Here is a 57,671-nt window from a genome sequence, read left to right as displayed (position 1 = left end):
CATCCGTAGATAAAGCACTTTCGTAGGTATTGAAATAGTCTGCTGCTGTTTGATTGTAGAACCTGTATGATGGATATAAGGTAAACTTATTTGTTATTTTAACCGGTACTTCAATACTCGCTGTATGTGAAGTAATCCCCCAATCATCAAAATAATAACGATAAAAAGTACGTACTGTAACGGTTTCATTGAGGTACCAATTTAACCGACCACCAGCTGCCACTTTAAATCTAGAATCGGGTAGACGTTCAACAGCATCGGCCAATTGAAAATTATCAATAAATGAATCTGCTATATCACTGAAATAAACTCTCTGGAATGGTGTTGATAACAATCCGTCTTGTTGCACAAAATCTAATGCTAATGAACCTTGTACCTTTTTGTGTAATATCTGTGACAACCCAAAACCTACGGAATAAGAGTTACGGCCTTCACTATCAAACGCTGCAAATCTAGGATTATAATTCGTATTGCCTGTAATGGTGTTTTGAGTAAACAAACGATCACTTAAACCAGCTCCTCCTTCTCCGAAAGGTCTTAACTCTGTAGGATAAATAGCATTCCAAGTATCTATGTAAACATTACCATTTACACTTATTTCAGTGTTTTTTTCATTAAAAAGCTTGGTGTAACTACCACCAACTCCCACAGAAAAATAATCATACTCCGAAGATATTGATAACTTAGTAGACCAAATATCGTTTCTATCATCTGAGCTATGGCTATAACTTCCTGTTATATTTGCCCATAAATCACTGCTTGAAGCACCCGAAGATGCTTGAAAAGGGTCTGCAAGACCATCATCAAAAGGTCCTACATTACTGGAAGATGCAGAAGTATATGCAGAAACTCCAGCATCAATGGTAAGCACATCGTCATCATTTAATGGAATAGAAACTATGAAGGTTCCTGTAACATCTGTTAATTCTTCGGTACCTATACCTCCACTTACGGCAGCATTGTCACCATCCTGAGAATAATAACTTGTTAAGAAGTCTACTTCAGTAGTTTCTAACACGCGTTTTTTATAAGCTTTCGTTTCTTCTTGTGCTGTTTGAGCGTGCGCTTTCGCAAAAGCGAATACACACATAAAAATAACTATTTTTTTCAAGTGATTTTCCATATTAGTTACAGCCGCAGCCTCCTCCAGTTTTTCCTCCATTGGCGCCTACAGCAGCCTCACGATAGGAGTGCGCAGTCGTTACATTACGATCGCATTTTTTTTCTGAAAGCACCATATCTGGGTCGTTTATATTGACCTTTTCATATTCTTTAACCACAACACAACTACTAAAACTAATAGCTATTACTGTGACATAAATAATCTTTTTAATCATAATTTGTCTATTTTAATATTCTTTGACTTGGTAATATTTCCTTGATCATCTATAATAATACATTCTATCTGAGGTAACTGATTTATCCTATCTAAACCTGCTTCTTTACCCATCACAAACACAGAGGTCGCGAGCGCATCTGCAAGTTCTGCTTTAGGCGCAAAAACGGTCACACTTATAATCCCACTAGAAGGATAGCCTGTACGTGGATCTATAATATGTGTGTATCGCTTACCGTTAAAGTTTACATACTTCTCATAATTACCTGAGGTTACTACTGCTCCATTGGTTATAGGGAGTAATGCAAATACTTTATTTTTATTCATTGGGTTTGTAATAGCAACTTTCCATTCGCTCCCATCTGGTTGTTTTCCCCAAGTATTCATATCTCCAGAAGCATTTATAATTCCCGAGGATACTCCTTTTTCTATAAGTAATGCTTTTGCTTTATCTGCAGCATATCCTTTGCCTATAGCACCAAAACCAATTTTCATTCCCTCTAGCTTAAGAAATACAGTACTATTCTTTTTATCTAAAACGATATTCTTAAAACCTACTTTTAGTACAGAGGATGTAATTTCTTCTTCTGATGGCATTGCCGTCATACTGCCATCAAACTTCCAGATATAATCCATTGATGCGTAACTAATATCAAAAGCTCCATCGGTAAGTTTTGATATTCCAATAGCTCTTTCAATCAAATTAAAAAGCTCTTTATCAACCTTTACTGGTTGTATACCTGCATTTTTATTGATCGCAGAAGTTTGCGAATTAACATCCCAAGAAGAAATAAGCTTTTCTATTCTAGTAATTTCGGCTATAGCAATATCTATGCTTATATTACCTTGTAATTCATTATCTGCAACTACCGTTATATCAAAACGGCTCCCCATAAGTTTGAGTGTCCGTTTGTAAGGTTGTTGTGCTAAGCATACCAATGAAAATAGTGTGACCAGCAAAGTAATGTATGTTTTCAAATTATTTTGTAAAAGCATTTAATTCTTTGATATAATTTTCAGGTGTAGTCTTTTTGTAGCTTGTCTCCCCTAGCACTTTACCCTTACTATCTAGAACTACCACAAATGGAAAGACGCCATTTCTATTATACCATTCTGCTAATTGAGCATTTGCCTTTGTTTGAGTAGCTGATAATGCATTATTTTTTCGCCTAGGGAAATCTGCCTGAAGCATTACATAATGTTCTCCTGCATACTTTTTAAATTTATCCGTGCTCCAAATTTCACGATCAAGCTTAATACAAGGTGCACACCAATCTGATCCTTGAAAAACAAGAATTATAGGTTTACTTTCTTTTACAGCGATAGCTTTTGCTTTTACAAAATCAGTCTGCCATTCTTGAGCACTTACTGTAGTACCAAAAGCAGCAAAAATCACTGCTAGTAATAAAAAATTTTTCATAGTCTTATAATTAGGTTAATTTATTCTATTAATCGTAATTTAATTCTATAGCTTACATTGATAATTATCAATGTAAGCTATAGGCAATCAGCTAAAGTTAGCTACCTTTAAGAGACCTTTATAGTCCTTAATAAAAATGCTGCTTCGCTTTGTTATAATAAGTTTTTCTTCTTTAAAATCCTTGAGCATTCTCACTACAGATTCCATAGCAGTACCAACCATGCTAGCTAGGTCTTCTCTATGAATACTGATTTCTGTTTCCAACTTCTGATTATTTTTATATTTACTTTCCAAAATCAGAAGGTTTAATGCTGTTCGTTCTCTTACCGTATATTTTGAAAGAATTTTTGTCGCATTTAGAAAAACTCCAAATTCGTGACCCAAACTCCTTAATAAACGTTTTGATAAGATAGGTGACTTGTCTACTGCCTTTATAAAATCTTCTTTAGGTATAAACTCCATATCACAATCTGTAAGAGCTGATGCGCAGTCTGGATATAATTCCTCGCTTAACACGGCGTGATATCCTAAGTACTCCCCTTCTTTACAGATATAAAAAATATGCTCCTTTCTATGATCAGTGACTGTAAACTTCTTTACTTTTCCATTTTTAACGCTATAAATGCCTTCTGGCGTATCACCTTCTATAAAAACCGCATCTCCTGCCTTAAAATGAACAATGACACTGTTTTTAGTAATCGTCTTGCATACAGCTTCAGGTAGTCCTGAAAGTAAATCTTGATTATCAAAACTGAATTTGTCGTGTGGAAATAAATTAGTCTTCATCATACGCTGAAATTTGTTTTTACATCTTCCGAATTCTTCTGGTTTCTTACTTCAAGATAACCCTTTTCATAATGAGACTTAAAGTGAAAATTTACTAAAATCTCTAAATTAAATACGGAGCACTTCTCTTCTGTCAAGTGCCTATCACAAAAAAACTCCCTTTCCCTGTTCAGCAGACTATTTCTATAAAAAAAATGAGAATTGTTAACATCAATTATATTTGCATTACAAAGTATTTCAGCTAGCGCTGTCGTTAGGGTTTGATGCCAGCTTGTACCATCAATACACTTGCATATTTGCACACTGGAATTATAATACATCCCTACAGCGTTAAGAAATGCTATTTCTCTATTTTTACTTTTTTCTTTATAATCACTATAACTATTTAAAAAACCTGTATTTTGAAACCAAGCGGTGAGCATAGGCAACTCTGTTTTACGGGGTGCATTATTCATTTCAGCACTACTATTCTTAACGTATTCTACAACCTCTTGCGTATGTATAAGATCATGAAAAGGGAGCTCTTTCCCTTTACTAACAGGTATTGAGGCTGAACAGTATTTTTCTTCTTGTGTGGTCATACTACGCAATATTTATATTGAAAAGGTGTCCAATAAAAGCCGTTAATCCCATAGCCAAGGTTCCCCAAAATGTTATTCTTAGCACTACTTTTGTAGGGTTAGAACCTCCCGCTCTTGCTGCTACTATTCCTAAAATAGCTAGAAATAGAATTGCACTCACATATTGCAGGTATTCCATACGATTAAGGGGGGCTATAAACGCTACAAGTACCGGTAAAAAGCCACCTACAGTAAAAGCTATACCAGAAGAAATTGCTGCCTGTAAAGGTTTTGCCTCCGTCATTTCATGTATTCCTAGCTCATCTCTTGCATGTGCTTCTAAAGCATTGTGGGCTGTTAATTGTATTGCAACCTCTAAGGCTGTCTCAACGTTTAAACCTCTTTCTTCATATATTTTTGCTAGCTCTAGAAGCTCTTCTTCTGGAGTATCTATAAGTTCTTGTTGCTCTCGCGCAAGATCAGATTTTTCAACATCGGTCTGAGAACTCACAGATACATATTCTCCAGCCGCCATAGATAATGCTCCAGCAACTAGCCCTGCAACTCCCGCAACTAATACAGGTTCTCGTGTACTACTTGCAGCGGCAACCCCTATAATAATACTGGCTGTCGATAAAATCCCATCGTTTGCTCCTAAAACTCCCGCTCTAAGCCATCCGCTACGTTTAATGTAGTGTTTTTCTGTGTTTTGTGCATCCATAATTACGCTCCTAATAAGTTAAATACACCTTTTGTCAAGAAGGTTGTGTTCTGCTTAAAGTCCTTCGTGTTTTCTATAAGAGAAAAACCTTCAAAATTTCCATTTAGTTTTACTTCCTCTTGATGGAAATAGTAAGTGTCATTTTCCTTTTTCACCAAGACTAAGACATAGTCAATATCATCAATAGGTACAATAGCTTCAGAAGGTAAAGCTAATCTCTTTTCTGTGCTGGTAATTATTCTAGAGGATACAAACATTCCTGAAATAAAATTATAATCGGATTCATCTTCAATATGACCATGAATTTTAATCGTTCTATTTTCATCAATAGAATTCCCTACAAGATGAACCTCTCCTAAATATACTTGATCTGAAACTTCGGGGATTTCAAATTCGATTTTCTGATCTTTCTTAATACTCATAATATCCTTTTCAAAAACGGAAAGCTCTAAATGAATATGATCATTATTTATAATTTCTAAAATAGAACTTGCTGGCGAAACATAAGAACCCATAGACACAAAGGTTTTAGAAATACTTCCAGCAATAGGAGCGTAAATGCTAGCAATTGCTGTAAAATTACCTTGAGCAGCATTAGCAGTCGATATATGAAGCATTTCCAACTGTTTTTTCAAACCATTCCGTCTTGCTATACTCGTTTTATAATCACTTTCTGCTTTTAAAAAACTTTTTTGAGAAGTGATTTTTTCTGCAATCATGGTTTGTTGTCTTTCATATTCAGACTTCAAATACACCAACTGCTCATTCAGTTCCATATATTCTTGCTGGAGGGTAACAAATTCTGGGTTTTCTAAGGTTACCAATAGCTGCCCTTTTTTTACGGTATCCCCTATTAACAAAGGAGTCGTTTTTATATATCCTCCCATCGTTGCACTAACGCTTGCTTTATTTTCTGGCGGCACATCAATCATGCCCGTTGCCGATACTATTTTTGGAAAATCTTGTTCTTTAAAGGTCCCGAGTTCCATATTATTTTTATTAAACTGTTCCATGGTTATTTCGATATATTCGGAATTTTTTTCTTTGGAGACACTCGTTTTTTCCTCACTACCGCAACTTATTATTAGTAGTGTAAGAATACATGTTATGACGATTCTATTAATTATATTTTTCATGATTGTTATAGTGTTAAAAAATTGATAGCAATTACGGTCTGATTGTACTCTTCTAAGGTATTGAGATATTCTAGTTGTATCTCATAGGCGCTTTCAAGACTTTGCAAGTATTGATAAAAGTTGATCTCTCCGTTTTTAAAGCTACCGATCGCAGTTTTTAAAATTTCATTAGAAAGTTGCTGACCTTCGTTTTCATAATAAGCTAAAGATGCACCAAAACTTTTTAATTGATTTTTTAATACTTCTTGTTTAGAATTTAATTGAGTTCGGTATTCTTTTAACTCATTGATTGACGCTTCCTCTGCAAATTTTGATGCCTTTATTTTCGCAGATTTACCTCCGAAAAGAATGGGGATTTTTAAGCCCAATTGGTAGCCATATAAATTAGCGTTTAGCCCTTCATTAGTCCCTTGAAAATACTGTAGACTGATGTCTGGAAGAATTTGTTGTTTCTCCAACTGTTTTTCTGCTTTAAAAAACAATTCTCTATTTTGATAAAAATGTATTTCAGGAATTTGCGCTATAGGTACGTGCTGCTCTACTGCCTTTAAATTAAGTAGCGGAGTAACTTGTATGGAATCTTCCAATTGTATTACTGCTTGCAATTCTGTATAAACCTCTTTTACCTGTTTTTTTGATTCAGAATATTGCAATGAAATCTGCTTTTCTTTAGAAATAGCTGTTATTTTTTCTAGATAATTGGTTTCCCCTAGTTCAAATCGTCTGCTAGCCATTGCTGAAAAATTGCTATACAAACTATCTAATGTGTGATAAAGCTTCTGCTTTCTCAAAGCTATTTGATAGTTATAATAACTAGTAGTTACTCTTCGAATAACCGCTTTCTTCTGAATTTCAAAAGAATTTTCGCTAAGAGAATGCCGCATTTTATTCACTTTCTTTTGAGAAAAATAAACGGTAGGAAAGCGGAAATCTTGCTGCACCCCAAAAACTTTTAAAGGTTCATTATTACTCGCTAAGTTATTCTCATCAAACTCAAAATAGACCTGTGTTTTATCAAAATCAAAAGCGGAATTAATGAGCTGTTCTGATTGTAATAATTGATTGTTTTTAGCTTTCAAAGAAGCATTATTCTCAATAGCTATTGGTATTAATTCCTCTAAACTTAAGGCTTGATGTTGTTGTTGTTGTTGTTGTGCCATAACTTGCCCTAAACAACAAAAACCAAGTAGCAACAAAACGACACTACTTTTATTTTTTATTTTAAGGGGTATAATGGTATTCAAATAAGCATAAAGCACAGGCAATACTACCAGTGTTAATATAGTAGCCGTAATTAAACCTCCAATGACCACAGTTGCCAATGGCCGCTGTACCTCTGCTCCTGCATTGGTAGATATTGCCATGGGTAAAAAACCTAATGCAGCGGCAGAAGCGGTTAATAAAACAGCTCGTAATCTATCTTTAGCACCATGTTTTATTAATTCTTCAATTGTTTCAAAACCTTCCGCTTTTAACTCTTTAAAATGTTCGATTAAGACAATTCCATTTAAAACTGCAATCCCAAAAAGCGCAATAAAACCTACTCCCGCAGAAATACTGAAAGGCAAATCTCTGATCCATAATAAAAACACCCCGCCTACAGCAGCCAATGGTATTGCAGAATAGATCATTAAAGCTTCTTTTACGGATTTAAAGGCAAAATACAACAGCACAAAAATTAAAACTAAAGCTATAGGCACTGCAACTAATAAGCGAGATTTAGCACTCTGCAAGTTTTCAAATTGCCCGCCATAAGAAATACTATACCCCACTGGTAAGTCAATATTTTCATTGATAAGTTTTTGCACATCATCTACCACAGACTGTAGATCTCTGTTCCGCACATTTACCCCTACGACAATACGTCTTCGCGTATTATCTCGAGATATTTTAGCTGCACCTTTTTGATAGCTGATCGTAGCTAATTCTCGTAAAGGAACTTTTCCACCATTAGGAAGGTCAACAAATAAGTTTTGAAGGTTATCAATATCTTTCCGTTGAGATTTATCTAAACGAACAACTAAGTCAAACCTCTTTTCTCCTTCAAAAATGCTTCCTGCAGTCTTTCCTGCAAAAGCCATTGCGACCAGATCGTTTAATTCTTGAATGTTCAATCCGTAACGCGCCACTTTACTACGGTCATATTTAATACTCATTTCAGGTAAACCTTCTACCTTTTCTATAGAAATATCGGACGCACCTTTAACATTGGCAATTAATTCTCCTATTTCACTACCTTTTTTAGCTAAAACAGATAAATCATCTCCAAATATTTTAATTGCGATATCTGCGCGAACTCCAGTAATTAGTTCATTAAATCGCATTTCAATAGGCTGGGTAAATTCAACCTCCATGCCAGGAATCACCGCTAAAGCTTCTTTAAATTTGTCTGCCAATTCATCTTTTGAAGCGGCAGATGTCCATTCTCCTTTGGGTTTTAAAATAATGATCACATCACTCTCTTCCATAGACATAGGATCAGTAGGTACTTCAGCTGCGCCAATTCTAGTAACCACTTGTTTTACCTCCGGAAAATTTGTTAGTAATATACTTTCTATTTGAGTAGTGGTTTCAACAGTTTTACTCAATGATGTTCCTGTTTTCAGTATGGGTTGGATTACAAAATCGCCCTCATCTAAAGTAGGTACAAACTCTCCTCCCATCTGTGTAAAGAGAAAAATTGCTAGAGTTAATAGTACCGCTGCAATAGACAATACTACTTTTTTACTGCGCAGCGCCCAGGTAATAATGGGGTCATATTTAGCGACAAGCCAATCCATTAATCGTGTAGAAATATTTCTTTTTTTACTCTTTTTTTGAGGTTTTAAAAACAACGAAGCCGCCACGGGCACATAAGTAAAACATAAAATCATGGCTCCAATTAGTGCAAAACTAAAAGTAAGTGCCATAGGAATAAACATTTTCCCTTCTACACCACTTAAAGATAAAATTGGAATGAAAACAATCAGAATTATTAATTGACCGAATACTGCCGAGTTCATCATTTTTGACGCTCCATTTTGCGCTATTTGGTCTTTTAAATTTTGTTGTTCTTCTTTCGGTAATGCCATAATTTCTGCACTAGTACTACTTATTTTAAAAGCAATAAACTCCACAATAATTACTGCTCCATCTATAATAATTCCAAAATCTATAGCGCCTAAGCTCATGAGGTTGGCATCGACTCCGAAAATATACATGAGCGACAAGGCAAAAAGTAGACAAAGTGGAATGACGGAGGCAACCACCAAACCAGATCTAAAATTACCTAATAATAAGACCACTACGAAAATGACGATAAGACAACCTAACACCAAGTTTTCAGTTACTGTAAACGTAGTTTTCGCGATGAGTTCACTCCGATCTAAAAAGGCATTGATGTAAACGCCTTCTGGTAAAGCTTTGCTAATTTCGGTAACACGTAGTTTAACGGCATCGATTACTTTTTTAGAGTTAGCATCTTTTAACATCATTACCTGACCTAAAACCTTTTCTCCTTCACCATTCGCTGTTATGGCACCAAACCTATTGGCACTACCAAACCCTACTTTAGCTACATCCTTAATATAGATAGGTATCCCATTTATATTTTTAACGACAACATTTTCAATGTCTTCTAGTGAAGTTATTAAGCCCTCTCCACGAATGAAATATGCCTGATTTGTTTTTTCAATGTACCCGCCACCAGAAATACTATTGTTGCTTTCTAAAGCTGAAAAAACATCGCGAGCACTGATGTTCATGGCATAAAGTTTATCGGTAGCTATAGCAACTTCATATTGTTTTAAAAAACCACCCCAAGTATTTACCTCAACGACACCAGGAATTCCTGAGAGTTGTCGTTTTACAATCCAATCTTGAATGGTTCGTAAATCTTCAGTGGTATATTTATCTTTAAACGCGGGCCTAACATCTAAAATGTATTGGTAAATTTCTCCTAAGCCTGTAGTAATAGGACCCATTTCTGGCGAACCAAAACCTTCAGGGATTTTTTCAGAAGCCGATTTAATTTTTTCGGCAATTAACTGTCTAGGTAAAAAAGTACCCATATCATCATTAAAGACAATGGTTACTACAGAGAGACCGAATTTGGATACCGATCTAATTTCTTCTACCCCTGGTAAATTTGCCATCTCTAACTCAACAGGATAGGTTATAAATTGCTCCATGTCTTGCGTAGAAAGATTCCTGGAGGTAGTGATTACTTGTACTTGATTATTGGTAACATCTGGAACCGCTCCAATAGGTATTTGAGTTAAGGAATACAATCCAAACCCTACAATAAAAAGTGTGAATAAGAGAATTACAAACTTATTCTTAATACTGAAATTAATAATATGTGATAACATTTTTTCATAATATTATAATTAGAAATGTTCCAATTCAAAGAAATGAAATGGAATCTATTAAAATCTAAAATTTATTATGAAATGCGGGGCGGTTGAAATAAGCCCAAGGAATGTAAAGACGAACTAGGTTCTTGGTAATGAAAATTTGATATCGTATTCAGAACAAATTCTATTTTAGTAAAATCTGTCCTATAAACTGGACTTACAATAGCAATGACTGTAGAAATATGAGAATGATTTTGAAAAGGTAGTTTTTCATGATCTTCCTTTTCTTCTTGATGTTCTTTTTGATGTTCTGCTTTAGATTTTCCGTAGTGCTTAGCTACAAAAGCAAATACATCGTCTCCATATTGCTCACTATGAAACGAAGCATGTTCTATCAACTGATTTAGTTTAACTAGATCAGTGAAACAAATTCCTAGACTCTGCATGAAAATCAGGAACGAAAATGATATGGAAACCAATTTCAACATTTAAACAAATATACAATTTTGAAACCTTGAATCTTGTAAACTGCTTTAATTCAGAAACAATCAAAATAACCTAATTTTAATATTTTGTTTAATATTTTAGCGAAATGGTTAAACATTTTGTAAATTTACATGGTGAGTTTGTCTCACGTCGTTTAAAATTCAATTCAATTTTACACTTATGTTTGGACTATTTAAAAAAAAATCAGAGAAAGATAAACTTTATGAAACCTACCAAAGTTTACTTCAAGAAGCTCATAAATTATCTACTTCTAATCGAAAACTGAGTGATCAAAAGACGTACGAGGCAGAAGAGATTATGAAGAGGATAGAACAGTTAAGCACAAAAATGTAGTGTCATGAATTCAAAAAAGCCAGATAATGTGGTTTTCAACACCAATACTCAGAAGTATGATGCTGCATTGAAACCCTACAGTACCAATTTGGGTGCACCTGCTATAAAACCAATGGATACTATTGCTTGGAAAAATAGATCCATCAACAAGGTAAATCATAAAATTCAAACGAGGTATCAAGAATTAAAAGAGGAATATGATAAAATGATGGCTGAATTTGATCATAATAATTTGATTTATAATGCAAAATTCTCTTTTGAGCCCATTATAGGAGAAAAATACCATCTGTATTCCAAACAGGACGGTACTAACTTTTTATCCATAATAGCTCCTGAGCAATGCAGCTTTGAGCCTTTGGGTAGTTTTTATTTAAATGCGGATCAAATTTGGGAGAAACTTTAACGATGAAAGATACTTTAGAATTTACAGAACGAGAATTAGACCGGATTATAGAGATGGCTTGGGAAGACCGTACGCCATTTGAAGCCATTGAATTCCAATTTAAAATTCCTGAAAAGGAAGTTATAAAGCTGATGCGTACAAACCTTAAAGAAGGTAGCTTTAAAAGGTGGCGAAAAAGGGTAAACAGTGGTGTAAGTCAGAAGCATTTAAAAAAGAGAAACCCAGAAATTAATAGATTTAAATGCTCTAGACAGCGTGCTATTTCTGGCAATAAAATTAGTAAACGATAGATGAGTACATCCCCTAATTTTTTAAACCCTGAATTTCCTACGGATATGGATGCTATTCAGAAACGAATAGCACTAATAGACCCTAGGAAGTATGCCAGTTCTAGAAATTATATTGATGGTGCTGTATCCTATTTATCGCCTTATATATCAAGAGGTGTAATTTCTACAAAACAAGTATACCAATCGCTTTTAGAAAGAGGATTTACAACTTCTAATGCTGAAAAATTTATTCAAGAATTAGCCTGGCGTGATTACTGGCAGCAAGTATGGATCCATAAGGGGAATGCTATAGATACCGATTTAAAACACCCACAACCAACCGTTGAGAATAAAGAAATACCTAAGGTAATTGCTGATGGTACTACCGGAATAATAGCTATAGATAAGGCGATCAAGCAGCTTTATAACACAGGTTACATGCACAATCATTTGCGCATGTATGTTGCGAGTATGGCATGCAATGTAGCTAACAGTCACTGGAAAATTCCTGCACAATGGATGTACTATCATCTTTTAGATGCCGATTGGGCAAGCAATGCTTTAAGCTGGCAATGGGTTGCCGGTGCTAATAGCAACAAAAAATATTATGCAAATCAAGAAAATATAAATCGCTATTGTCACACGGAGCAAATGAATACTTTTTTAGATGTTGCTTATGAAGATTTTGAGCATTTGCCAATCCCCGAGGCGTTACTAGAAACTACTATACCTTCTTTAGAAACGCTACTTCCTCCATCAGATACTATCAACGTAAATACAGAATTACCAACCCTTATTTACAATTATTACAATGTTGATCCCAAGTGGAGAAAAGAGGAAGAAGCCAACCGCATCTTACTTTGTGAACCCTCACATTATAAAAAATTTCCTGTTTCTGCTAAAAACATTGATTTTTTATTAGAACTAGCGAAAAACATTAAAGGAATTCAAGTTTACGTAGGGGAATTTAAGGAACTCAAAACCCAGTATAATTTAAAGCACTGTTACTACAAAGAGCATCCTACCAATACCCATTACTTAGGAGTAGAAGAACCAAGAGATTGGATGTTTGCCGTAAAAGGATACTATCCTTCGTTTTTCTCTTTCTGGAAAAAATGTAAAATAGAAATAAAAAATCAAACCAAACCATAAATGAAACTCAACAAAACTGCATTAGAAAACCTTGATCGGATAGACCGTATTAAAATTATCAATACTGTTTCCGGAATTAAACCTGGCAACCTTATTGGGACTGTTGATGAAACCGGAAATACCAATGTAGCCGTCTTTAGCTCTGTAGTTCATCTGGGGAGCGATCCTGCGTTATTGGGCTTTATTTTGAGACCGACAGGTGAAGTACCCAGAAATACTTATGCTAATATTTTAGCAAACAACTCCTATACCATTAACCACATTCACCCAGCATTTATTAAAAATGCACACTATACCTCAGCTAAATTTGATCTTGGTGTTTCAGAATTTGAGCGTTGTGGACTCACCGAAGAATTTATTGAAGAATGTAAAGCTCCTTTTGTAAAAGAAAGTCAGTTTAAAATGGGAATGAAATTTATTGAAGCACTACCTATAAAACAAAACAATACCTTACTTGTTATTGGAGAAATAACAAGTATAATTTTACCAGACGCGTCTTTTAACAATAAAGAGTATATCAATTTAGAAGAGATCAATAGTGTGGGAATCTCAGGATTAAACAGTTATTATTCCATAACCAAAATAGCAGATCATCCTTATGCTAGAGTAAACGAAGTTCCTAAGTTTTAATGAAAAAACAACACTTGCCGCAAAAGTTATGTGTGGTTTGCAATAAGCCATTTAGTTGGCGAAAAAAATGGGAAAAAGAATGGAACAATGTAAAATACTGTTCTGAACGATGTAGAAGAAACAAAAACCAATGATGAAAGATGCTACCCTAATATTTCCACACCAGTTATTTGAGAATTCACCCGTATTAGAATATGATGCTCCTATATATTTAGTTGAAGAATACTTGTTCTTCAAACAATACAAATTTCATAAACAGAAAATTGCTTTTCATAGGGCTAGCATGAAATGCTATGAAGCTTACTTACTGTCAAAAAATCACGAGGTAAATTATATAGAGGCAACCGATGATTTATCGGCCATCAGTAGCCTAATTAAACAGCTGAGTAAAGAGGGCGTAAACCAATTAAATTATATTGAAGTCTCTGACTATTGGTTACACCAAAGAATTGAAGAAACCAGTAAAGCACATAACATTACTTTAACAGCATTTGACTCTCCTTTATTTATAAATAATAAAGAAGATTTAAATCATTTTTTTAAAAAGGATAAAAAGAGCTTTCATCAGACCACGTTTTACAAACAAGAACGAAAAAGATTAGGCATTCTTATGGATAAGAATGATGAGCCAGTAGGTGGTAAATGGACGTATGATACTGAAAACAGGAAAAAATATCCCGCTAAAAAAACACCTCCTGCCTTACATTTCCCTGAAGTAACAAAATATCATAAAGAAGCTAAAGAATATGTAGATACTCATTTTTCTGATCACTATGGAGCACTTACCAATGAAGTATATTATCCAATAGACTTTGATGCTTCTAAGCTTTGGTTTAATCAGTTTCTAGAACAGCGCTTTTCAGAATTCGGAGTTTATGAGGATGCCATTGTCGCAGAGAATTCTATTTTGAATCACAGTGTGTTAACTCCAATGTTAAATGTAGGTCTATTAACACCTCATCTCATTATTGATACCACCCTAGCCTACGCTGAAAAACACGATATCCCTATCAATTCTTTAGAAGGGTTTGTACGTCAAATTATTGGATGGAGAGAGTTTATGCGCGGTATGTATGAACTGAAAGGTGTACACCAACGTACCCGTAATTTCTGGGGGTTTACCCGTAAGATTCCAAAATCATTTTATACAGGTACTACTGGGATTATACCGATTGATACTACTATTAAAAAAATACTAAAAACTGGGTATTGCCACCATATAGAACGCTTGATGGTATTGGGTAATTTTATGTTGTTGTGTGAGTTTGATCCTAAAGAAGTCTATAAATGGTTTATGGAATTGTTTATAGATTCTTATGATTGGGTGATGGTACCTAATGTATATGGCATGAGTCAGTTTGCAGATGGCGGATCTTTTGCTACCAAGCCTTATATCAGCGGTAGTAATTACGTGATGAAAATGAGTAATTATGGTAAAGGAGATTGGCAACAATCATGGGATGGACTTTTTTGGCGATTTATGCATGAACACCGCGATTTTTTCAAAGGAAACCCAAGGTTGAAGATGTTATTATCAACATTTGATCGGATGGACGATGCTAAGAAAGAATCACATTTAAAACATGCCGTTAAATTCTTAATAGGTTTAAAGTAAAATTTGATTTAGCACTATCGTTTAAAACAAAAAAACCGCCAATTTCTTGGCGGTTTTCATAGTTAAGTATGGTACTGTTATTTCTTCATAATTTGCTCCGTACTTATTAAATTCCCATTCACATAAGTTTTTAGGAAGTAATAACCACTGCGTAAATACCATAATGGCAATACAGATTTGTTAGTTCCAGGTCTTAACTTATCATACGATTTATAGACTACTCTACCATAATAATCATAAACTATATAGGTCGCGTATCCCTTTTCAGTACTCTCCTGTTGCACAATAGCATAAGAGGTAAAAGGATTTGGATAAATCTTTAAAGAAATATCATCATCTATAGGAGGTGTACAAGATCCCAAAGTATATCCTTTTCTCTTGAATATTTCTACAGCTCTCTCTGAAATACAAATAGTTCTACCATTTTTACACATACTAACCTTAGCATGTCTAGAGTTGTTACCACAAGAAACGTCTTCTGCTTCTACGGTAATCTCACCAGTTACCGAACATCCATTAGCATCTGTAATGGTTACGGTATATAATGTAGTTTCATCTGGGCAAGCGGTAATAGTTTCCGTAGTCTCCCCTGAACTCCACGAATACGTATACGGAGCTACACCACCCCATGTACTTGTTACACCGATAGTCGCACATGCTTCGGCCTCATACCCATGAAATACTTTTACTGTTTCCGTTAGCGTAAACGCTATTGGTTCAAACGTTTCTATATAAATAGAATCTTGAACGGTAGCACCAATGGCATCGGTGACAAAAACACTATAAGAACCACTGTTTAAATCTATAGCAGTAGCTGCCGTTTGTCCATCATTCCAAGAATAAGAATAAGGAGCTACACCACCGCTAACCTGTACTGTGGCAGTAGCCAATTCTCCTGAGCAAGTTGTTTCTGAACTTACCATTTCTGTGATCTGTAATTCTTCTAATATAAAACGTGCTGAAACTGGAAAGTGATCTGAAACAGTCGTGGTATAATCGGTATCATAAAACTCATATCCTACACTAACAGATCCATCAATGTAGCTTGCTGATAATTCATTAGACACGGTAATATGATCTATCATGTTTTCTCTAAACACATACGAACGATAATCTCCTTCACTTAAAACCTTGGTAAGAATCCTATAATTTATGGTATCTTGAACATAAGCATCAAAAGTACTTACCGTAGAACTAACCTCATCTGCAACCGTGAAATCTACATCATCGTTATAATCTCCTAAAACAATAAGATTTGAGTCTGCAAATTGTGCATCTAGGGTATCTTTTAATACCTCAACATCATACTTGCGCATATCATAACGCGATTGTGGTCCGGAACTACTGTTTGCTCTGGCATGTAGTGCTACAATATCAAACTGCTTTGTTACACCAGCTAAGGTTACGTCTGCCGTCATTAAAAAAGGCAAACGTCCACTAGCATAAAAGCGTGTCTTATCAGCATCTGGATAGTCTGACAAGGCAGCATCATCTCCCCCATTGTAATACGGGTGAATACTCGCTAATAAAGGTTTTGTTGCTACGACAGATACAGTTGCTGTATTATAGATGAATCCTACTTTTTGTTGTGTACCTGTTTCATCATTAGGATAGGATACTGCTTCAGAAAGCACATAATCATATCCATTCATTTCACTAACCATTTGTCCAAATAAAACATCATCAGATATTTCTTCTACGGTATACACATCAGCATCCATTTTTCTTAGAATGGCTAATACACTGTCTTTTTGAATTGCGTCTGAAAGTGGGTTACCCACGGCTGGAGAATTTGTCTCATCACCAAACCACTCAATATTCCAAGCTACAACATCAAAAGTTTTGTCTTTACCTACAGCTACACCATTGTCTAATGGAACATAAGCCGTTGCGCAAGGCATGTCTGCTTTTACACGCGGTAGTAATTGATATGATTCGAAAAAACGACCTACAACTCCTGTTATTTCTGAACAAGAAGCGGGTTGTCCTAAACCTACTATAGCCTCTACATCATTATCTATACGAAGGTCTCCTAAACCACTTGCATCTGATAAGGTGTAATTAGAGTTTCCGAATAAAATATCTCCTGCTTTAGGAAAAGATGGATTTAAAATGGTTACTAATTCTGCAGGATGATTTCCTAATTCGGACAAAGTAATCACAAGTGGCTCAATAACAACATTTGGTGTTCCATTGTTTTCTACTTGTGTTACGGTACTAATTTGAACCTGATCATTAAAAGCACTACGCGTACCGGTAACGGTAATGGAATCTCCTATCATAAAATTCCCTTCACCATGTACGGAAGTATCAAAAATTGCAATGGCTGCGGTAGCATCTTGAATGTAAGCAGAACCTGCAAATTGATCGGACACTGTTAAAACACCAGTCACGGTAACTACTTCGCCCTCATCAGTATTACGGGCCGCTAAAATTGATATCGTAGCAGGTGGCGGAATTACCGCTCCATTCTCTGTTCCTGGAGAAGGTATTGCTGTGGTATAGGCTGACGTGTTTCTTACTCCACCAGCACCATTAGGCATTCTTTGCATAGATTGGCTGTCTTTATCTCCTAGAGCAGCTTCATTCACTTGAGCTTCTCCTGAATTTAAAAGTACCAATAAGGCTTCGTCATCACCATCATCTGTACCATATACTAAAGCATCTACTAAAGCATCATTCACAAGAACTGGTGTACCGCTAGGAAAATCGGCTATAGCTCCTGAATATAAAGCTACTGCATCTGCGCCATTTTGTATACCGTTTGTTGTAAACGCTTCTAATGATACATTAGCAACAGCTGGGCTACCTATAACAAAATATCCATTTTCATTGGTAGTATAACCTGTTAGGTCTATAGCATTATAGCTTAAATCATTACTTCCATTGTATAAGACAACGACCAAACCGTCTAAGGATGAATTTCCGGTACCACCATCATAGAGTTCTATAAATTCTAAAGCATCGGTACCTATATTATCTACATCTACTTCGTTGATGACTATTTGAGCTGGTCCAGAAACGGTATAACTTGCTACAGGAAATGGAATAACAGCGCTCGCATTTGTAGCTTCATTATCTAAAGCATTTGGTCCGCTGAAGGTCCAGTTAGTACTCGTAAAAATAGTACCATCTGGTCCTGTATTTTCATTTCTATACGCCCAGCCATCGGTATACTCCCAAGCTTGTCCAGAACCATCTACATTAATAGCTCCAAAAACATCAATCACAGTTCCATTTTGAAATAACTCAACCGCATCATCGCCATTAATGGCCATAGCGCCAGAGATGAACGTGGGATTAAAACCAAAAAAAGTATTGAATTCTACTTCCTCTGTAGCTACATATATGAATTCTCCTTTAGCTACTGCTACTGCTGGAAATGTGAATTCTTCTCCATTAGTACCACCTCCGTTATTTGCAGAGCCAAGGCTATAAATGCTTAAATCTGCAATAGCCTCAGTGGCATAAAGCTCTACTCCTTTAGGCACTCCTCCAGTTAGTGGCCCATCATAAACACCTGAAATTAATAAAGCACTCGTTGGCGATGTTCCTCCTCCACTAGTGGTTACGGATAAAACCTCTGAAAGTACAGAGCTATTACCCGCAGCGTCAATGGCTACAAGGGTAAAAGAATATGTTGTGGCTGCACTTAATCCTTCTACAGTAAATGTAGTTGTCGCTGTAGTACCTACCAAAGTTGTTCCTTCAAAAATCTGATATTCAAGTACACCAACATTGTCTGTTGCTGCAGTCCAAGACAATTCAACCGTTGTTGCTTCAATAGTAGTTGTCGTTACTTGAGCAGGTATTGTTGGCGCTTCAGTATCTGTTGTACCATCTCCTCCTCCATTGGAGGTACCCGGAGTAGGTACATTCATTACAAATAAATTAGTATTTCTAGCTCCACCTTGCCCATTAGGGCTACGTTGCATAGAATTTATAATCCCATTTCCACCTTCATTTTCATCTACTTGAGCTTGTCCTGAATTTAATAAAGCTAATAATTCTACATCATCTCCATCACTAGTACCATATACTACAGCATCTACTAAAGTATCGTCTAGCACTAGTGCCGTTCCTGAAGAAAAATTAGCAGCATCAGCCAAATAAAGCGCTACTGCATCTGCTCCATTTTGTATGCCATTGGTTGTAAAAGCAGTTAAATCTGCCTTAGCAACATTAGCACTTCCTATTACAAAATATCCATTCTCATCGGTAGCATATCCTGTTAAATCTATCGTATTATAACTTAGGTTATTACTTCCATTGTATAAGACAACGACATACCCATCTAAACTTGTATTCCCAGAGCCACCATCATACAGCTCAATAAATTCAGAAGCATCAGTACTGTCTTGATCTGCATCTATTTCATTAATTAACAGTCCTTGGTCTCCTGCTCCTGCTCCTGCTCCTGTTGCAGTTCCTTGTAATTGTACATCATCAAAACCGGCATAATCACTCCCGCCATTTTGTTTTGCATACAACTGTAAGCTTACACTAGAAACGGTATTAGGTACTGCTTGAGAAATCTGCTCCCAACCTGTTGTACTGTAAGGACTGCCTACGGTAATCGTAACTACGCCTTGCGAAATGGCATCATGAAAAATTTCATACGTAAGTACATCGCCATTGGCAACATCAAAACCATCTACATTTACTTCAAAAGAAAGGGTGACATCCGTATAACTATTTATAGCTATCGCACTGAAAGTTAAGGTACCTCCATCAACTGTAGCACAATTCCCTTCTAAATCCTGAATACCGAAAAAATTAGCACCTGATTTAGGTCCAGTTATAGATCCTACATTAGAAACAATATCCCAAACATCTCCTCCCGTATTACAAGGAACAGGAGATTGCACATAGGCCCACGTATCATTGGAAGAATTTTCATAGCCTTGAAAAGCAATAAAATCTCCCGTTGGTGTTGGTGGTGTTGTCGTATCTTCTAATGTTGTAAACGTAACTGTATTGCTTTCCGATGAGCTATTTCCTGCGGCATCTATAGCCTTAACAGAGAAAGAATAGGTTGTATTTGCTACTAGACCAGAAACACTAAATGAAGTATTGCTCGTAGCAGTAACAAAATTAGTACCATTAAAAATCTGATAAGCCAAAACAGCTACATTATCTGTTGATGCTGTCCAAGTTAAATCTACCCCTGTAATAGTCGTATTTGCCGTCATTAAATTAGCAGGTACTGTAGGTGATTCTACATCCGTAGATGTATTTTGAAATCTATCTTCTGCCTGTGGTCCTCCCCAAATAGTCGTTGCAAAAGCAGGATTATCTATAAATGGATTTCTATTTCCTTGAATCCCTTCTAAAAGTACATTTCTATTGATTTCTACTTGAGACACAGGATCTTCTGCATTCCACTCTAAGAACATGTCTCTCATTTCAGGGCTATAGGTAGAGTTCCCTAATCCTACCGTATTTGGTAAACAACGATCGCCATATCGAATGTACATATACATCATCATACGAGCCACATCACCTTTCCATTCATCCCCTGGATAAAATCCGTTATTTAATGCTCTTGCATTGCCATCCGCATCAATATATGGACGGTTGCTTCTTGTAGAATTGAACTGTACATCTGTAGCACGTAAATGGTGTGCATCTGATCCTGGACCAGTTTCTCCAAGGTTCGGATTGCCTAATGACTTTGGATACGTATGCTCTCTGTTCCATTGTCCAGATCCACCACCGTTATTGTCCTTAGAACGAGTTCTGTCATTAGTAACATCGGCATCACTATCATTATAGCCGTATAGTAAGAAAACGTTGTTAGGGTTAGCTGGGTCTAAATCTGTTTGCTTTAAAGCCTCCCAAACTCCTGGGGTATAACTCAATACCGTAGATTGGGAATTGGTTACAAGTGTTCCTAAATTGTTTTTTAAACTCTCGCCAGTAGCACTAATATTCGTTCCTGAGTAGTAGGAAGGAATTTGTGCCGTGACAAAGTTTGCCATTAAAAATGCCAGAATCCATAGCAATAGATTCTTTCTTAAGTAATTTTTTTTCATAGTGGTCTAATTATTTTAGTACCACCAAACTTAAGAAATTCTAATACGCGAGAAGTTATTCTTTATTAACAGAACGTTAAGAAATAAACCCGTTTCTACCGTATAACCATAGTTTATCGGTAATATTCATCGTTGAAAAGTAAATGTTATGAAATAATTATAGTCCTAATACGGAGAAAAATTCTGCTTTATAGCTTTCTCCAATAGGTATTCTGGTGTCGTTGATAACGATTCTATTCCGTTGTACCGTCTTAATAAAGTTTACATTGACTACAAAAGACTTATGAACACGTAGAAATTGATTCGAGGGAAGTTTATCTAAAATTTCTTTGAAGTTCATAAGTGTCAATACCGTTTTGTTGGTATTTGTAATATGAATTTTCAAATAATCCTTTAAACCTTGAACATACTCAATATCATCTAAATTAATTTTGATGCTTTCGTATTCTGCTTTTACAAAAATAAATTTCTTTGATTCGTTCGTTTCTCCGTGAGATGAAAACACATTGCCTTCCATAGGTTTTTCTTTTTTAGATAATTGTTCTTTAGCTCTTGAAATGGCTTTTATAAAACGGTGGTAAGGAATAGGTTTCACGAGATAATCTACCGCATTTAGTTCAAAGCCTTCTACGGCATATTGTGAATAGGCTGTGGTAAAAATAAACAAGGGTTTATTATCTAAGGAGGCTATAAAATCTATCCCGCTGATTTGTGGCATTTGAATATCGCAAAAAAGAAGGTCTACTTTTTTATCATTTAAGACGCTGATAGCATCAAGGGGGTTTGTAAAAGTACCTACGACTTCTATAAAATCTAATTTACTGCAATAATCAGTGATAATATCTATTGCTAAAGGCTCATCATCTATAATAATACATTTCATATTTATAATTTTAAGGTAAGCCTAACGCAATAATTTTCCCCATCGTTTTCAACAAATAAATCATGGGTATCTGGGTATAAAAGGTTCAATCTATTTTTAATATTTTCTAAACCAACACCAGAGTTTTTAGCTTCCTTTCTGAAAGCTCCTATTTTATTTATCACACTAAAATGAATAGCCTCATCAAAAATGGAAAGGCTTATTTTAACGTTAGTTTTCCCCTTAAAATCTGTTCCGTATTTAAACGCATTTTCAATAAAGGATATAAAAAGTAATGGTGCTATAGATTTCTGTTTGTCTTCTCCTGAAATTTTTAAAATAACATTTTCAGTATTAGATAAGCGTAAGCGTTGTAACTGAACATAGTTTTTAATATACTCTATCTCTTTTGATAAAGGTGCCACGTCTTTATCTGCTTCATACAACATATAACGCATCAATTCTGATAAGTTTATAATTGCTTCTGAAGTTTTTTCAGATTTTTTTACAGACAAGGAATAAATAGCATTTAATGAGTTGAATAAAAAATGCGGATTTAATTGTGTTTTTAAAAATTGGAGTTCAGAATTCACTTTTTCATTTTCGGTAATTTTACGTAAATCCTCATTGTGGTTCCACTCAATATAAATACGGAGTAAAGAACTAACCACGTAGGGGATTCCAAAGGTGATAATCGACATGAAAAAAGACCTAAACTCGGGTTTTTCATTACCTAAGTGTCTATTTTGCATCTTTAAGAGGTCCTCTGGAGATGAATTTACAAATGCTAAATTGCCAAAAATATTTACAATTAAACCAAAAATGATAACTAATACTATAGATATGATAATGTAATTACCGACACTCTTCTTTAGTAATAATTTAGGAATTAAGTAATAGTAATTGATATAGAATAATAAAAATGAAAATATAAACCGCACGTGAAGATCTGGCGGAAATGGTCTTTCTTGAGAAATAAAAGGATATAATAAAAGACCATAGAACAATAGCCATAATAGTATATGAATAAGAATTTGCCAAATATACCTTTTCTTTAGAACCATAAATTACTGCCTATGCAACACTTCTATATTTAAATTTTCTAACTCATATAAGGTAACCACAGGGCTCTCATTATTTAATAGTTTATTAATTACTAAACTTGACACCAACTGTGCATCATTTTTAGAGCTAAAAGGAACTGTGCCTTGCACTGCAGGAATATAATCTTGCTTGATAATGATTTTATCTTTTACTTGTATTTGATACCCATAACCACCTTCTACCGTAAAAACCTCTGAATCTAGTATAGGTTGGTCTTTCATATAATTCATAAAAACCATGACAAGAGCTATTAGTGATATTGTAAACGCTGTTAAAGTTATGGCTTTATCTAGGTTACTTTTTTTCATTTATCAAAATTTTAAGAGAAATAGGATTGATTTTCTACAAAACAATCCTATTTCTTGTAAATAACTAAATTAAATTAATCTTCGTCGTCATATTCTGCAAACGGAAAGAACTCTTGTAAATCATCTAAGTATAAAGTTCCTGATCTTCCTAAACCAACGAAGCCTCTTGAACCATTTGAAAATGCCACAGGATCTTGTCGTGTAGTCCCTTCATAACTTGTCTTCACTTCCCAAGTATCTGTCAAAGGATCATATTCCCAAATAGAAGTACTAGCACCACTACGATCTCCACAAGCAATATACCCATATCCATTTAATGCGAAACCTGCAGCATTACTACGGGCTATAGCATAATCATCTTCTTCGTCTAATTCTAACTTTTCTGTCCAAACTTCAGTAGTAGGATCAAAAACCCAGAAATCTGTTAAATAAACACCATTAGAAATACCCGTTGCTAAATAGGCTTTATCTTCTAGAATAAACGTTGTAGCTGCACGTCTTTTATCTCCTCCGAAACCAACTAATTCTGACCAAGCATCAGTAGTAGGGTTGTACTTCCAAAAATCCTTACGATCATTGTCTCCGTCGAAACCAGTACCGAAATAACCTACTCCATTTAATCCAAAACCTATTGCGCTTCTTCTAGGTGTAGAAGGAAAATCTGCTATTTGTGTCCAAGTATTCGTTCCTGGATCATAAGAATAGAAATCTGCTAATTCATCCAAACCATCATAACCAGAACCAATGTAGCCCTTATCACTAACGGTGAAACCTGCAGCTGCATTACGTGCCGAACCCGTAAAATCTGCTTTCTGTGACCAGTAATTCCCTTCTATATCATAAGCCCAAAATGAGTTTAAATAGTCATCACCATCATAACCAACTCCCATATAACCAATATTACCAATCGTAAAACTAGTTGCTCCACTTCTAGGGCTCCCGTCAAAAACAGATCGTTCTATCCAGTTTCCTGTATCATCATCATCGTCATCACTGGAGCAACTTGTTGCTACTAATAATAGGCTTATACTACATAAGTAGGCTATTTTATGTCTTAATACCATTTTCTTCATAAACTAATGCTTTATAATTCGTTGATTTTTTAATTCGATTCAAATCTATAATGGTTATGAAGTCAAATAAAACAGAATAGATGAAGTCCTAGTTTTAACATATGAAACCCGAAAATTAATCTACGAACAGAACATCTTACTTCATAGGAACAATTCAGGGATTCGTCTTAAAAATTACCGCATTTATCTATTCTACTATAGTGCTAATCATGTGTCTTATACTTTTATCAAAAAATTAAATTATGATAAACAAATTGTGGCTCTTTAGCACAATAATACTGCTAGGTTTACTAGGTAGTTGTAGTGATGATATTAATGATTCTGATTTTCTTGCTGGAGATTTGTTTACAGATAGTAATATTAGAGTGGTGCTTATTGATACCTTGACCGTCAATGTATCCACGATAAAATTTGATAGTATTATTACCTCTTCTGCTGAGAGAATTTTAATTGGCCAATATACAGATCCTGTCTTTGGTACCGTTAGCAGTGGTAATTATTCAGGATTTTTACCAAACTCCTATTATATTGATACCGAAGCAGAATATGATAGTATTGTTTTATTCTCCAAGTACGACGCTTATTATTATAACGATACAATCAATACAAACACGATTAAAATAAAGCGTCTAATTGAAAATTTTGATCCTGACGAGAATAATGTCTTTTACAATACGAGTACCGTTGCTTATGATGATGTCGATTTAGGAACTATAAGTTATATTCCTAGACCACAATCATCAGATTCCTTAGAAATAAAATTAGCTGATGACTTAGGGCTCGAGTTTTTTAATGGTTTTCAAAACAAAATTGTAACGAACGATGCCGAATTCACTAACGAGTTTAAAGGCTTAGCATTACTTCCTGGAACAGATGATGATGGTTCTGTAATAGGATTTTCTAAAACCTCCGATGATTTTTACATACGCTTATATTACTCTACTGCTGGAGAAATAGAACGAACTCAGAGTTATACAGATATTATATTGAATACCACGGATAGTCCTAATCCATTTTTTAATGCTGTAAGTGCTACTGATCCTATAGATTATTTACAAACACTTACCAACGGAGAAGTTAATTTATCAAGTGATGATAGTGATGATGAAAGTTTTATTCAGTCAGGAACTGGTATTGCTACAAAAATTCAACTCCCATATCTTAAAACAGTTAATAATGTAGGTGGGCAAGGAACCTTACTAAAAGCAGTTTTAAAAATAAAACCAGTGGCAGGATCATACACAGACTATTTAATGCTCAGAGAGTACTTATCGGTTTATTTGGTTGATAAAAATAATGACATTACGAGTCAATTATACAATACAGATGCTTCGTCAGTTAGCGCTATATTAAATACTGACAATGAAGAATATAATGATGTTTATTTTGAAATAGACTTAACCACCTATATTGAAGGTATTTTATCTACAGATCTTAATTCTGAAGAATCACTACTCCTAATTCCTGATGATTATACTGCTACTGTAGACCGATTTATTTTAAATGGAACACTCAATTCTAGTACCAAAACAAAACTTGAACTTACATATGCAGTTTATGATGAAGAAAATTAAATTACCTTATTTAACCAGTATTATACTATTAATTGCATCAATTAATGCAGGCTATTCACAATCAGAAGCTTTAACAAGTTCGCCCTATTCTTTATATGGTTTAGGAGTAATTAATCAAACAAGTATCGGGAAATCTAATGCCTTAGGATATACTGGAATTGGAATAAAAACGGACTCTGAAATTAATAACTTGAACCCCGCTAACTATGCGTTAATACCTCAAAACTCTTTTTTCTATGATGTAGGAATTACAGGGGAAGTAAATAACTATAGCAACAAAAGCTATAGCGAAAATAAGAAAAATGTTAACTTCTCAAATATCGCTTTCGCTTTTAGGATTGCAGAAGGCTTTGGTGCTGGAATTTCCATGGTGCCTTATAGTGATGTGGGATATTCGCTTGTAGGTATTCAATCTAATATAGAAGGAAGTACAGAAACATTTGAAAGTGCTGTTACAGGTTTAGGAGCTTTAAGCGATTTAAAAGTGAATTTAGGATATTCGCTACTGGACAATTTAAGATTTGGTTTAAGTGCTTCCTTCCTATTTGGAAATATTGAAGAAACGGAATCTTTTGTTATTAGCAATAGTGCTTTAAGTTTAACAGAAACTACTAATTATAGTGGTGCCCGTTTAGGATATGGAATGCAGTTTGATTTAAATGATAAGTTTACAATCGGAAGTACCATGCAATTCCCTACCAGTTTAAAAGGAAGTGTAGATCGTTCTATAACTAAAGTTATAGCTAGTTCTACAAGTGTAACAGTTGAATCTGACGAACCAGATTCTGTAGATGATTTTGATTTACCTTTAGAAGTAGGTTTTGGTTTCAGTGCTAAACTATATAAGTCTTTTATGCTTAGTGCAGATTATAAAAAGAATTATTGGGACGCTACCAACCAAACAGATTTATCAGGGAGTTATATAGATCAAGATATTTTTGGAATAGGCTTAGAATATATTAAAAACAAAGAGAGTTTTAAATATGGTGACCGCATTAATTATAGATTAGGTTATAATTATGACACGGGTTATTTAGAAGTAAATAACGAAAAAATAAATGGCTTTAATATTACTACTGGAATAGGTTTACCTGTGAGTAGAAATTCTAACTCCATGATAAATCTATCCTATAGCTATGGATCAAAAGGAATTATTGAGAACGTTTTAATCAAAGAAAATTATCACCTATTTACTTTAAATATGAGTTTAGAAGATTTGTGGTTTAGAAAACGTAAAATAAATTAAGAAGCTCTAGATTTATAAAGCGCATTTAGAATAAGTCCGCCTATAATCATAATGATCCCAAGCAAACTCCAAAGTGTATATACTTCATTAAACCAAAGTAAACCCACGGAAACCGTAAAAAGCACCTCAATATATTTTAGGGGTGCTACTTGGGTTGTGGTGCCAGATTGAAATGCTTTGGTCATATACAATTGTCCAAAATAACCAAATATCCCCAGGCCTAATAAAAGTAACCATTCTATACCTTTAGGAGTCACCCAATTAAAGATAGTAAGTATCCCTCCTGTTATGGTTGCTATCATCATAAAATAATTAACCACGACTACAGGATGATCCTGTTTTCCTATTTTAGTGATGGTTACATACACCAAACCACTAAAAAAAGCGGCACAAATAATCAAAACCAAACCAAAAGGATCTAAACTACCATCGAAGCCCTTTAAGATCATCACACCGCCAAATGCAATCCCGAAAAATATCCATTGTATAAATTTCACTTTTTCTTTCAATAAGAATATAGCAAAGAAAGCTGCAAATATTGGGGCAATATACCGTAAGGAAACCGCCGTACCCATCGTCAAGTATTTTAATGACATAAAGTATAAGGTCATAGAAGTTACACCTGCTAAACCTCTATAAATAAGCAGTTTTCTTTTATTTCCTAAAACAGGAATTTTGTGGTACGTTAAAAATGAAAAGGTTAAAACTAAAGTGCCAAGTGATCTAAAAAAAACTAATTCATAGGCGGGCAAATGAACCAAATATTTTACAGTGGCATTCATAAAAGTGAATGACAACGTACTGATGACCATATACCCTAAGGCTTGTTTAAAATTCATTTATAACTCTATTTTTGCACTTTACTTAAAGCGTTAGTAATCCAGTTTCTTTTAATGTTTGTAAGGGTTTTGAAAACCAAAATAGTTCGAAATTCTCAAAGTGTATTTCAAAATCATTTTTTAAAGTCCCAAAAGAAATAAGTTTATCTTCTTGTACTTGTAATTTTTCTAAGTGTTGATACAACCACTCTCCTGTTTCTTTTTCTAAAGAAATTGTAGTCGCTTTTTTTTGATTGTGAAACGTCATCTTTAAGAGCTCCCATGATTGCCCTCTTTTTGTTTTAGTAGTTACTTCCAATTGCGGTAAACTCCCCAACCAAAGAATTTTTGCACTAGCCTTCGTACTTAAATCGACTTGAGTCTCCAAACAATTTTCAATGAAATTTTTAGCGATTTGTGACTTCGGAATTTTAAAATCAAACCATTCTTGTAAAGGCGTTTCAAAACCAATACCATGCATGTAATTAAAGAGCGATTTTTTTAATCCGAAACTAAACTGGGTATGATCGATACCTGTAGTATCCTTAAAATCAATATCATTATTCGCAAAAGTGATTTCTTTGATGTCTGGAATAATACCATATTCTGAAGGGTTTATCCCTACTGGGCTATGAGCCGTTAAGGCAAATTGATGCCAAAAACCAGATTGTAAAACGCCAATTTCAAACAGTTGACGTACCATTTCTAGACTATCTACTGTTTCTTGTACTGTTTGGGTTGGGTATCCGTACATCAGGTACGAATGCACCATAATATTAGCCTCGGTAAAATTGCGAGTTACTTGTGCTACCTGAGCTACCGTTACGCCTTTATCTATCAATTGTAACAAACGATCTGATGCCACTTCTAAGCCTCCTGAAACTGCAATGCAACCAGAGGCTTTTAATAGCTTACACAAATCTGTCGTAAAATTCTTTTCAAAACGAATGTTCGTCCACCAAGTAACAATCAAATTCCGTTTAAGTATTTCTATTGCCAAGGCCTTCATCAAAGATGGTGGCGCTGCTTCATCTACAAAATGAAAACCGTTTTCTCCTGTTTGGGTAATAAGGGTTTCCATCCGGTCTACTAAAAGTTTAGCAGCAACGGGCTCGTATATTTTTATATAATCAAGCGATATATCGCAAAACGTACATTTCCCCCAATAGCAACCGTGTGCCATTGTTAACTTATTCCATCTGCCATCACTCCATAAACTATGCATGGGGTTGGCTATCTCAATAACAGATATATAGTGGTCTAAAAGTAAATCTGTATAATCAGGAGTCCCTACTTCGCTTTGCTTATAATCGGCTAGCTTTGTAGTATTCAAATAGGTAACTTCTTCATTTTGTAACAAAAAAGTTCTTTTGTATTCCTTGTCTGATGCAGTTTCATTTGTCACTGCTTTCACTACCAATTCAATTGGGAGTTCGCCATCGTCAAGCGTGATATAATCAAAAAATTCAAAGACGCGTTTATCAGAAAGTGAACGTAATTCTGTATTTGCAAAACCACCTCCCATTCCAATTTTCACTTCTGGGAAATGCTTTTTAATGTATTGCGCACATCTAAACCCACTATATAAGTTACCAGGAAATGGAATAGAAAAACAAACAAGCTTAGGCTGTACCGTTTTTATATGATCCTCAATAATAGCTAGTGTGAGCTGATCTATATACGTAAGTTCTTCCTGCAACTTTCCATACAACTCATCAAAAGAATTAGCACTACGCCCTAAACGTTCTGCATAGCGACTAAAACCAAAATTAGCATCGATACATTCTACAATAAAATCGGATAAATCTTCTAAATACAAGGTCGCTAAATGCTTTGCCTTATCCTGCAATCCCATTTCACCAAATGCCCAATCTAAATCGTCTAATTGCTCAAAACGCGACGCTTCTGGTAAGAAACCATTAGTACATATTTGCCTAGCAAAGGTTGGATTTTTATCTTGTAGAAAAGCTATGATAGGATTTATCGTATTTAAATAAACCTTTTTTAAGGCATAAATACGATGACCGTTCTCTGAGGTAATCGTATTATTTTCAAACGCATATTGAAAAATTTTCTCAAACTGATTTTTTGAGAATAATTCTAGAATTACTTCAATCCCTAAATCGATCTGAAAAGAAGAAATGTTTTTTGTATTCAGAAATCCTTTTAAATAGGCCGTTGCTGGATAAGGCGTATTTAATTGTGTAAACGGAGGTGTTATAAGTAAAATGTCTTTCAAAATGCACTAAAAAATAAGCTACAAAGGTACGCCAATAGTTTATGTCAAGCTCATTTCTTTTTTTAGAATTTCCGCCACGGCACTTTGGTAAGCCCTTGGATTATTAGCCTTTTTTATAGCTTTAAATGTTTTCTGCGGATTTGAGAAAGATTGTGCAAAGAACTCCCAAAAGCCTTGCATTTTCATTTTTATAGGGGTCGGTCCAGATAAAAAAGCATCATAATCTTTATAAATAGTATCATGAAATTCACTAAAAATAGCCCATCTATTCTCCGGATATTCAAAAGTATTTGCTTTTATCATGCTTGGTAAAAATGGATCTGCAATAAGACCTCGACCAATCATCCAATGATCTATACTCGGGAAACGTTCTTGCATTTCTTTAAAGGTTTCAACAGTAGTAATATCTCCGTTGTAGTATAATTTATGACGTGTACTTTCCACACAACGTTGAAATGCTTCTAAATCTACTCCGCCTTTATACAATTGTTTACCTATTCTCGCATGTATGGCGATATTTTTAATTGGATATTTTTCTAAGACAGGAAATGTATCTAATATTTCTGTACTATCCTCATAGCCCATACGCATTTTCATGGAAACGGTAACATTTGTTTCTGAGTGTACACGATCTAAAATATGATCAATTTTATCTGCATCTTTTACCAATCCAGAACCCATTCCCCTTTTCGTAACCATAGGATAAGGACATCCTAAATTCCAATTCAGTTCCGTATACCCCAATTCTTGAATGTATTTGACTACAAACAAAAATTCATCAGCATCATTAGTCATCACTTGCGGAATAAGACTTAAGTCGGTATTGTTTTCTAATTGTAAATCGCGTTGATAGGATGATTTGATAACGAGTTTACCATCTAAGCGAATGTAAGGCGCATAAAAGGTATCAATTCCACCAAAAAAATGATGGAAGGCATTTCTGAAACGAAAATCTGTAAAGCCCTGTAATGGAGATGATAGTAAGGTAAAACTCATTAAAAATAGATTGGCGGCAAAGATACAGCCTTGACTCTTACTATTATTAAAATAGTTTACTTTATTAAACAAAAAATCCTCGAGGTATGCCCGAGGATTTTACTATACTTCTATAATTATTTCTTCTTTTTCCTTTTTAAATACATAGGTATAAAACCACATTATGGTAAAGGTTGGTATAAAATCTGACCCAGGGATTAGTTCCTCTACAAAAGTTACCATCGCAGCAGCTTGTCCTATTTTACCTTTATACAATCGTGTCATTAACCAGGCAGATATTGGCGCCCAGATAATATCTGAAAATTCTCCTATTCCTGGTATAACAAATGAAACAAGTCCTAAAGCATCAAAAAGTAAGCTTAAAAACAAATTCCGTATTTTTTTATCTTTTAATTCTGACATATTTAAATTTACTATTTTAATTAATTATAATCAAAATAGATGCCAAAAAAATAAAGTTTTACTTAAGAAAGCTTAGAACTGATCAATTTTAAAAATTCATTTCTTGTTTCTTGCTTTTCAAACTGCCCTCTAAATCCTGAGGTGGTCGTAACAGAATTTTGTTTTTGAACACCACGCATCATCATACACATATGTGAAGCTTCTATAACTACTGCTACACCTTTTGGTTTTAAAGTATCATTTAAACACTCCAAAATATCATGAGTTAAACGTTCTTGAACTTGTAAACGTCTAGAAAAAACATCTACCACCCGAGGAATTTTACTTAACCCAACAATGTGACCGTTTGGAATGTAAGCAATATGTGCTTTCCCAAAAAATGGCAACATATGATGCTCGCAAAGTGAATATAACTCTATGTCTTTAATGATAACCATGTCGTCATAAGATTCTTTGAACATTGCTCCTTTTAAAATAGCAACAGGGTCTTGTTGATATCCTTGTGTTAAATAAAGCATTGCTTTTGCTGCTCGTTCAGGCGTTTTCACCAAACCTTCTCTGGTAATATCTTCACCTACTCCTTCAATTATTGTTTTGTAATTGCTACGAACATCATCAGTGATTTCAATATTATATTCTTCAAACTTTTTATATGGTGCCATTAAATTTCTTTTTAAAGCTATTTTGTTTACTATTTAAGTAAAATACTTAAACAAATCTAATCATTAAATCCATTAAAAAATGAAAATAAAATAATTAATTCGCCCACAAAGGTAATATACTATCCTGAACTCTTTTATTCTATTTCGTTATAGCGGAATAGAGATTCTCTTATATGACGCTAAAAACGCATCAATATAAAGGTCCTGTTTTGTCATGTCTAGGCTAATGCTTACTTTCATGCCCATAATTTTATAAGAATGATAAAGGCAGAAAATATCCAGAAATATTATGGAGATCTTCAGGTTTTAAAAGGAGTTGATTTACACATTACTAAAGGAGAAATTGTATCTATTGTAGGTCCATCTGGTGCTGGTAAAACAACGCTTCTACAAATCCTAGGCACCTTAGATATACAGTCTAACAAACGCGAAAGTAAACTTTTAATAAAAGGTAAAGATATTACAGCTTTATCGGAAAGAGAACTTGCTAAATTTAGAAATGAAAATATAGGTTTCATTTTTCAATTTCACCAATTATTACCAGAATTTACTGCTTTAGAAAATGTATGTATTCCCGCTTTTATAAAAAACACCTCAAAGAGTGATGCTGAAAAAAGAGCAAAAGAATTGTTAGATTTCTTAGGCTTATCACACCGGTATCATCATAAACCAAATGAACTCTCTGGAGGAGAACAACAACGTGTTGCTGTGGCAAGGGCTTTAGTAAATAGCCCCAGTGTTATTTTTGCCGATGAACCTAGTGGAAATTTAGATACTGAAAGCGCTGATAACCTTCATAAATTATTTTTTAAACTAAGGGATGAATTTGGACAAACCTTTGTTATTGTTACACATAACGAGGAGTTGGCAGAGATGGCAGATAGAAAACTCACCATGGTAGATGGTAAAATGTTGGCTTCAGTATGATTTCTGAAATTTGGGACTATTTTAAAAATCCCATAAATGAACCATACCCTGATTTGCAAAATTCAGAAAAATGGTCCCTTCTAAAAAAAATATTGATTTTAAATATAGCCTTTAGTTTTATTCTCGGGATAGTAATGGGAGTTGTTACTACTGCGGCTGGAGCAGACTTAGGAGCACATGGCGTAGGTGAGATGTTTGAAAAATATCCAGCATATATCATCTTTTTTTTAGCAGTCATTCTAGCTCCCGTCGTAGAAGAGTTAATTTTTAGAGGAAGCTTAACCTTCTTTAAAAATCCAAAATATTTTAAATACGCCTATTACGTCTCTGTCTTTCTGTTTGGAGCCGTACACTTAAGTAATTTTGAAGCATATGCAGAACATCTATGGTTGGCACCAGTATTGGTACTCCCTCAAATTTCTGCAGGAATTTTTTTAGGATTTACTCGGGTTAAATTAGGCCTTGTTTGGTCTATGTTATTGCATGGGTTACATAATGGAATTTTACTCACTCCAATGTTATTCTTTAAATTTGCAGGAGAAACCATTCCTTAATGAAGAAAGCAGAGCTTAAACTATTTCTTGACGAAAAAGTGATTCAATACAACCATCCTACTTTTTTAGATACCGATCCTATCCAAATTCCACATACATTTACCCGTAAAGAAGATGTGGAAATAAGTGCTTTTCTAACCGCTACTATTGCTTGGGGGAATAGAAAAAGTATTATTACCAATGCGAAAAAAATGATGGCCTTGTTAGATAACTCGCCTTATGATTTCATTTTAAATCATCAAGAAGAAGATCTTGCTAGATTTGATGAATTTGTTCACCGCACCTTTAATGGAGAAGATCTGAAATTTTTTATTAAAAGTCTGCAGAATATTTATTTAAATCATGGTGGATTAGAAGCTGTGTTTAAAGCCAATATTGCTGATAAATCATTACAACCTGCCATTTCGGGATTTAAAAGAGTATTTTTTGAAATCCCACACCCAAGCAGAACTACTAAACATGTTTCAGATCCCATGAAAGGTTCTGCCGCTAAGCGTATTAATATGTTTTTACGTTGGATGGTCCGAGATGCGGTTACAGGTGTCGATTTTGGTATCTGGGATACCATTCCAACTGCCTATTTATCGTGTCCGCTAGATGTGCATTCTGGGAATGTAGCGCGTAAATTGAAACTTTTAAAACGAAAACAAAACGATGCTAAGGCCTTGGCAGAATTAGATGCTAGTCTACGCAAAATGGATGCAAATGACCCTGTTAAGTATGATTTTGCTTTGTTCGGATTAGGTGTTTTTGAGAAGTTTTAACCCCCTCAAAAGTTGAGAGGATTAAACTATCTTATTCTGAATCGGTTAATGTTTTCATAAATGCAACTAATTCAGCCTGCTCCTTTTTAGTCAATTGCAAATTATCAAAAGGAAGCGTTTGATGTTCTTCTTCAATTCCTATTCCTTGCCCTCCACCTCTGTTATAAAAATCAACCACTTGTTCTAATGATGTATACACTCCATTATGCATATAAGGTGCTGTTTTTTCAACATTTCTTACCGTCGGTGTCTTAAAAAAATGTTTCCGCTCTTCTGTTTTAAACTTATCATACCTACCTAAGTCACTACTAATTACGGCATTAATAGTATCATTTTGTTCAGGTACACCTATCAATTCCATTTCGGTATCTTTATAATCAGGTGGTACGGTTCCGTTAAATAAAGGTGCAAAGTGACAAGTAGCACAAACGGCCTTTCCCATGAATAAATTAAATCCAGAAATTTCTTCTTCTGTCAATGTATCTTCAAGTCCATTTATGTTTTTATCAAACTTAGAGTCAAAACTATTTAAAGTTCTGATATAAGAAGCTATGGCATGCCTAACATTATATTCCATTCTTTTGCCTTGATATAGCGTGTCAAATTGAATTTTATAATGCTGTTCTTTGAGTACCCGATTTACAATAGAATCCATTGGCAAATTAAACTCGTCGTGATTATCGGCAACTCCAACTATTTGGCCTTCTAAACTACCGGAACGCCCATCCATAAAAAACGTTTGTTGATATGCCGCATAGCGTAAGGTTGGTGTATTTCTTATTTGATTTTTATCGAATGTTTTTTTGCCATCTGTAAAAGCTTTATCCTTTATATGACAAGTAGCGCAAGCCATTTCATAATTTTTAGATAACATTTTATCATTGAATAACTGCTCTCCTAATAGCTGCTTTTCTTTCAATCTTAACGTATCACTTTTGTAGTCTGAAAAATAAAATACATTCAGTGTATTGGAATCAAAAAGAGAAGTTGCATCATTGGAAATAGCCATTTCAAACGGAAACTGAACCTTCCAATCTTTTTGAACTTTTACCAATAATTCTAATTGCTTGTCCGTATTGTTTTGAATAAAACCATAGCGATCAAAGCTGTCAAAATCATGATTTAGCGCTGAAATTGAATTCTTGAATGAATCTATTAGCGCTACATATAAGGTATTGGAATTAAATTTTGCTTTTAGAATCTCTGTTAAATCAATTAAGGTTTGGTAGGTTGTTTGGCACTCTAACAAAGATTGCCCTAATACAGGAGAATCAAAACCAGTAATACCTGTTGTGGCTGTACGTACAATTTGGTTTCTGAAAAGCCATATTAAATGATGATCTTTAAGATTTATTTGCGTATTTTTTTCAATTAGTTTGAGTCGGTTTTTTGTTAGATTTATAGTATTATATAGTGCTAAACTGTCTGCCTCAGGATCAAAAAGTAATTCTTCTATCACCTGAAACCCAAAGGGGTTTCTGATCTTAATATCCGTAAGATCTTCTTCTTGCACTTGCAAAATATTCGGTGCATTGAGGGACTTGTAATTATTCTTATCAATAGCGGACAAGATGGGTTCAATAGCTTTAAACTTAAATCGCGCTTTTTTGTATAAATCAACATTAATTTTTGTCTCATTTGTACCCGCTATAGCATCTAAGTACTGAATACAATCATTTAATTCTGACTTATAAAATTTAGTTATTTCATCGTCTGTAGTTACTAAGGCAATTGGTTTTTTATCGTTTTTACAAGCAGTTGTTAGTAAAAGCAAAAGACATATACCAAAAGTATATGCCTTAGCTTTCATAAATAGTATTTTATTCATGATGTTTCTTCAATATTATCTATCTAAACCTTTAATCATGTACATCATTGAACCTTCTTTAGTTGCCGATGATATATCTGAAACAGCTTTAGGATCCGTAAAAGATGTACCGTCTGCTGGCTCCCAACCGTGGTTTTGAGTCATTACTATAAAGGTGTTTTCGCCGTTATTCACAACATCAGTAACATCAATCATACCTGTAATTTCCCAGGTACTTGCAACGGTACCATACCCCAAGCTTTCAGCTCTATTCTGATCGCATTCTAAAACTGTTTTAATTTCTCCTGTTGCAAGATTATATTGGTATAATTTTGCATAACCATTTACTGCTGTATCTAAATATCCGTTAGGATCTTCTTGAATATAAGCGTAATTTTCAGTAACTAAAATGTTATCTGGAGAATGAAACCCTTCAGCCTTTCCGCCTACTATATCACCATCTAAAACACACGTAATTTTTGCTGCTCCAGTTGGGTCATTTTCATTTAATACTACTTTATAAACACGACCTAAAATAGATCCTTTACCTACTAAATCTGCACTGTAACGACCTGTAACACAAAAATAAATTTCTCTTTGGTTGGCAGCTGAACCTCTTCTCCAATCAATATCTTCTAATCTAGAAAAGCCCATGACACCTTTTGCTTTTGCTTCCGCATCCAATGCATCAATTTCTTTCTCTTCAAGTTCTACAAATTCAACATCATACTCAGTACCTTCTTCCATATCCATTTCAAAATCGACACCAGAAGAAGTAACTTTTAAGCCGTATAATTTTCCACCACTTAAATCACCTCTGTCACCAACATACATTCCTAATTGACCAGAAGGCACACTATTATCTGCGTGATCATCACCAATAAATACTACTGTTTTATCTGCATAAGCATCTTTACCAATTGGCACAGCATTTTCTGTAGACCATTGGCCTAAAGCAGGCAACATTTCTCCTGTACTAGCCGCATCTGCACTTTTTGCAGGATCTACAACAAACACTCCTTTTGAAGCACCACCCCATTCGCCACCTGATAAATATAAAGGTCCAAATCCGTGTTCTCCATTGGTAATTAAAGTACCAGAACACATAGCTGTTGATGCAGTCGCTTCAGCATTTAAAATATATTCCCCATAAAAAGGTCTCAAGTTTTTATTCAACATGATACGCGCAATAGAATAATCACCTTCTATATTATTGATTAAAGTAAACGTATCATCACCGTTATCTAATAATCCCGCACCATCTGCTAGAGAACCATACACGAAATCTGGTGAATTAGGAATAATATCTTCTGAAGTTAATAATAAGGACATTTTTAAGTTCACGAAATCACTGGTTACTTTAAATAAATTTGGTGATTTTGAGTTTGCCAAATATACCGAAGCATCCATTCCGTCTACCCCATCAATTCCGTCTGCGCCGTCAGCACCATCAACGCCAGCCATACCATCTGTGCCGTCTACCCCATCTTCTGGGTTACAGCTGTTAAAAGTTAATGCCAATGCAGAAAGCAATAAGGCACTTAAAAAAGTTGATTTAAAGGTTTTCATAAAATTTTTAGTTTATAGTTATTTATTCTCGTTGCCAAAACTATCTATAAACCTTAAGAGCTATGTTACTACAGTATTTTGCTTTTATTATCCCATTCTTATAAAAAGGTTAAGATGTTACTTAAAGGTTAGAATAAGTTATTTTTAACATTGCCACAATGTAAATTTTAAATACAAACAACTATATATCAGTATTTTAGCAAACGATTGAGTTTGTTCTTACATTTCAGCTCTTACATTTGAGGTGCTGCTTTAGCACTATATTTTATCCATTACTTGTAACTTATTGTCTATAAAATATACTAATAAGTGAATATAAATCAATCTGTTATGAGTGGAGGAGGACACATGTTACATGCTATTAAGTCTTTGAAAGCTAACAGAAAGCTTTTAAAGAAAACAAAGAAATTCTAATGATTTTGACCGCTTCATAGCTATAGGGGAAAAACCTGTCTTAAAAAAAGCGACTCCTGAAATTATGAAAAGGATGAAAGCAAAAATAGAAAAGTATAAAGCAGCAGATAGATGGATGGATAAATGTATTGGCTGCCACTACAACTGTCATTGTGTTATTTTTAAGGTATTGGTTTTTCAAGAACTAAAATTACCTTAAATTGGAACTTTTAAATTCTATAAAACATTTTATGGCTATTAAAACATTAACCATTATTCACACTTTTTTAGTACTTAGTCTTGCCGTCTTCGCTGCTTTTACTTTTTTCGGTGGCCCTGGTTTTGTAAATGACTTTAACATTGAAAATGATGTATTCATTTACATTGTGCCTATTGTGGCTGTTATAGGATATTTTGCGAGTAAATTTCTATACACTAAAGCGCTATCGGCTATAGATTCTTCTGCTACTTTAAATACCAAATTAGCACTTTACCAAAAAGCTAATATTTTAAAATATGCATTAATAGAAGGGCCTGCATTTTTAGCCTTTATACAATTTCTATCTAATGGTTATACTTTGTACTTTACAATTGGTGCTACGTTAATGCTTTATTTAACCATGCAAAAACCCAGCAAAACCAAAACTATTGAAGAACTTTCTTTAAACACTACAGAACGAGAAAGTTTATAAATGACCACGAATTTTATGAAAAAATTTTGGCTTAAGATTTCAAGTGTATTATTATTTATGACTGCTACAGCACAAAGCCAAGACTGGCCCAATTTAGAACGATTTAAAGCAAAAAACGACAGTTTAGGTTTACCTAACGAGCATGAACAACGCGTGGTTTTTATGGGTAATTCTATTACCCAAGGCTGGATAGACTATGGAAATCCAGATTTATTTAAGGACAACACCTTCATTAACAGAGGTATCAGCGGACAAACAACGCCACAGATGTTACTGCGTTTTAGGCAAGATGTCATCAATTTAAAACCTAAAGCTGTTGTAATTCTAGCAGGCATTAATGACATTGCTGGGAATACAGGACCTTCTACATTAAAAATGATTCAAAACAATATTGTATCAATGGTAGAACTAGCCCAAGCCAATCAAATAAAAGTTATAATCTCTTCCATTCTTCCAACAAATAAGTTTGCATGGAAACCAGGTATTGATCCTGCTGACAGTGTTATTGAAATGAATGCCTTTCTTAAAACATATGCTACAGAAAACGATTGTTACTACTTAGATTATTATGCTGCACTAGTAGATGATAAAAAAGGAATGAAAGACATCTATTCAGAAGATGGAGTGCATCCTACACTTCTAGGTTATGATATTATGACCCCATTGGTTCTAGAAGCTATAAAAAATGTTTTGGAAGAATTAAATTAACATCCCTTAATGCAAAATCCGTTAGTTAGTATTGTTATCCCTTTCAAAAACACAGAAGACTACTTTTTAGCATGTTTGTCTTCCATTAGCGAACAATCCTATACCCATTTTGAAGTCATCGCTGTAGATGATTCTTCTACGGATGGTAGCAAACAAATTGCAACTACCCTAGCGCTCGAAGATGATCGGTTTACTATTTTAAGCAATGAAGGAGCTGGAATTATTTCGGCATTACAATTGGCTTATCGTAAAGCGAAGGGTACATTTATAACACGAATGGATGCTGATGACATTATGATTTCCAATAGACTAGAAGTAATGGTGCGTTCCCTACAGCAATATGGTACCCATCATATTGCTGTAGGAAAGGTTAAATACTTTTCTGCCATTGGTGTTAATGATGGGTATGCTGCTTACGAAAGTTGGTTAAATTCTTTGACAGAACACGGTGAAAATTTTAGCGAAATATACAAGGAATGCGTCATACCATCCCCTTGTTGGATGGTGCATAAATCTGATTTTGAACGTTGTGGAGCATTTAATTCCGAGGTGTATCCTGAAGATTATGATTTAGCATTTCGTTTTTACAAAAACCAATTAAAATGCATCCCATGCGATGAAGTGTTGCATTTATGGCGCGATTATGCTACAAGAACATCCAGAACAAGCGATCATTATGCAGAAAATACCTTTTTAGATTTAAAATTTGATTATTTTAAAGAAATCGAATTAAACACTCAAAAGAATATAGTACTATGGGGCGCTGGTAAAAAAGGAAAAACAATGGCTCAAAAACTTCTAGATGCTAACATTAATTTTAAGTGGATTTGCAATAACACGAAGAAGATAGGAAAGCATATATATGGGGTGGAAATGCAAAGTGTTACAACTTTAAAAGACCTTAAGAATCCACAATTAATTATCACTGTTGCCAATCAAGAAGATCAAAAAGAGATTAAAAATCAGCTAGAAAGTTTAAACTTAAAATCTTACGAAGATTATTATTTTTTCTGCTAAAATTATAAAATAATAGTATGGCTAAAACAGAATACAGCATCTACGTAATAGAATTACAGAAAAAAGTATTTACTGAAAATTGGAGGTTTAGAGCTGCTAATCCGCAATTTAATGGCGTACTGGAATGTGTTTATGTTGGCATGACGAGTAAGACACCTAAAGAACGCTTAGAACAACACAAAACCGGTTACAGGAACAAAAAAGGCCATAAGTTGTCCTCTTCTATTGTAGAAAAATATGGCAGTTATTTACGTCCTAGCTTGTACAATCATATACCTACCTTAAAGACAAAGCAAGAAGGATTAAAAATGGAAGAATTCGTTGCTTTAGAATTGCGCAGAAAAGGGTATGCCGTTTGGTTTAATTAAAGTCCGCTTTTACAGATAGCACTACAATTATTTAATTATATTTGTCAAACAATTATTAGGAATGCATTTTAAACATCCAGAAATACTTTGGGGCTTATTTTTACTACTGATTCCTATATTAATCCACCTTTTACAATTACGACGATTTAAAAAAACAGCATTTACCAATGTAAAAATGCTTCAAAAAGTTGTTGCCGAATCTCAGAAAAGTAGATCGCTAAAAAAATGGCTCCTTCTCATCACCAGAATGTTACTTTTTACGGCGCTTATCATTGCTTTTACTCAGCCTTACTTTGCAAAAACCACTGCTTTTAAAAATAAAGAAACAATAATTTATATAGATAATTCTTTTAGCATGCAAGCAAAAAAAGGAAATGTTTCTTTATTGGAGGTAGCAGTGCAAGACCTTTTAAAAAAGGCCCCTAAGAACACAAAATTAAGTGTCTTTACCAATACCGACACTTATATTAATACGACTATTGGAGCCATTCAAAATGATTTATTATCGCTAAACTTTTCTCAGAATCAGCTAGCGTTAAATGCTATAGAATTAAAAGCTAAATCACTATTTAGCACTTCCTCTAACAGTATTAAAAATTTAGTAATTATAAGTGATTTCCAAAAAAAGAATGAAGAATTTCCCGAAATTTCTTCCAAAGAAATTGCTAAATACTATATCCAATTAGCAGCTTCCAAAAATGAAAATATAGCCATTGACAGTGTTTTTTACACTACAGCACCAAATGAACTTACCAATTTAAAAATTCAATTATCATCCTCTTATAAATTAGAAAATCAACCGATATCAATATATAACAACACTCAATTACTAGCTAAAACATCTGCAGCATTTAAAAATTCTAATACCGCAGAGGTTTCAATTTCATTGCCTGAAAACGAATCTATTTTAGGTAAAATACAGATAGAAGATAGTGGCTTAAGCTATGACAATCAGTTTTATTTTAGCAAAAATAAACAAGAGAAAATAAAAGTCTTAGAGATTTATGGCGTGCAAACTAAGTACTTAGAACGCATCTATACTTCTGAAGAATTTGAATTCCAAAAGAATAGTATTTCTCAATTAAATTATAGTCTACTTGAGAGTCAGAATACCATTGTGTTGAATGAAATAGAGCGTATCCCTGATGCTCTAATACAAGCATTACAATTATTTAATAAGAACGGAGGAACTTTGATTGTGATCCCACATAATAAAATCTCAGTAACTAATTACAATGCACTGTTAACCAAATTTGGTGTAACGTTGAATCAAAAAATTAATAATACTCAGGAAATTACAAGCATTAATTTTGATCATCCACTATATTCCAATGTGTTTGATAAAAAGATTGATAATTTTCAATATCCTGAAGTTATATCGTATTATCAATTAGAAGCTAATCTACCTACAATACTTTCTTACGCTAGCAACGAAGCATTTTTAATTGGTAAAAAAGGGAGTTATGTGTTTACCTCTCCCTTATCATCAGATTTTTCAAACTTTAAAAATTCACCTCTAATTGTTCCCACCCTATACAATATGGGGACAGAAAGTTTAGAGCAAGAAGCCTTATATTATGTTATAGGTGAAAATAACTCTGTTGCAATACCTGTACATGTGGCTAAGGATGATGTTTTAAAAATTGTAAATGATAATAATGAGTATATTCCTCAGCAACAATCTTTAAGTAATAAAATACTGCTACGTTTTAATGAAGTTCCATTGGAAGATGGATTGTTTGCCGTAAAGAATAAAGAAAAAACCTTTAAATATCTAAGTTTTAACTATCCTAGATCAGAGAGTGATCTCACGTATTGGGATTTAGATCAATTAAAAGCGATAAATACACCAACATCCATATCAAATTTATTTGAAACTTTAGAAAAAGAAGATAGCGTCAACGAGCTTTGGAAATGGTTTGTTATTTTAGCGCTACTATTTGCTTTGATTGAAATTGGTATTCAAAAATATTTTAAATGAACGTACTTTTAAAAGCCGCCAAAATTATAGATGTCACCAATAAGGAACATCACCAAAAAAAAAGAGATATTCTAATTAAGAATGGAATTATTTCTGAAATTGCTCCTAAAATTGAAGCGGAAAAATCAACAAAAATTATTGAATTAGAGAATTTACATGTCTCTATTGGTTGGTTTGATAGTAGTGTAAGCTTTGGCGAACCTGGGCATGAAGAACGTGAAACCATTGAAAACGGATTATTTACTGCTGCAAAAAGTGGTTTTACTGATGTGGTTTTAAACCCGAATACAAACCCCCTCCCCGATTCTAGTTCTGATATTGTCTTTTTAAAAAATAAAGCGAATAATCATCCGACAAAATTACATCCTTTAGGAACCTTAACCGTAAAGTCTGAAGGAGAAGTTCTCGCTGAATTATTTGATATGCAGAATGCAGGTGCCGTTGCATTTTCAGATTTCAAAAATCCGACTAAAAACTCTAACCTTTTAAAAATAGCCTTACAATACGCTCAAGGTTTTGACGCTTTAGTCTATTCATTTCCTTTAGACGTACAAATTGCTGGGAAAGGTGTTGTTAATGAAGAAAAGGTATCTACGCGCTTAGGACTTAAGGGAATCCCTTCTTTAGCAGAAGAATTACAAATTTCTAGAGATCTATTTATATTAGAATATACTGGCGGAAAATTACATATCCCTACGGTGTCTGCTGCAAATTCTGTTAAACTTATAGCGGCAGCCAAAAGGAAGGGCTTAGACGTTACTTGTAGTGTTGCTGTCCATAATCTTGTACTCACTGATGAACTTTTAGAAGGTTTTGACACCAATTACAAAGTAATGCCACCCTTACGTACTAAAAAGGATACGAGAACACTTATCAAAGGAGTGTTAGATGGGGTTATAGATTTTGTAACTTCAGACCATACCCCATTAAATGTGGAAGAGAAAATTATAGAGTTTGATAATGCTGCTTATGGTACTATTGGTTTAGAATCTGCCTTTGGTGCTTTAAATCAAATTTTTGAGATAGAAACTACCATACAACTACTTACGAAAGGAAGAGAGCGTTATAACATAGAAACACCAAAATTAGCAGAAGGTAATATCGCAAACCTAACCCTTTTTAATCCTGACAGTGAAAAAGAATTTTCAAAAGAAGATATATATGCCACAAGTAAGAATAGTGCTTTTTTAGGACAAAAGATGCTTGGCAATGTTTATGGAATAATAGTAGACAAAAACATACTATTATAGGTACTTTTGAGTTTGTATTAAAAACAAACATTAAATACCAATAAAAATTATGGATCAAACTACGAAAGAAGCAGGAAAAACAATGGCTATAATAAGCTATGTTACCTTAATTGGAACACTAATTGCTTATTTTTCAAACCAAGGCGATAAAAAAAATGAATTTGTAAGTTTTCATATCGGCCAGGCTGTACGTATTTGGATATTATCATTTATTATATCAATAGTTGTTTATGTTTTAATACTGGTTACAAGTATTGGAGCATTAAGTTATTTAAGTTATGCACCATGGATTCTAGCTGTTTTAGGAGCTATGAACGCAAACAACTTGAAAGCAGAACCTGTTCCAGTAATTGGAACTATTGGAGGATAATTCTATTTCAACATAAATATAAAAATAGGCTTCATTTAGAAGCCTATTTTTTTTTGCGCAATACTTTTACTAGCTGTAAATTTGAAGCATGGAAGTAAACCGAGAAAAAGAGGCAAAAAACATTGCAATCATATCCTATTTTACGATAGTAGGAGCAATTATAGCAGTTAGTATGAACAACGAGCCACAGCATGATTTTGCAAGATACCATACCAGACAAGCTTTTGGTCTACATTTAACCTTTTTAGCTTTTGCTATATTCATTAACTTATGGGGTGGAGCTTATGCCTTTTATGGCTTATATATTTTTTATGTTATCCTATGGGGTTATGGTTTTACTGGAGCTTTAACAGGTAAAAAACAAGAAATGCCCATTGTGGGCCCTTTGTATCAAAAATGGTTTACATTTATTAAATAATTTCTACAATCTAGTACCACGTATATGCAAACAAAATCATTATCATTATATCATATCATTCGTCCATCTTCTATAGATAAGAACGCACCTGTACTATTTATGCTCCATGGGTATGGGAGTAACGAAGAAGACTTATTTTCTTTTGCTGCCGAATTACCAGAAGAATATTTTATAATATCTGTGCGCGCTCCTTATCCTTTACAGCCATCTGGAAATGCATGGTATGCTATCAATTTTGATGCAGAAAAAGGAAAATGGAGTGATGATGTACAAGCTATTGAATCTAGAGATAAGATTGCTAGCTTTATTACGGAAGCTTGTGAGGCCTATGAATTAAATACAAACAACGTAAACTTACTAGGTTTTAGCCAGGGTACGATATTAAGTTATGCTGTTGCGTTATCCTATCCTGAAAAAATAAGCCGTGTAATTGCTCTTAGTGGCTATATCAATGAAAACATTCTAAAAGAAGGCTATGAAAAAAATGATTTTTCATCGCTAAAAATATATGCCTCCCATGGCTCGGTAGATCAAGTTATTCCCGTAGACTGGGCATCAAAGGCTCCTAAATTCTTAGATAAATTAGGTGTTGAAAACACCTATGAAGAATTTCCCGTAGGTCATGGTGTAGCTCCTCAGAATTTCTTTTCTTTCAAAACATGGTTAGCTAAAAACTAAAAAGCATAAAAAAAGCTTCTATAAATTATAGAAGCTTTTTTTAATATATTTGTCTCGTCCTGAAATAAGTTGACATAAAATCGACTTATTCATGAAACGTACAATTATTACAGTAAACAAGCGTACCCAGCGCGATTATAATCTGGGCTTTAAATTAAGTGTTGTCCATCAGGTTGAAAAAGGCGAGATGACTTATAAGCAGGCGCAGAAGGCTTATGGTATTCAAGGTAGAAGTACTGTTTTGGTTTGGCTGAGAAAACATGGTACATTAGATTGGAGCAAACCTATACGCCGTCAAATGCCAAAATCAAAAGAAACACCTGCACAGAAAATCAAACGCTTGGAGAGAGAGCTTTCCGATGAAAAATTGAGGAATAAAATTCTCAACACTATGATCGACATCTCTGATAAACAGTATGGTACTGCTATTAGAAAAAAGCATTTGCCCATTCAATCCAGCGCATCCGACAAGAACAACGATTAAGTTTATCTCGTTGTTGTCGATTGTTTGGGATAAGTAGACAAGCTGTCTACCAAGCAGAAAAACGTATCATAAAAAGAGATCAAGAGTTAGTAAAAGTAAAGAACTTGGTCGAAGGTCTTCGTAAGGATATGCCCAGGCTCGGTACACGAAAGTTGTATTATTTGTTAAAGGATGAATTCGCAAAGCACAAATTAAAAATAGGAAGAGATGCCCTGTTTGGATATTTACGCTCAGAATCAATGCTTATAAAGCCAAGGAAGAATTACACCAAGACAACAAACTCTAACCATTGGCTTAGAAAACATCCTAATCTGATGAAAGAAATCAAAGTTTCTAGACCAGAGGAATACTTCGTCAGTGATATTACATACATTAAAAGTAGGGAGCGTACACATTATCTATCCTTGGTGACCGATGCCTATAGTAGAAAAATAATGGGGTATCATCTTAGTGACGATATGAGTGCCGAGAATGTGGTAAAGGCAGTAAAAATGGCGAACAACAATAGATTAACGAACAAAGATATAATTCATCATTCCGATAGAGGATTGCAGTATTGCTCGGCCATATACCAAAAAGAACTACAGCTAAGTAATATGACCGCATCAATGACAGATGGGTATGATTGCTACCAAAATGCATTGGCAGAACGAATGAACGGCATATTGAAAGGGGAATTCTTAATCTATAAATGTAACAGTGGCAAAGAGTTGAAAAAGCTCGTAGCAGAATCAATAAGAACGTATAATAACAAAAGACCACACTTGAGTCTAAAATATAAAACACCTAACTTTATACACAACAAAAAACCAGAGAAGCTAGCTTCTCTGGTTTAATATTAATTATTTAAAAACTGTCAACCTATTTTAGGACGACTCAATTACTCATTACTTCTAGCGTAAAGTAAATGGTCTAGCAGTGAAAAATCTACTCCTAAATCATCTTTTAATTCATATTTTATAATTAGATCTCCCCAATATTGACCATCAGAAAAATCGGCTACAATCCATTTATGGTTTAATACTTTTATTTTATTAATCTTAAAATCTCCTTCCATACCTTCATAAGGCACTAATGGGTTATCTCCTTTACTCTCGTTAGTTTCTAATAGTTTATCTGTAATATACCCCGTTGGATTTTTTAAATTTAAATGTTCATAATATGCATAAGCATCATCATTATTTTCTAAAGAAAAATATTCCATTTCTAGAAATTTCAAATGCAACTCTCTAATTGAGTCTTTGAGTTGTACCGTTTCGGTAGCTAAACTATCGATCCTTGCATCTTTTTCTTTGCTCATGTTACCACTACTCACAAAAAGGTATAGGGCTATTAATGTTGTAAAAAGAAATAGATATAAGAAAATTCTACTTTTCATTTGGTTGATTTTTTAGTTAAAGGGTGATTTTTAGATTATCGTAGGCCAAATATACATTTTTGGGTAATGATTTTTGCACTTCATCATGAAAACCTAAAAGATGACTTACATGGGTTAAATAAGCCTTTTCAGGGTTAACTTTGGCTATAAACTCAAGCGCTTCCGCTAAATTAAAATGAGAATGGTGTGGTTCTATACGTAAAACACTAACCACAAGAACTTTAGTTCCTTTTAATTTTTTTACTTCCTGCTCCTCTATTGTCTTAATATCTGTGATGTATGCAAAATCTTGAAAGCGATAGCCAAAAACTTGTAATCGATTATGCTTAACATCTATAGGAACAACATTTAAATTGCCTATTTTAAAGGTATTCCCCTTTTTTACTTCATTGATTTCTACTGCCGGAGCACCGGGATACCGATTCTCGTTGGCAAAAATATAATCAAACCGCACTTTCAAAGCTTTTATTACGCGCTCATGAGCATAAATAGGAATGTCTCCTTGTTTAAAAAAAAAGGGTCTAATATCGTCAATACCCGCGGTATGGTCAGAATGTTCGTGTGTAAAAAGAATACCATCTAATTGATCGATAGGATTTTTAAGCATTTGTTGCCTAAAATCTGGTCCGCAATCAATCACATAATTAAAGTCATCCCAAGATAATAAAACAGATACCCGTAGCCTTTTGTCCTTTTGGTTCTCACTCAAACAAACCGGATGTGTACTCCCTATTACAGGGATTCCTTGAGAAGTTCCAGTTCCTAAAAATGTAATTGTCACCGATTGTCTATTTTATCCAAATTTATAACATATTTATTTAGTAGATTGACCAATCTTGTTAACTTTGTTGCAAACAAATAAATAACATGACTTCTGTTTTAAGAAAGGATACTGCATTTGAAAATATCCCCTCAATAAAATCTAAAACGCTTCGTATAAATCTCAACCCTGATATTTACGGAACATTTTCAGAAATTGGTGCTGGCCAAGAAACGTCTGGACATTTTTTTAGATCTGGTGGAGCCTCTGGCACCATTGCAAAAGCAATGAGTGCATATGATAAAGATTTTAGTGATGCTATTTATGGCATAGAAGAAGACGGACGTTACGTTACGCAATCACGATTGAAAAAAATGTTGACTCACGAGATGATGAACATGGAAGATCGTATTAGCCGAAAAAAACATCCAGAGCGTTTATTTTTCTCTTATGCAAATACTGTCGCAACCATTGATTTCTCTAAAAGATATAAAGGTCACGGATGGCTAGGAATTAGATATCAGTTAGATCCTACTCAAAAAGAATATGATGAGATCATAATTCATGTTCGTTTTAAACAAAATGAAGCTCGTTTACAACAAGAAACTCTTGGAATTCTGGGTGTAAATCTTATTTATGGTGCTTTTTACAAGCATGATCAGCCTAGAAAAATTCTTAAATATTTATACGACCATTTAGATAAGGATACGTTAGAAGTTGATATGATCAATTTCTCTGGTCCTAATTTTAAAAATGTAGACAACCGTTTAATGAGTTTGCAGCTTATTAAAAATGATATGACCGACGCCGTAATGTTCGGTCCTGACGGGAATAATTTATTACCCGCTGCTGTTTTATATAAGAAAAACATTCTTGCCTTACGGGGTAGCTTTAGACCTGTGACTAAGGTAAATATGGATATGCTCAAGAAGTCTCATGATATTTTTATTAGAGAGACGAGTGTTGAAGAAAAAAATACTATTGTAATTTTTGAAATTACTTTATCTAACCTAAAAGCTTCAGGAGAGATAGATGAACAAGATTTTATGGACAGGGCAGAACTTTTATGTTCTCTTGGTCATACCGTAATGATTTCTAAGTTTCAAGAGTACTTTAAATTAGTAGAATACTTTAATAATTATACGAAGGCGAAAATTGGTTTAACCATGGGGGTAAATAACCTCGTGGATATTTTCGATGAAAAATACTACCGTCATTTAAGTGGTGGTATTCTAGAGGCTTTTGGTAAATTATTCTTTAAAGATTTAAAGGTGTACTTGTACCCAATGAAAAATGAAGAAACGGGACAAATCATGACCAGTAATAATGTTAAGGTACACCCGCGTATGAAAGAATTATATAAATTCTTTAAATACAATGGTAAAGTGATGGATATTATTGACTACGATCCTGATATTTTACATATTTTCTCTAGAGATGTTCTAAAGAAAATTATCAATAATGAAGAAGGCTGGGAAGAAGTATTGCCTGAAGGTATTGCCGAAATAATCAAAAAAAGAAGTTTATTTAAGCGAAAAAAAATCGACGCTGAAAAAGAGAACGAAGTATAGGAGTAAAAGAAGCCCTGATTCAATTGAATCAGGGCTTCTTATTTAGGCTAATAATTGTGCTGCGTGATCTTTAGTTTTTACTTTTTCAATAACATTTGATACCACACCGTTTTCGTCTACTACAAAAGTCATACGATGAATACCATCATACGTTTTTCCCATAAATTTTTTAGGACCCCAAACCCCAAAAGCATTAATTACAGTATGGTCTTCGTCTGCTAACAAAGGAAAAGGGAATTCATATTTATTTTTAAAATTAGCTTGTCTTTTTTCTGAATCGGCACTTACTCCTAACAACTCATATCCTTGTGACTTTAATTCGGTATAATTATCCCGTAAATTACAAGCTTCGGCTGTACATCCTGGCGTACTAGCTTTAGGATAAAAAAATACAATTAATTTTTTACCCGAGTAATCAGAAAGGTTTATGATATTCCCATCTTGATCATTCACAGAAAATGAAGGAACCTTATCTCCTATTTTTAAAGTTTGCATAGCTTTTTTTTAATTAAATTCGTTCTTTGTAAAAATACGAATTACAAATTTTCAGCGCCAGTAATTCGCAATTCCTTTTATATATAGATTTATAACCTATTCTAATGACAAAATCAGAAAAAATAGACTTTACCATTGAGAAACTCAAAGAATTATACCCAACAATACCTGTTCCACTAGATCATAAAGATCCCTATACCTTACTCATTGCAGTACTTATGTCTGCACAATGTACTGATGTTAGAGTCAACCAAATTACCCCTTTGTTATTTGCGAAAGCAGACAACCCCTACGATATGATTAAACTTACGGTTGAAGAAATACGTGCTATTATTCGTCCTGTTGGTCTATCTCCTATGAAGGCAAAAGGGATTCACGGATTATCACAAATGTTGGTTGATAAATATAATGGTATTGTTCCTCAAGAATTGGAATTGCTAGAAGAATTCCCTGCGGTGGGTCATAAAACAGCGAGCGTTGTCGTTTCTCAAGCATTCGGGATTCCTGCATTTCCTGTAGACACCCATATTCATAGATTAATGTATCGCTGGGGCTTTACCAATGGAAAAAATGTAGTTCAAACAGAAAAAGATGCAAAACGTTTATTTCCAAAAGAAATTTGGAACGATTTACATCTGCAAATTATATGGTACGGACGTGAATATTCGCCTGCAAGAGGCTGGAATTTGGAAGAGGATATTATTACTAAAACTATAGGCAGAAAAACAGTGTTAGAGGCCTATTATAAAACTAAAAAAAGCCGCTAATTGCGGCTTTTTTTAGTTTTAGTTTAAGTTATTCTCGAACTGAATATTATTTTTATACGTAATAATATCTAAAGATTTGGAATAACTCATCAGGAACTGTATAGTTTCTGGACAAGCTTTTGCAAGCTCGCACGTATTTTGATTCTCAGAGTAAATTTTTTCCATATTTTCAGTATTGTTATGTTAAGATAACGCTACTAAAACGGAATTATTGTTTGGTTCGGTGTATTGCCAATTAATTCGTTAAAACGATATTGTTCTTTTCAATTACCTTTCTAAGGTTAATTAAAGCATATCGCATTCTACCTAAAGCCGTATTAATACTAACACCTGTATTCTCAGATATTTCTTTGAAACTCATATCCTTATAGATACGCATCATCAAAACTTCTTTTTGATCCTCTGGCAATTCCTCTATTAAAAGATTTAAGTCACTGTCAATCTGGTCTTTAATCAACTGCTTTTCAACATTCAATTGATCATCACCAATTACAGAAAAGATATTAAAATCATCACTGCCTTCAAACATTGGCATTCTTTTGTTTTTTCTAAAATGATCTATAACTAGGTTATGTGCAATTCGCATTACCCAAGGTAAAAATTTACCTTCTTCACTATAAGATCCTTTTCTAAGCGTTTTAATGACTTTAATAAAAGTATCTTGAAAGATATCTTCTGTAATATCTCTATCTAATACTTTAGAATAAATAAAGCTAGAAATTCTCTGGTTGTGGCGGTTGATTAAAACCTCTAGAGCTTTCTCTTCTCCGTTGATATAATTTCTTACTAATACTGAGTCATCAATCTGTAGTTCCATACAAATTACTTTTTTTTTGGTTAACATTAGGGATCCACCTCCTGTTATGGACATGAACTTTCTTTTTGTGTGCTTAAATTTTTAAAAAAGTAATTTTGCTTTATAGGCTACTGGTTTTTTATTACATATCAAATATAGAGAAAAAGGTCACTTTTAAAAAAAGTTTGTTGTGATATGCAATATTTTCGATGTTAAAACGTGTATTGTAGGTATTGAAGTGCTCATATTTTAGTATTCTGCGTTATAGATACGAGTATAATGAGTGCTTTAGATGTAATTCTTAAAATAAATATAATTATTTAAATAATTTATCACTGCTCTCATACCTCCCAAACAGCTAATATAATGATTTTATGATGATTAGAACTTACCATAAGCGATTTCATCACTTTAGACCATTATCTAATATTTTCTTAAAAATATACAAATGAAAAAAATATCTAGGTAATGAAGCTACATAATATACCTTCAAAAATAATTCTGACTTAAATAATTGGTGTTCATTAATGGGCAAGAAGCAATGCTCAGGTATTGTGCGTAGCATTTAAAACCTATATGCAGAGAATTCCTAATAGAAGATTGTTTTAAATTAAAAAGAGCCGCTAATTGCGGCTCTTTTTAATTTAAATTATTTTCAAACTTAATAGTATTATAAGTAATAATATGTAATGATTTTGAATAATTAATAAGGAACTCTACAGTTGCCGGGCAAGCTTTTCTAGGCCTGCTGACATTTTGATCATTAGAATATATTTTTCCCATTTTTACAGTATTGTTATGATAAGATAACGCTACTAAAACGGAATTATTGTTTGGTTAGGTCCAACCTAAATTAATTGGTTAAGACAATATTATTCTTTTCAATTACCTTTCTAAGGTTAATTAAAGCATATCGCATTCTACCTAAAGCCGTATTGATACTGACACCTGTATTCTCAGATATTTCTTTGAAACTCATATCCTTATAGATACGCATCATCAAAACTTCTTTTTGATCCTCTGGCAATTCCTCTATTAAAAGATTTAAGTCATTGTCAATCTGATCTTTAATTAACTGCTTTTCAACATTCAATTGATCATCACCAATTACAGAAAAGATATTAAAATCATCGCTGCCTTCAAACATTGGCATTCTTTTGTTTTTTCTAAAATGATCTATAACAAGGTTATGTGCAATACGCATTACCCAAGGTAAAAATTTACCTTCTTCACTATAAGATCCTTTTCTAAGTGTTTTAATTACTTTAATAAAAGTATCTTGAAAGATATCTTCTGTAATATCTCTATCCAATACTTTAGAATAAATAAAACTAGAAATTCTTTGGTTGTGGCGGTTAATTAAAATCTCTAGAGCTTTTTCTTCTCCGTTGATATAACTTTTTACTAAAACTGAATCTTCAATCTGTAGTTCCATACAAATTACTTTTTTTTGGTTAAACTTAGGGAGTCACTTCTTCTTACGGATGTGAACTTTTTATGTGCAATACTGTGTAAAAATGTATAAAGAATAATTTTGCTTTGTGAGCTGTTGATTATTAATTACATGTCAAATATATAGGAACAGTTCACTTTTAAAAAAAAATTGTTGTGACATGCAATATTTCCGATGTTAAAACGTGTATTGTGGGTATTGAAGTGCTCATATTGTATCTTTGTGCTTTATAAATACATGTATGAATAGCATTTTAGATGTAAATCCTAAAGAAAATATAATTATCAAAGGTGCCAAGTTGCACAATCTTAAAAATATAGATGTTGTTATCCCTAGAAATAAGCTCGTTGTAGTTACTGGTTTGTCTGGTTCAGGAAAATCTAGCTTAGCTTTTGACACCTTATATGCAGAAGGGCAACGTAGGTACGTAGAAAGTCTTTCTTCTTATGCCCGTCAGTTTTTAGGAAAATTAGACAAACCCAAAGTAGACTATATAAAAGGTATAGCTCCCGCAATTGCTATTGAGCAAAAAGTAAACTCTACAAACCCACGTTCAACCGTTGGGACTACCACAGAAATTTATGACTACTTAAAACTAGTATATGCGAGAATTGGAAGAACCATCTCCCCTATTTCTGGTAATGAAGTAAAAAAACATACCGTAACAGATGTTATTAATTTTGTAAAAACCTTTCCCGAAGGAACAAAGCTCCTTTTATTAGCACCTATCACCATAAGAGAAGATAGAGATGCTCTTAAATCTTTACAGATTTTTTCACAACAAGGTTATGCACGTATTAAATATAAGGGAGAAGTAATTCGTATTGATGATACGATTACAGAAATTGATAAAGAGTTTAGCCTAGTTGTAGACCGTATTATAACGAAAGATGATGAAGATTTCTTAAATCGATTAGCAAATGCTGTTGATACTGCTTTTTTTGAAGGCAAAGGAGATTGTATTATTGAGAGCTTAACAACTGGCGAACAAACCCCTTTTAGTAATAAGTTTGAATTAGATGGCATGAAGTTCTTAGAACCTAATGTACACTTATTTAGCTTCAACAATCCCTATGGTGCATGCCCAACTTGCGAAGGTTACGGAGATGTCATTGGTATAGATGAAGATTTAGTGGTACCTAACACTGCTTTATCTGTTTATGAAAATGGAGTATTCCCGTGGCGAGGAGATAGTATGGGATGGTATCGTGATCAATTAGTGAATAGCGCTTATAAATTCGATTTTCCAATACACAAACCTTGGTTTCAACTTACAGACGAACAAAAACAACTGGTTTGGGACGGTAATGAATACTTTACCGGAATCAGTGATTTCTTTTCAGCGCTAGAGGAAAAGAGTTATAAAATCCAGAATCGCGTTATGTTGTCGCGCTATCGCGGTAAAACAAGATGTACCACTTGTAAAGGAAAACGATTACGAAAAGAAACGGACTATGTTAAGGTAGACGGAAAATCTATTTCTGATTTAGTAGAACAGCCCATTGAAGATTTAATTGCTTTTTTTGAAACGATTAGCTTAAACGAAACCGATAAGAAAATTGCTTCTCGTTTATTAATTGAAATTAAAAGTAGGTTAGGCTTCTTATATAAGGTAGGACTTACCTATTTAACCTTAAATCGAAAATCTAACACCCTATCTGGTGGAGAGAGCCAACGAATTAATTTAGCAACCTCTTTAGGAAGTAGCTTGGTCGGGTCTATGTATATTTTAGACGAACCTAGTATTGGACTACACCCTAAGGATACTGAAAATTTAATTGAGGTACTAAAATCACTTCGAGATTTGGGAAATACAGTGATTGTCGTAGAGCATGATGAAGATATCATGAAAGCCGCTGATGAAATTATTGATATAGGTCCTGAAGCAGGTACGCAGGGTGGTCATGTCGTTGCCCATGGTACCATGGAAGATATCCTAAATTCATCTTCACTTACTGCAGGGTATTTAAATGGTACTTTAGAAATAGAGGTTCCTAAAAAAAGAAGAACCTCAAAAAACTATATTGAAATACTAGGAGCACGGGAAAACAACCTGAAAAATATAGATGTTACTTTTCCTTTAAATATGCTTACCGTAATTACAGGAGTATCTGGTAGTGGAAAAAGCACATTGATTAAAAAGATATTATATCCTATTATATTAAAAGAAATTGGCGGCTACGGAGAAAAAGCCGGTCAGTTTACTGGTGTTAAAGGAAAATACAGTGAAATAAAACATGTTGAGTTTGTAGATCAGAACCCTATTGGTAGGTCTTCTCGCTCTAACCCGGTAACTTATATAAAGGCGTATGATGATATTCGTGCACTTTATGCTGCCCAAAAACTAAGCAAACTTAGAAACTACCAAACAAAACATTTTTCATTTAATGTAGATGGCGGTCGTTGTGAGAAATGTAAAGGCGAAGGAGAAATTACGGTAGAGATGCAGTTCATGGCTGATGTTCATTTAGAATGTGAAACCTGCAAAGGAAAACGCTTTAAGAAAGAAGTTCTAGAAGTAAAATTTGAAGAGGCTAATATTGATGATTTATTAAATATGACCATTGATGATGCACTTGCATTCTTTGAAAAACATCAACAAACAAAAATCTATAGAAAACTAAAACCCTTACAAGATGTTGGTTTAGGCTATGTTACTTTAGGGCAATCCTCTTCTACCCTATCTGGTGGAGAAGCACAACGAATTAAATTAGCTTCTTTCTTAGTTAAAGGAACTACCAAAGAAAAAGCACTCTTTATTTTTGATGAACCTACAACAGGTTTACATTTTCATGATATCAAGAAATTATTAAAATCGTTTAATGCCTTAATTGATAAAGGACATTCTATTGTGGTTATTGAGCATAATATTGATTTAATCAAGTGTGCCGACTATATAATAGACCTAGGATTGGAAGGTGGTAGTAAAGGAGGAGCACTAATTGCTGCGGGTACCCCTGAAGAAATTGCAAAGAATAAAGTATCCTATACCGCAAAATACCTCAAAGAGAAGCTATAAGTAGTTCTTTTTCTAAAATTATAAGAAGGCGATGTTATTAATTTAGCATCGCTTTTTTTATTTATTGCCAATTAGCACATTCCTACCGCATCATAAACAACTGATAATCAGTGTAAATCCGACTTTGGCACGCTGTTTGTATTGTACTAACCGAACGCAAATAGTTGCTTTCATAAATTATTAAAACCTTATATCATGAGAAATTTAATACTCCTTTTATCAGCTTTAGTTTTAAGCACCTCAAGTGTTTTAGCTGTTAACACAGAAGATAAGGTTGCACCTCGCAATGCTTATACAAATACTAACTCTTTCATATTTGTTGAAAATGGCATTACGTTTTCAGTTTACCCTGATGGTGAGTTCGATTTTTATATCGATGAAAGAGCTGGTGTAAATGCTAATGTAAATATCGGTCGTACCAACATCACTTTTAATTCTGGTTATGACTATAATCCATATGTTCAATATGATGACTACGGTGCTATAATTCAAGTTGAAAATGTACCTGTATATTATGATTATTACGGACGTGTAACTGAAATTGGTGGGGTTGAAATCAACTACAACAATAATAGAGTATCTCGTTTAGGTGGAATGTATGTTTTTTATGACAACAGAGGATATTTTAGTCACAACAGAGGGTTTATCAATGTGTACAATAGATCATATGTATACCGTCCTTTTCATAGTTATTTTGCAAGACCTGCTATCGGATTTTCTTTAGTAAACATAAACCCATACAGAAGATATTATAGCCCAGTAAGATATACGTATTACAACCCTTACCGTTACAATACTCGTAGAACTTACGCAGTAGTAGGTAGAGAGCATAGATACAATAAAGTACGTAACGAAAGAGCTAGAGTATATAAAAATGATAGAAGAGTAGCGCAAAGAACTACACATTCTAAAAGTTATACTTCACCAAGAT

At 34.1% G+C, this 57,671-nt stretch carries 55 protein-coding genes (2 of these 55 running past the window's edge); 27 read left to right on the top strand and 28 right to left on the bottom strand.

Going from position 1 to position 57,671, the window contains the following annotated elements:
• The 10 genes from GQR94_RS18015 to GQR94_RS17970 form a co-directional block, all read right to left on the bottom strand.
• Positions 1-1,090: the 5' portion of a DUF3570 domain-containing protein gene (locus GQR94_RS18015; protein ID WP_158979677.1), read on the bottom strand. It extends 203 nt beyond the left edge of the window; the window shows 1,090 of its 1,293 coding nt (coding positions 1-1,090); it begins with the start codon at positions 1,088-1,090; its stop codon lies beyond the left edge, outside the window.
• Between the two features lie 34 nt (positions 1,091-1,124).
• The gene (locus tag GQR94_RS18010) at positions 1,125-1,337 is read right to left on the bottom strand and encodes a DUF4266 domain-containing protein (protein WP_158977847.1); all 213 of its coding nucleotides are present in this window, start codon (positions 1,335-1,337) and stop codon (positions 1,125-1,127) included.
• On the bottom strand, positions 1,334-2,332 hold the full coding sequence (locus tag GQR94_RS18005) for an FAD:protein FMN transferase (RefSeq protein WP_158977845.1): 999 nt from the start codon (positions 2,330-2,332) through the stop codon (positions 1,334-1,336). The genes GQR94_RS18010 and GQR94_RS18005 overlap by 4 nt, the downstream gene beginning before the upstream one ends.
• Positions 2,316-2,756 (bottom strand): thioredoxin family protein, encoded by a 441-nt coding sequence (locus GQR94_RS18000; protein ID WP_158977842.1) that lies wholly within the window; start codon positions 2,754-2,756, stop codon positions 2,316-2,318. Before GQR94_RS18000 ends, GQR94_RS18005 begins: the two co-directional genes overlap by 17 nt.
• Before the next feature lie 87 nt (positions 2,757-2,843).
• Positions 2,844-3,545, bottom strand: a complete 702-nt coding sequence (locus GQR94_RS17995; RefSeq protein WP_158977839.1) for a Crp/Fnr family transcriptional regulator — start codon at positions 3,543-3,545, stop codon at positions 2,844-2,846.
• Positions 3,542-4,123, bottom strand: a complete 582-nt coding sequence (locus GQR94_RS17990) for a hypothetical protein (protein ID WP_158977836.1) — start codon at positions 4,121-4,123, stop codon at positions 3,542-3,544. Before GQR94_RS17990 ends, GQR94_RS17995 begins: the two co-directional genes overlap by 4 nt.
• 1 nt (position 4,124) lies before the next feature.
• Entirely contained in the window at positions 4,125-4,823 is a 699-nt protein-coding gene (locus GQR94_RS17985; RefSeq protein ID WP_158977832.1) for a VIT family protein, read from the bottom strand.
• A gap of 2 nt (positions 4,824-4,825) precedes the next feature.
• Positions 4,826-5,959 carry an efflux RND transporter periplasmic adaptor subunit gene (locus tag GQR94_RS17980; protein ID WP_158977829.1) on the bottom strand — a complete coding sequence of 378 codons (1,134 nt, stop codon included), beginning with the start codon at positions 5,957-5,959 and terminating at the stop codon, positions 4,826-4,828.
• Positions 5,960-5,964: 5 nt separating this feature from the next.
• Complete coding sequence (locus tag GQR94_RS17975; protein WP_158977826.1) at positions 5,965-10,308, bottom strand: CusA/CzcA family heavy metal efflux RND transporter; 4,344 nt, start codon at positions 10,306-10,308, stop codon at positions 5,965-5,967.
• A gap of 74 nt (positions 10,309-10,382) precedes the next feature.
• On the bottom strand, positions 10,383-10,691 hold the full coding sequence (locus tag GQR94_RS17970; protein ID WP_233268421.1) for a hypothetical protein: 309 nt from the start codon (positions 10,689-10,691) through the stop codon (positions 10,383-10,385).
• A gap of 268 nt (positions 10,692-10,959) precedes the next feature.
• On the opposite strand from GQR94_RS17970, the gene GQR94_RS17965 reads away from it, so the two are divergent.
• The 7 genes from GQR94_RS17965 to GQR94_RS17935 are packed head-to-tail and all read left to right on the top strand — an operon-like array spanning position 10,960 to position 15,202.
• Positions 10,960-11,133 (top strand): Lacal_2735 family protein, encoded by a 174-nt coding sequence (locus GQR94_RS17965; protein ID WP_158977820.1) that lies wholly within the window; start codon positions 10,960-10,962, stop codon positions 11,131-11,133.
• A gap of 4 nt (positions 11,134-11,137) precedes the next feature.
• Positions 11,138-11,536, top strand: coding sequence for a DUF2452 domain-containing protein (locus tag GQR94_RS17960; protein ID WP_158977817.1), 399 nt, complete (start codon positions 11,138-11,140; stop codon positions 11,534-11,536).
• Positions 11,537-11,538: 2 nt separating this feature from the next.
• Entirely contained in the window at positions 11,539-11,826 is a 288-nt protein-coding gene (locus tag GQR94_RS17955; RefSeq protein ID WP_158977814.1) for a TIGR03643 family protein, read from the top strand.
• Positions 11,827-12,957, top strand: coding sequence for an FAD-binding domain-containing protein (locus GQR94_RS17950; protein ID WP_158977811.1), 1,131 nt, complete (start codon positions 11,827-11,829; stop codon positions 12,955-12,957).
• On the top strand, positions 12,958-13,587 hold the full coding sequence (locus GQR94_RS17945; RefSeq protein ID WP_158977808.1) for a flavin reductase family protein: 630 nt from the start codon (positions 12,958-12,960) through the stop codon (positions 13,585-13,587).
• The gene (locus GQR94_RS17940) at positions 13,587-13,721 is read left to right on the top strand and encodes a DUF2256 domain-containing protein (protein ID WP_158977805.1); all 135 of its coding nucleotides are present in this window, start codon (positions 13,587-13,589) and stop codon (positions 13,719-13,721) included. Before GQR94_RS17945 ends, GQR94_RS17940 begins: the two co-directional genes overlap by 1 nt.
• On the top strand, positions 13,721-15,202 hold the full coding sequence (locus GQR94_RS17935; protein WP_158979675.1) for a cryptochrome/photolyase family protein: 1,482 nt from the start codon (positions 13,721-13,723) through the stop codon (positions 15,200-15,202). The genes GQR94_RS17940 and GQR94_RS17935 overlap by 1 nt, the downstream gene beginning before the upstream one ends.
• Before the next feature lie 77 nt (positions 15,203-15,279).
• On the opposite strand, the gene GQR94_RS17930 is transcribed toward GQR94_RS17935, so the two are convergent.
• From GQR94_RS17930 to GQR94_RS17910, 5 genes are all read right to left on the bottom strand, one after another.
• Entirely contained in the window at positions 15,280-21,237 is a 5,958-nt protein-coding gene (locus tag GQR94_RS17930; RefSeq protein ID WP_158977802.1) for an endonuclease, read from the bottom strand.
• A gap of 157 nt (positions 21,238-21,394) precedes the next feature.
• The gene (locus GQR94_RS17925; protein WP_158977799.1) at positions 21,395-22,120 is read right to left on the bottom strand and encodes a LytTR family DNA-binding domain-containing protein; all 726 of its coding nucleotides are present in this window, start codon (positions 22,118-22,120) and stop codon (positions 21,395-21,397) included.
• Positions 22,121-22,122: 2 nt separating this feature from the next.
• Positions 22,123-23,163: a sensor histidine kinase gene (locus GQR94_RS17920; RefSeq protein ID WP_158977796.1), complete on the bottom strand. Its 1,041-nt coding sequence runs from the start codon at positions 23,161-23,163 to the stop codon at positions 22,123-22,125.
• A gap of 3 nt (positions 23,164-23,166) precedes the next feature.
• Positions 23,167-23,511 (bottom strand): DUF4907 domain-containing protein, encoded by a 345-nt coding sequence (locus GQR94_RS17915; protein WP_158977793.1) that lies wholly within the window; start codon positions 23,509-23,511, stop codon positions 23,167-23,169.
• Between the two features lie 74 nt (positions 23,512-23,585).
• Entirely contained in the window at positions 23,586-24,584 is a 999-nt protein-coding gene (locus GQR94_RS17910; protein ID WP_158977790.1) for a kelch repeat-containing protein, read from the bottom strand.
• Positions 24,585-24,826: 242 nt separating this feature from the next.
• Between GQR94_RS17910 and GQR94_RS17905 the strand changes: the two genes are divergently transcribed.
• Positions 24,827-26,158 carry a DUF4270 family protein gene (locus GQR94_RS17905; RefSeq protein ID WP_158977787.1) on the top strand — a complete coding sequence of 444 codons (1,332 nt, stop codon included), beginning with the start codon at positions 24,827-24,829 and terminating at the stop codon, positions 26,156-26,158.
• Complete coding sequence (locus GQR94_RS17900) at positions 26,142-27,404, top strand: OmpP1/FadL family transporter (RefSeq protein ID WP_233268419.1); 1,263 nt, start codon at positions 26,142-26,144, stop codon at positions 27,402-27,404. Before GQR94_RS17905 ends, GQR94_RS17900 begins: the two co-directional genes overlap by 17 nt.
• On the opposite strand, the gene GQR94_RS17895 is transcribed toward GQR94_RS17900, so the two are convergent.
• From GQR94_RS17895 to folE, 5 genes are all read right to left on the bottom strand, one after another.
• On the bottom strand, positions 27,401-28,243 hold the full coding sequence (locus tag GQR94_RS17895; RefSeq protein WP_158977781.1) for a DMT family transporter: 843 nt from the start codon (positions 28,241-28,243) through the stop codon (positions 27,401-27,403). The genes GQR94_RS17900 and GQR94_RS17895 overlap by 4 nt on opposite strands.
• Before the next feature lie 25 nt (positions 28,244-28,268).
• Positions 28,269-30,461 (bottom strand): radical SAM protein, encoded by a 2,193-nt coding sequence (locus tag GQR94_RS17890; protein WP_158977778.1) that lies wholly within the window; start codon positions 30,459-30,461, stop codon positions 28,269-28,271.
• Between the two features lie 39 nt (positions 30,462-30,500).
• Entirely contained in the window at positions 30,501-31,457 is a 957-nt protein-coding gene (locus GQR94_RS17885) for a tRNA-dihydrouridine synthase (RefSeq protein WP_158977775.1), read from the bottom strand.
• A gap of 102 nt (positions 31,458-31,559) precedes the next feature.
• Positions 31,560-31,859, bottom strand: coding sequence for a hypothetical protein (locus tag GQR94_RS17880; protein ID WP_158977772.1), 300 nt, complete (start codon positions 31,857-31,859; stop codon positions 31,560-31,562).
• Between the two features lie 62 nt (positions 31,860-31,921).
• Entirely contained in the window at positions 31,922-32,521 is a 600-nt protein-coding gene (gene folE / locus GQR94_RS17875) for a GTP cyclohydrolase I FolE (RefSeq protein ID WP_158977769.1), read from the bottom strand.
• 258 nt (positions 32,522-32,779) lie between these two features.
• Between folE and GQR94_RS17870 the strand changes: the two genes are divergently transcribed.
• The 3 genes from GQR94_RS17870 to GQR94_RS17860 are packed head-to-tail and all read left to right on the top strand — an operon-like array spanning position 32,780 to position 34,766.
• Entirely contained in the window at positions 32,780-33,448 is a 669-nt protein-coding gene (locus GQR94_RS17870; RefSeq protein WP_158977766.1) for an ABC transporter ATP-binding protein, read from the top strand.
• Positions 33,445-34,002 (top strand): CPBP family intramembrane glutamic endopeptidase, encoded by a 558-nt coding sequence (locus GQR94_RS17865; RefSeq protein ID WP_158977763.1) that lies wholly within the window; start codon positions 33,445-33,447, stop codon positions 34,000-34,002. The genes GQR94_RS17870 and GQR94_RS17865 overlap by 4 nt, the downstream gene beginning before the upstream one ends.
• On the top strand, positions 34,002-34,766 hold the full coding sequence (locus GQR94_RS17860) for a TIGR02757 family protein (protein WP_158977761.1): 765 nt from the start codon (positions 34,002-34,004) through the stop codon (positions 34,764-34,766). The genes GQR94_RS17865 and GQR94_RS17860 overlap by 1 nt, the downstream gene beginning before the upstream one ends.
• A gap of 31 nt (positions 34,767-34,797) precedes the next feature.
• Here the strand turns inward: GQR94_RS17860 and GQR94_RS17855 are convergent, their stop codons facing one another.
• Together GQR94_RS17855 and GQR94_RS17850 are read right to left on the bottom strand one after the other, a co-directional pair.
• Positions 34,798-36,594, bottom strand: a complete 1,797-nt coding sequence (locus tag GQR94_RS17855) for a cytochrome-c peroxidase (protein WP_233268417.1) — start codon at positions 36,592-36,594, stop codon at positions 34,798-34,800.
• A gap of 15 nt (positions 36,595-36,609) precedes the next feature.
• Complete coding sequence (locus GQR94_RS17850; protein ID WP_158977758.1) at positions 36,610-38,142, bottom strand: alkaline phosphatase PhoX; 1,533 nt, start codon at positions 38,140-38,142, stop codon at positions 36,610-36,612.
• Between the two features lie 487 nt (positions 38,143-38,629).
• Between GQR94_RS17850 and GQR94_RS22850 the strand changes: the two genes are divergently transcribed.
• The 11 genes from GQR94_RS22850 (at position 38,630) to GQR94_RS17800 (ending at position 47,337) form a co-directional block, all read left to right on the top strand.
• Positions 38,630-38,755 (top strand): hypothetical protein, encoded by a 126-nt coding sequence (locus tag GQR94_RS22850; RefSeq protein ID WP_255451526.1) that lies wholly within the window; start codon positions 38,630-38,632, stop codon positions 38,753-38,755.
• Between the two features lie 31 nt (positions 38,756-38,786).
• Positions 38,787-39,227 carry a hypothetical protein gene (locus GQR94_RS17845; protein WP_158977755.1) on the top strand — a complete coding sequence of 147 codons (441 nt, stop codon included), beginning with the start codon at positions 38,787-38,789 and terminating at the stop codon, positions 39,225-39,227.
• A gap of 15 nt (positions 39,228-39,242) precedes the next feature.
• A complete protein-coding gene (locus tag GQR94_RS17840; protein ID WP_158977752.1) occupies positions 39,243-39,935 on the top strand; it encodes an SGNH/GDSL hydrolase family protein in 693 nt (230 codons plus the stop codon).
• Between the two features lie 9 nt (positions 39,936-39,944).
• Positions 39,945-40,952: a glycosyltransferase family 2 protein gene (locus GQR94_RS17835; protein WP_158977748.1), complete on the top strand. Its 1,008-nt coding sequence runs from the start codon at positions 39,945-39,947 to the stop codon at positions 40,950-40,952.
• Between the two features lie 17 nt (positions 40,953-40,969).
• Positions 40,970-41,320: a ribose-5-phosphate isomerase gene (locus GQR94_RS17830; RefSeq protein WP_158977745.1), complete on the top strand. Its 351-nt coding sequence runs from the start codon at positions 40,970-40,972 to the stop codon at positions 41,318-41,320.
• A gap of 61 nt (positions 41,321-41,381) precedes the next feature.
• Complete coding sequence (locus GQR94_RS17825) at positions 41,382-43,301, top strand: BatA domain-containing protein (protein WP_158977742.1); 1,920 nt, start codon at positions 41,382-41,384, stop codon at positions 43,299-43,301.
• Complete coding sequence (locus tag GQR94_RS17820; protein WP_158977739.1) at positions 43,298-44,551, top strand: dihydroorotase family protein; 1,254 nt, start codon at positions 43,298-43,300, stop codon at positions 44,549-44,551. Before GQR94_RS17825 ends, GQR94_RS17820 begins: the two co-directional genes overlap by 4 nt.
• A 49-nt stretch (positions 44,552-44,600) precedes the next feature.
• The gene (locus GQR94_RS17815; RefSeq protein ID WP_158977736.1) at positions 44,601-44,921 is read left to right on the top strand and encodes a DUF4870 domain-containing protein; all 321 of its coding nucleotides are present in this window, start codon (positions 44,601-44,603) and stop codon (positions 44,919-44,921) included.
• Between the two features lie 88 nt (positions 44,922-45,009).
• The gene (locus GQR94_RS17810) at positions 45,010-45,339 is read left to right on the top strand and encodes a hypothetical protein (protein ID WP_158977733.1); all 330 of its coding nucleotides are present in this window, start codon (positions 45,010-45,012) and stop codon (positions 45,337-45,339) included.
• 24 nt (positions 45,340-45,363) lie between these two features.
• Positions 45,364-46,017 (top strand): alpha/beta hydrolase, encoded by a 654-nt coding sequence (locus GQR94_RS17805; protein ID WP_158977730.1) that lies wholly within the window; start codon positions 45,364-45,366, stop codon positions 46,015-46,017.
• 91 nt (positions 46,018-46,108) lie between these two features.
• Positions 46,109-47,337 (top strand): IS3 family transposase gene (locus GQR94_RS17800; protein ID WP_370458250.1). Its coding sequence is split into 2 segments (ribosomal slippage): positions 46,109-46,463 and positions 46,463-47,337, totalling 1,230 coding nucleotides; the frame shifts between segments, so codons are not numbered across the junction.
• A 44-nt stretch (positions 47,338-47,381) separates the two neighbouring features.
• On the opposite strand, the gene GQR94_RS17795 is transcribed toward GQR94_RS17800, so the two are convergent.
• Together GQR94_RS17795 and GQR94_RS17790 are read right to left on the bottom strand one after the other, a co-directional pair.
• The gene (locus GQR94_RS17795) at positions 47,382-47,879 is read right to left on the bottom strand and encodes a hydrolase (protein ID WP_158977727.1); all 498 of its coding nucleotides are present in this window, start codon (positions 47,877-47,879) and stop codon (positions 47,382-47,384) included.
• A 16-nt stretch (positions 47,880-47,895) separates the two neighbouring features.
• On the bottom strand, positions 47,896-48,660 hold the full coding sequence (locus tag GQR94_RS17790) for an MBL fold metallo-hydrolase (protein WP_158977724.1): 765 nt from the start codon (positions 48,658-48,660) through the stop codon (positions 47,896-47,898).
• A gap of 86 nt (positions 48,661-48,746) precedes the next feature.
• On the opposite strand from GQR94_RS17790, the gene GQR94_RS17785 reads away from it, so the two are divergent.
• On the top strand, positions 48,747-50,210 hold the full coding sequence (locus GQR94_RS17785) for a TonB-dependent receptor (protein WP_158977721.1): 1,464 nt from the start codon (positions 48,747-48,749) through the stop codon (positions 50,208-50,210).
• A gap of 42 nt (positions 50,211-50,252) precedes the next feature.
• Here the strand turns inward: GQR94_RS17785 and bcp are convergent, their stop codons facing one another.
• Positions 50,253-50,705 (bottom strand): thioredoxin-dependent thiol peroxidase, encoded by a 453-nt coding sequence (gene bcp, locus GQR94_RS17780; protein ID WP_158977718.1) that lies wholly within the window; start codon positions 50,703-50,705, stop codon positions 50,253-50,255.
• A gap of 104 nt (positions 50,706-50,809) precedes the next feature.
• Here bcp and nth point away from each other — a divergent pair, with 104 nt between their 5' ends.
• Positions 50,810-51,472, top strand: coding sequence for an endonuclease III (nth, locus tag GQR94_RS17775; RefSeq protein WP_158977716.1), 663 nt, complete (start codon positions 50,810-50,812; stop codon positions 51,470-51,472).
• 18 nt (positions 51,473-51,490) lie between these two features.
• On the opposite strand, the gene GQR94_RS22505 is transcribed toward nth, so the two are convergent.
• From GQR94_RS22505 to GQR94_RS17765, 3 genes are all read right to left on the bottom strand, one after another.
• Positions 51,491-51,637, bottom strand: coding sequence for a hypothetical protein (locus tag GQR94_RS22505; RefSeq protein ID WP_199271490.1), 147 nt, complete (start codon positions 51,635-51,637; stop codon positions 51,491-51,493).
• A gap of 70 nt (positions 51,638-51,707) precedes the next feature.
• Positions 51,708-52,289: an RNA polymerase sigma factor gene (locus GQR94_RS17770; protein WP_158977714.1), complete on the bottom strand. Its 582-nt coding sequence runs from the start codon at positions 52,287-52,289 to the stop codon at positions 51,708-51,710.
• 832 nt (positions 52,290-53,121) lie between these two features.
• On the bottom strand, positions 53,122-53,703 hold the full coding sequence (locus GQR94_RS17765; protein WP_158977711.1) for an RNA polymerase sigma factor: 582 nt from the start codon (positions 53,701-53,703) through the stop codon (positions 53,122-53,124).
• Between the two features lie 259 nt (positions 53,704-53,962).
• Between GQR94_RS17765 and uvrA the strand changes: the two genes are divergently transcribed.
• Together uvrA and GQR94_RS17755 are read left to right on the top strand one after the other, a co-directional pair.
• Entirely contained in the window at positions 53,963-56,740 is a 2,778-nt protein-coding gene (uvrA, locus tag GQR94_RS17760; RefSeq protein ID WP_158977708.1) for an excinuclease ABC subunit UvrA, read from the top strand.
• A 195-nt stretch (positions 56,741-56,935) separates the two neighbouring features.
• Positions 56,936-57,671: the 5' portion of a hypothetical protein gene (locus tag GQR94_RS17755; RefSeq protein WP_158977705.1), read on the top strand. 524 nt of this gene lie beyond the right edge of the window; only the first 736 of its 1,260 coding nucleotides appear in the window; it begins with the start codon at positions 56,936-56,938; the stop codon falls past the right edge of the window.

This window comes from Cellulophaga sp. L1A9 (assembly GCF_009797025.1).
Classification (GTDB): Bacteria; Bacteroidota; Bacteroidia; order Flavobacteriales; family Flavobacteriaceae; genus Cellulophaga.
The sequence above is the reverse complement of the archived record's forward strand: the minus strand, read 5'-3'. Positions and strand labels throughout refer to the sequence as shown.

What these genes read in the sequence shown, in the direction of transcription:
- GQR94_RS17855 (WP_233268417.1), bottom strand. Translation starts at nt 36,594, where the DNA reads ATGAATAAAATACTATTTATGAAAGCTAAGGCATATACTTTTGGTATA.
- GQR94_RS17805 (WP_158977730.1), top strand. Translation starts at nt 45,364, where the DNA reads ATGCAAACAAAATCATTATCATTATATCATATCATTCGTCCATCTTCT.
- GQR94_RS17925 (WP_158977799.1), bottom strand. Translation starts at nt 22,120, where the DNA reads ATGAAATGTATTATTATAGATGATGAGCCTTTAGCAATAGATATTATC.
- GQR94_RS17980 (WP_158977829.1), bottom strand. Translation starts at nt 5,959, where the DNA reads ATGAAAAATATAATTAATAGAATCGTCATAACATGTATTCTTACACTA.
- GQR94_RS17955 (WP_158977814.1), top strand. Translation starts at nt 11,539, where the DNA reads ATGAAAGATACTTTAGAATTTACAGAACGAGAATTAGACCGGATTATA.
- GQR94_RS17975 (WP_158977826.1), bottom strand. Translation starts at nt 10,308, where the DNA reads ATGTTATCACATATTATTAATTTCAGTATTAAGAATAAGTTTGTAATT.
- GQR94_RS17865 (WP_158977763.1), top strand. Translation starts at nt 33,445, where the DNA reads ATGATTTCTGAAATTTGGGACTATTTTAAAAATCCCATAAATGAACCA.
- GQR94_RS22505 (WP_199271490.1), bottom strand. Translation starts at nt 51,637, where the DNA reads ATGGAAAAAATTTACTCTGAGAATCAAAATACGTGCGAGCTTGCAAAA.
- GQR94_RS17820 (WP_158977739.1), top strand. Translation starts at nt 43,298, where the DNA reads ATGAACGTACTTTTAAAAGCCGCCAAAATTATAGATGTCACCAATAAG.
- GQR94_RS17940 (WP_158977805.1), top strand. Translation starts at nt 13,587, where the DNA reads ATGAAAAAACAACACTTGCCGCAAAAGTTATGTGTGGTTTGCAATAAG.
- GQR94_RS17965 (WP_158977820.1), top strand. Translation starts at nt 10,960, where the DNA reads ATGTTTGGACTATTTAAAAAAAAATCAGAGAAAGATAAACTTTATGAA.
- GQR94_RS17920 (WP_158977796.1), bottom strand. Translation starts at nt 23,163, where the DNA reads ATGGTTCTAAAGAAAAGGTATATTTGGCAAATTCTTATTCATATACTA.
- GQR94_RS17810 (WP_158977733.1), top strand. Translation starts at nt 45,010, where the DNA reads ATGGAAGTAAACCGAGAAAAAGAGGCAAAAAACATTGCAATCATATCC.
- GQR94_RS17910 (WP_158977790.1), bottom strand. Translation starts at nt 24,584, where the DNA reads ATGAAGAAAATGGTATTAAGACATAAAATAGCCTACTTATGTAGTATA.
- GQR94_RS17835 (WP_158977748.1), top strand. Translation starts at nt 39,945, where the DNA reads ATGCAAAATCCGTTAGTTAGTATTGTTATCCCTTTCAAAAACACAGAA.
- GQR94_RS18005 (WP_158977845.1), bottom strand. Translation starts at nt 2,332, where the DNA reads ATGCTTTTACAAAATAATTTGAAAACATACATTACTTTGCTGGTCACA.
- GQR94_RS17840 (WP_158977752.1), top strand. Translation starts at nt 39,243, where the DNA reads ATGAAAAAATTTTGGCTTAAGATTTCAAGTGTATTATTATTTATGACT.
- GQR94_RS17795 (WP_158977727.1), bottom strand. Translation starts at nt 47,879, where the DNA reads ATGAAAAGTAGAATTTTCTTATATCTATTTCTTTTTACAACATTAATA.
- GQR94_RS17995 (WP_158977839.1), bottom strand. Translation starts at nt 3,545, where the DNA reads ATGATGAAGACTAATTTATTTCCACACGACAAATTCAGTTTTGATAAT.
- GQR94_RS17960 (WP_158977817.1), top strand. Translation starts at nt 11,138, where the DNA reads ATGAATTCAAAAAAGCCAGATAATGTGGTTTTCAACACCAATACTCAG.
- GQR94_RS17785 (WP_158977721.1), top strand. Translation starts at nt 48,747, where the DNA reads ATGACTTCTGTTTTAAGAAAGGATACTGCATTTGAAAATATCCCCTCA.
- GQR94_RS17905 (WP_158977787.1), top strand. Translation starts at nt 24,827, where the DNA reads ATGATAAACAAATTGTGGCTCTTTAGCACAATAATACTGCTAGGTTTA.
- GQR94_RS17845 (WP_158977755.1), top strand. Translation starts at nt 38,787, where the DNA reads ATGGCTATTAAAACATTAACCATTATTCACACTTTTTTAGTACTTAGT.
- GQR94_RS17930 (WP_158977802.1), bottom strand. Translation starts at nt 21,237, where the DNA reads ATGAAAAAAAATTACTTAAGAAAGAATCTATTGCTATGGATTCTGGCA.
- GQR94_RS17880 (WP_158977772.1), bottom strand. Translation starts at nt 31,859, where the DNA reads ATGTCAGAATTAAAAGATAAAAAAATACGGAATTTGTTTTTAAGCTTA.
- folE (WP_158977769.1), bottom strand. Translation starts at nt 32,521, where the DNA reads ATGGCACCATATAAAAAGTTTGAAGAATATAATATTGAAATCACTGAT.
- GQR94_RS17765 (WP_158977711.1), bottom strand. Translation starts at nt 53,703, where the DNA reads ATGGAACTACAGATTGAAGATTCAGTTTTAGTAAAAAGTTATATCAAC.
- GQR94_RS17985 (WP_158977832.1), bottom strand. Translation starts at nt 4,823, where the DNA reads ATGGATGCACAAAACACAGAAAAACACTACATTAAACGTAGCGGATGG.
- GQR94_RS17815 (WP_158977736.1), top strand. Translation starts at nt 44,601, where the DNA reads ATGGATCAAACTACGAAAGAAGCAGGAAAAACAATGGCTATAATAAGC.
- GQR94_RS17935 (WP_158979675.1), top strand. Translation starts at nt 13,721, where the DNA reads ATGAAAGATGCTACCCTAATATTTCCACACCAGTTATTTGAGAATTCA.
- GQR94_RS17830 (WP_158977745.1), top strand. Translation starts at nt 40,970, where the DNA reads ATGGCTAAAACAGAATACAGCATCTACGTAATAGAATTACAGAAAAAA.
- nth (WP_158977716.1), top strand. Translation starts at nt 50,810, where the DNA reads ATGACAAAATCAGAAAAAATAGACTTTACCATTGAGAAACTCAAAGAA.
- GQR94_RS17860 (WP_158977761.1), top strand. Translation starts at nt 34,002, where the DNA reads ATGAAGAAAGCAGAGCTTAAACTATTTCTTGACGAAAAAGTGATTCAA.
- GQR94_RS18000 (WP_158977842.1), bottom strand. Translation starts at nt 2,756, where the DNA reads ATGAAAAATTTTTTATTACTAGCAGTGATTTTTGCTGCTTTTGGTACT.
- GQR94_RS18010 (WP_158977847.1), bottom strand. Translation starts at nt 1,337, where the DNA reads ATGATTAAAAAGATTATTTATGTCACAGTAATAGCTATTAGTTTTAGT.
- GQR94_RS17870 (WP_158977766.1), top strand. Translation starts at nt 32,780, where the DNA reads ATGATAAAGGCAGAAAATATCCAGAAATATTATGGAGATCTTCAGGTT.
- GQR94_RS17850 (WP_158977758.1), bottom strand. Translation starts at nt 38,142, where the DNA reads ATGAAAACCTTTAAATCAACTTTTTTAAGTGCCTTATTGCTTTCTGCA.
- GQR94_RS22850 (WP_255451526.1), top strand. Translation starts at nt 38,630, where the DNA reads ATGAAAGCAAAAATAGAAAAGTATAAAGCAGCAGATAGATGGATGGAT.
- GQR94_RS17990 (WP_158977836.1), bottom strand. Translation starts at nt 4,123, where the DNA reads ATGACCACACAAGAAGAAAAATACTGTTCAGCCTCAATACCTGTTAGT.
- GQR94_RS17770 (WP_158977714.1), bottom strand. Translation starts at nt 52,289, where the DNA reads ATGGAACTACAGATTGATGACTCAGTATTAGTAAGAAATTATATCAAC.
- GQR94_RS17915 (WP_158977793.1), bottom strand. Translation starts at nt 23,511, where the DNA reads ATGAAAAAAAGTAACCTAGATAAAGCCATAACTTTAACAGCGTTTACA.
- GQR94_RS17945 (WP_158977808.1), top strand. Translation starts at nt 12,958, where the DNA reads ATGAAACTCAACAAAACTGCATTAGAAAACCTTGATCGGATAGACCGT.
- bcp (WP_158977718.1), bottom strand. Translation starts at nt 50,705, where the DNA reads ATGCAAACTTTAAAAATAGGAGATAAGGTTCCTTCATTTTCTGTGAAT.
- GQR94_RS17900 (WP_233268419.1), top strand. Translation starts at nt 26,142, where the DNA reads ATGATGAAGAAAATTAAATTACCTTATTTAACCAGTATTATACTATTA.
- GQR94_RS17825 (WP_158977742.1), top strand. Translation starts at nt 41,382, where the DNA reads ATGCATTTTAAACATCCAGAAATACTTTGGGGCTTATTTTTACTACTG.
- GQR94_RS17885 (WP_158977775.1), bottom strand. Translation starts at nt 31,457, where the DNA reads ATGAGTTTTACCTTACTATCATCTCCATTACAGGGCTTTACAGATTTT.
- GQR94_RS17950 (WP_158977811.1), top strand. Translation starts at nt 11,827, where the DNA reads ATGAGTACATCCCCTAATTTTTTAAACCCTGAATTTCCTACGGATATG.
- uvrA (WP_158977708.1), top strand. Translation starts at nt 53,963, where the DNA reads ATGAATAGCATTTTAGATGTAAATCCTAAAGAAAATATAATTATCAAA.
- GQR94_RS17895 (WP_158977781.1), bottom strand. Translation starts at nt 28,243, where the DNA reads ATGAATTTTAAACAAGCCTTAGGGTATATGGTCATCAGTACGTTGTCA.